The sequence below is a fragment of the Aeromonas sp. FDAARGOS 1419 genome (assembly GCF_019047045.1).
Classification (GTDB): domain Bacteria; phylum Pseudomonadota; class Gammaproteobacteria; order Enterobacterales; family Aeromonadaceae; genus Aeromonas; species Aeromonas veronii.
This window is the reverse complement of the sequence record NZ_CP077209.1, coordinates 1722862-1778082: the sequence shown is the minus strand read 5'-3', so window position 1 is coordinate 1778082 and position 55221 is coordinate 1722862. Positions and strand designations below refer to the sequence as shown.

At 60.0% G+C, this 55221-nt stretch carries 55 protein-coding genes and 3 tRNA genes (1 of these 58 only partly in view); 31 read left to right on the top strand and 27 right to left on the bottom strand.

Going from position 1 to position 55221, the window contains the following annotated elements:
* Positions 1-1295: the 5' portion of a PLP-dependent aminotransferase family protein gene (locus tag I6L49_RS07895; RefSeq protein ID WP_216951127.1), read on the bottom strand. The gene continues 121 nt to the left of window position 1, outside the view; 1295 of the gene's 1416 nt are visible here — the first part of the coding sequence; its start codon is at positions 1293-1295; the stop codon falls past the left edge of the window.
* 122 nt (positions 1296-1417) lie between these two features.
* On the opposite strand from I6L49_RS07895, the gene I6L49_RS07890 reads away from it, so the two are divergent.
* The 8 genes from I6L49_RS07890 (at position 1418) to I6L49_RS07855 (ending at position 7904) form a co-directional block, all read left to right on the top strand.
* A complete protein-coding gene (locus I6L49_RS07890; RefSeq protein ID WP_216951126.1) occupies positions 1418-2989 on the top strand; it encodes a cytochrome ubiquinol oxidase subunit I in 1572 nt (523 codons plus the stop codon).
* Positions 2989-4128 (top strand): cytochrome d ubiquinol oxidase subunit II, encoded by a 1140-nt coding sequence (gene cydB, locus I6L49_RS07885; protein WP_149152602.1) that lies wholly within the window; start codon positions 2989-2991, stop codon positions 4126-4128. Before I6L49_RS07890 ends, cydB begins: the two co-directional genes overlap by 1 nt.
* Positions 4129-4144: 16 nt before the next feature.
* Positions 4145-4255, top strand: a complete 111-nt coding sequence (gene cydX, locus I6L49_RS07880; protein WP_005337572.1) for a cytochrome bd-I oxidase subunit CydX — start codon at positions 4145-4147, stop codon at positions 4253-4255.
* Positions 4256-4385: 130 nt separating this feature from the next.
* On the top strand, positions 4386-5345 hold the full coding sequence (locus I6L49_RS07875) for an MBL fold metallo-hydrolase (RefSeq protein WP_216951125.1): 960 nt from the start codon (positions 4386-4388) through the stop codon (positions 5343-5345).
* Positions 5338-5667, top strand: coding sequence for a hypothetical protein (locus tag I6L49_RS07870; protein ID WP_139472826.1), 330 nt, complete (start codon positions 5338-5340; stop codon positions 5665-5667). The genes I6L49_RS07875 and I6L49_RS07870 overlap by 8 nt, the downstream gene beginning before the upstream one ends.
* Positions 5655-6512: a DUF692 domain-containing protein gene (locus tag I6L49_RS07865; protein WP_216951124.1), complete on the top strand. Its 858-nt coding sequence runs from the start codon at positions 5655-5657 to the stop codon at positions 6510-6512. Before I6L49_RS07870 ends, I6L49_RS07865 begins: the two co-directional genes overlap by 13 nt.
* Entirely contained in the window at positions 6505-7299 is a 795-nt protein-coding gene (locus tag I6L49_RS07860) for a putative DNA-binding domain-containing protein (RefSeq protein ID WP_216951122.1), read from the top strand. The genes I6L49_RS07865 and I6L49_RS07860 overlap by 8 nt, the downstream gene beginning before the upstream one ends.
* Positions 7296-7904, top strand: coding sequence for a DoxX family protein (locus I6L49_RS07855; protein ID WP_216951120.1), 609 nt, complete (start codon positions 7296-7298; stop codon positions 7902-7904). Before I6L49_RS07860 ends, I6L49_RS07855 begins: the two co-directional genes overlap by 4 nt.
* 115 nt (positions 7905-8019) lie before the next feature.
* On the opposite strand, the gene I6L49_RS07850 is transcribed toward I6L49_RS07855, so the two are convergent.
* A complete protein-coding gene (locus tag I6L49_RS07850) occupies positions 8020-8691 on the bottom strand; it encodes an NAD(P)H-dependent oxidoreductase (protein ID WP_216951118.1) in 672 nt (223 codons plus the stop codon).
* A gap of 142 nt (positions 8692-8833) precedes the next feature.
* The gene (locus I6L49_RS07845; protein ID WP_204483780.1) at positions 8834-10012 is read right to left on the bottom strand and encodes an MFS transporter; all 1179 of its coding nucleotides are present in this window, start codon (positions 10010-10012) and stop codon (positions 8834-8836) included.
* A 351-nt stretch (positions 10013-10363) separates the two neighbouring features.
* Between I6L49_RS07845 and I6L49_RS07840 the strand changes: the two genes are divergently transcribed.
* Positions 10364-11374: an HAD family phosphatase gene (locus I6L49_RS07840; protein WP_254127562.1), complete on the top strand. Its 1011-nt coding sequence runs from the start codon at positions 10364-10366 to the stop codon at positions 11372-11374.
* Between the two features lie 162 nt (positions 11375-11536).
* On the opposite strand, the gene dkgB is transcribed toward I6L49_RS07840, so the two are convergent.
* The 3 genes from dkgB to I6L49_RS07825 form a co-directional block, all read right to left on the bottom strand.
* Complete coding sequence (gene dkgB, locus I6L49_RS07835) at positions 11537-12340, bottom strand: 2,5-didehydrogluconate reductase DkgB (RefSeq protein WP_216951116.1); 804 nt, start codon at positions 12338-12340, stop codon at positions 11537-11539.
* Between the two features lie 65 nt (positions 12341-12405).
* The gene (locus I6L49_RS07830) at positions 12406-12702 is read right to left on the bottom strand and encodes a putative quinol monooxygenase (protein WP_110302950.1); all 297 of its coding nucleotides are present in this window, start codon (positions 12700-12702) and stop codon (positions 12406-12408) included.
* A gap of 615 nt (positions 12703-13317) precedes the next feature.
* Positions 13318-13722 carry a DUF6404 family protein gene (locus I6L49_RS07825; RefSeq protein WP_040067786.1) on the bottom strand — a complete coding sequence of 135 codons (405 nt, stop codon included), beginning with the start codon at positions 13720-13722 and terminating at the stop codon, positions 13318-13320.
* Between the two features lie 191 nt (positions 13723-13913).
* Here I6L49_RS07825 and I6L49_RS07820 point away from each other — a divergent pair, with 191 nt between their 5' ends.
* Positions 13914-14816 carry a LysR substrate-binding domain-containing protein gene (locus I6L49_RS07820; RefSeq protein WP_040067784.1) on the top strand — a complete coding sequence of 301 codons (903 nt, stop codon included), beginning with the start codon at positions 13914-13916 and terminating at the stop codon, positions 14814-14816.
* Between the two features lie 171 nt (positions 14817-14987).
* Here I6L49_RS07820 and I6L49_RS07815 read toward each other — a convergent pair whose 3' ends face one another.
* From I6L49_RS07815 to I6L49_RS07800, 4 genes are all read right to left on the bottom strand, one after another.
* Positions 14988-15221, bottom strand: coding sequence for a hypothetical protein (locus I6L49_RS07815; RefSeq protein ID WP_216951114.1), 234 nt, complete (start codon positions 15219-15221; stop codon positions 14988-14990).
* 193 nt (positions 15222-15414) lie between these two features.
* Positions 15415-17391, bottom strand: coding sequence for a methyl-accepting chemotaxis protein (locus I6L49_RS07810; protein ID WP_103422270.1), 1977 nt, complete (start codon positions 17389-17391; stop codon positions 15415-15417).
* Between the two features lie 226 nt (positions 17392-17617).
* Positions 17618-19120: a glycerol kinase GlpK gene (gene glpK, locus I6L49_RS07805; RefSeq protein ID WP_005337546.1), complete on the bottom strand. Its 1503-nt coding sequence runs from the start codon at positions 19118-19120 to the stop codon at positions 17618-17620.
* A gap of 54 nt (positions 19121-19174) precedes the next feature.
* Positions 19175-20023 carry an MIP/aquaporin family protein gene (locus tag I6L49_RS07800; protein WP_005350866.1) on the bottom strand — a complete coding sequence of 283 codons (849 nt, stop codon included), beginning with the start codon at positions 20021-20023 and terminating at the stop codon, positions 19175-19177.
* Between the two features lie 489 nt (positions 20024-20512).
* Between I6L49_RS07800 and glpT the strand changes: the two genes are divergently transcribed.
* The 9 genes from glpT to I6L49_RS07755 all read left to right on the top strand — a co-directional run bounded on the left by glpT (position 20513) and on the right by I6L49_RS07755 (position 30424).
* Positions 20513-21871 (top strand): glycerol-3-phosphate transporter, encoded by a 1359-nt coding sequence (gene glpT, locus I6L49_RS07795; RefSeq protein WP_005337540.1) that lies wholly within the window; start codon positions 20513-20515, stop codon positions 21869-21871.
* Between the two features lie 102 nt (positions 21872-21973).
* Positions 21974-22732 carry a DeoR/GlpR family transcriptional regulator gene (locus tag I6L49_RS07790; protein WP_005347045.1) on the top strand — a complete coding sequence of 253 codons (759 nt, stop codon included), beginning with the start codon at positions 21974-21976 and terminating at the stop codon, positions 22730-22732.
* Between the two features lie 318 nt (positions 22733-23050).
* A complete protein-coding gene (gene glpD / locus I6L49_RS07785; RefSeq protein WP_216951112.1) occupies positions 23051-24538 on the top strand; it encodes a glycerol-3-phosphate dehydrogenase in 1488 nt (495 codons plus the stop codon).
* 106 nt (positions 24539-24644) lie between these two features.
* A complete protein-coding gene (glpQ, locus tag I6L49_RS07780) occupies positions 24645-25733 on the top strand; it encodes a glycerophosphodiester phosphodiesterase (protein WP_216951110.1) in 1089 nt (362 codons plus the stop codon).
* Positions 25734-25951: 218 nt separating this feature from the next.
* Positions 25952-26434 carry a serine protease inhibitor ecotin gene (eco, locus tag I6L49_RS07775; protein ID WP_005337529.1) on the top strand — a complete coding sequence of 161 codons (483 nt, stop codon included), beginning with the start codon at positions 25952-25954 and terminating at the stop codon, positions 26432-26434.
* Positions 26435-26731: 297 nt separating this feature from the next.
* Positions 26732-27103, top strand: a complete 372-nt coding sequence (gene maoP / locus I6L49_RS07770; RefSeq protein WP_005337527.1) for a DUF413 domain-containing protein — start codon at positions 26732-26734, stop codon at positions 27101-27103.
* Entirely contained in the window at positions 27103-27975 is an 873-nt protein-coding gene (hdfR, locus tag I6L49_RS07765; RefSeq protein WP_164536511.1) for an HTH-type transcriptional regulator HdfR, read from the top strand. Before maoP ends, hdfR begins: the two co-directional genes overlap by 1 nt.
* A 171-nt stretch (positions 27976-28146) precedes the next feature.
* Positions 28147-29088, top strand: coding sequence for a hypothetical protein (locus I6L49_RS07760; RefSeq protein WP_216951108.1), 942 nt, complete (start codon positions 28147-28149; stop codon positions 29086-29088).
* A 145-nt stretch (positions 29089-29233) separates the two neighbouring features.
* On the top strand, positions 29234-30424 hold the full coding sequence (locus tag I6L49_RS07755; protein WP_005347039.1) for an amino acid aminotransferase: 1191 nt from the start codon (positions 29234-29236) through the stop codon (positions 30422-30424).
* Positions 30425-30538: 114 nt separating this feature from the next.
* Here I6L49_RS07755 and I6L49_RS07750 read toward each other — a convergent pair whose 3' ends face one another.
* Complete coding sequence (locus I6L49_RS07750; RefSeq protein ID WP_216951617.1) at positions 30539-31042, bottom strand: DUF2062 domain-containing protein; 504 nt, start codon at positions 31040-31042, stop codon at positions 30539-30541.
* Positions 31036-31554, bottom strand: coding sequence for a DUF2062 domain-containing protein (locus I6L49_RS07745; RefSeq protein WP_216951107.1), 519 nt, complete (start codon positions 31552-31554; stop codon positions 31036-31038). Before I6L49_RS07745 ends, I6L49_RS07750 begins: the two co-directional genes overlap by 7 nt.
* Positions 31555-31581: 27 nt before the next feature.
* Here I6L49_RS07745 and I6L49_RS07740 point away from each other — a divergent pair, with 27 nt between their 5' ends.
* From I6L49_RS07740 to I6L49_RS07690, 11 genes are all read left to right on the top strand, one after another.
* A complete protein-coding gene (locus I6L49_RS07740) occupies positions 31582-33783 on the top strand; it encodes a DNA internalization-related competence protein ComEC/Rec2 (RefSeq protein WP_216951106.1) in 2202 nt (733 codons plus the stop codon).
* A 104-nt stretch (positions 33784-33887) separates the two neighbouring features.
* Positions 33888-35651 carry a lipid A ABC transporter ATP-binding protein/permease MsbA gene (gene msbA, locus I6L49_RS07735; protein WP_128815000.1) on the top strand — a complete coding sequence of 588 codons (1764 nt, stop codon included), beginning with the start codon at positions 33888-33890 and terminating at the stop codon, positions 35649-35651.
* Positions 35651-36646 (top strand): tetraacyldisaccharide 4'-kinase, encoded by a 996-nt coding sequence (gene lpxK, locus I6L49_RS07730; protein WP_216951105.1) that lies wholly within the window; start codon positions 35651-35653, stop codon positions 36644-36646. The genes msbA and lpxK overlap by 1 nt, the downstream gene beginning before the upstream one ends.
* Positions 36647-36767: 121 nt before the next feature.
* On the top strand, positions 36768-36956 hold the full coding sequence (locus I6L49_RS07725; protein ID WP_005347033.1) for a Trm112 family protein: 189 nt from the start codon (positions 36768-36770) through the stop codon (positions 36954-36956).
* Complete coding sequence (gene kdsB, locus I6L49_RS07720; protein WP_216951104.1) at positions 36953-37702, top strand: 3-deoxy-manno-octulosonate cytidylyltransferase; 750 nt, start codon at positions 36953-36955, stop codon at positions 37700-37702. Before I6L49_RS07725 ends, kdsB begins: the two co-directional genes overlap by 4 nt.
* A gap of 212 nt (positions 37703-37914) precedes the next feature.
* Complete coding sequence (uvrY, locus tag I6L49_RS07715) at positions 37915-38559, top strand: UvrY/SirA/GacA family response regulator transcription factor (RefSeq protein ID WP_005337448.1); 645 nt, start codon at positions 37915-37917, stop codon at positions 38557-38559.
* Between the two features lie 127 nt (positions 38560-38686).
* Positions 38687-40540, top strand: a complete 1854-nt coding sequence (gene uvrC, locus I6L49_RS07710; protein WP_216951103.1) for an excinuclease ABC subunit UvrC — start codon at positions 38687-38689, stop codon at positions 40538-40540.
* A 199-nt stretch (positions 40541-40739) separates the two neighbouring features.
* Positions 40740-41294, top strand: a complete 555-nt coding sequence (pgsA, locus tag I6L49_RS07705; RefSeq protein ID WP_031227442.1) for a CDP-diacylglycerol--glycerol-3-phosphate 3-phosphatidyltransferase — start codon at positions 40740-40742, stop codon at positions 41292-41294.
* 181 nt (positions 41295-41475) lie between these two features.
* Positions 41476-41551 (top strand) — tRNA-Gly (locus I6L49_RS07700).
* 35 nt (positions 41552-41586) lie between these two features.
* Positions 41587-41660, top strand: a tRNA-Cys gene (locus I6L49_RS07695).
* A gap of 41 nt (positions 41661-41701) precedes the next feature.
* Positions 41702-41788: transfer RNA gene (locus I6L49_RS07690), tRNA-Leu, on the top strand.
* A 253-nt stretch (positions 41789-42041) separates the two neighbouring features.
* Here the strand turns inward: I6L49_RS07690 and I6L49_RS07685 are convergent.
* The 14 genes from I6L49_RS07685 to I6L49_RS07620 form a co-directional block, all read right to left on the bottom strand.
* Entirely contained in the window at positions 42042-43202 is a 1161-nt protein-coding gene (locus I6L49_RS07685) for a phage late control D family protein (protein ID WP_216951102.1), read from the bottom strand.
* A complete protein-coding gene (locus I6L49_RS07680) occupies positions 43202-43693 on the bottom strand; it encodes a phage tail protein (RefSeq protein ID WP_108541149.1) in 492 nt (163 codons plus the stop codon). The genes I6L49_RS07685 and I6L49_RS07680 overlap by 1 nt, the downstream gene beginning before the upstream one ends.
* Positions 43694-43705: 12 nt before the next feature.
* On the bottom strand, positions 43706-46141 hold the full coding sequence (locus tag I6L49_RS07675; protein WP_216951101.1) for a phage tail tape measure protein: 2436 nt from the start codon (positions 46139-46141) through the stop codon (positions 43706-43708).
* The gene (locus I6L49_RS07670) at positions 46138-46269 is read right to left on the bottom strand and encodes a GpE family phage tail protein (RefSeq protein WP_216951100.1); all 132 of its coding nucleotides are present in this window, start codon (positions 46267-46269) and stop codon (positions 46138-46140) included. Before I6L49_RS07670 ends, I6L49_RS07675 begins: the two co-directional genes overlap by 4 nt.
* 8 nt (positions 46270-46277) lie before the next feature.
* Positions 46278-46562, bottom strand: coding sequence for a phage tail assembly protein (locus I6L49_RS07665; RefSeq protein ID WP_108541147.1), 285 nt, complete (start codon positions 46560-46562; stop codon positions 46278-46280).
* A 66-nt stretch (positions 46563-46628) separates the two neighbouring features.
* The gene (locus tag I6L49_RS07660) at positions 46629-47147 is read right to left on the bottom strand and encodes a phage major tail tube protein (RefSeq protein WP_108541146.1); all 519 of its coding nucleotides are present in this window, start codon (positions 47145-47147) and stop codon (positions 46629-46631) included.
* Positions 47148-47156: 9 nt separating this feature from the next.
* Positions 47157-48329: a phage tail sheath protein gene (locus tag I6L49_RS07655; RefSeq protein WP_216951615.1), complete on the bottom strand. Its 1173-nt coding sequence runs from the start codon at positions 48327-48329 to the stop codon at positions 47157-47159.
* A gap of 223 nt (positions 48330-48552) precedes the next feature.
* A complete protein-coding gene (locus I6L49_RS07650; protein WP_216951099.1) occupies positions 48553-48960 on the bottom strand; it encodes a tail fiber assembly protein in 408 nt (135 codons plus the stop codon).
* An 11-nt stretch (positions 48961-48971) separates the two neighbouring features.
* Positions 48972-49904 carry a hypothetical protein gene (locus tag I6L49_RS07645; protein ID WP_254127560.1) on the bottom strand — a complete coding sequence of 311 codons (933 nt, stop codon included), beginning with the start codon at positions 49902-49904 and terminating at the stop codon, positions 48972-48974.
* A 1-nt stretch (position 49905) separates the two neighbouring features.
* Positions 49906-51321: a phage tail protein I gene (locus I6L49_RS07640; protein WP_216951098.1), complete on the bottom strand. Its 1416-nt coding sequence runs from the start codon at positions 51319-51321 to the stop codon at positions 49906-49908.
* Positions 51321-51722: a hypothetical protein gene (locus I6L49_RS07635; RefSeq protein ID WP_216951097.1), complete on the bottom strand. Its 402-nt coding sequence runs from the start codon at positions 51720-51722 to the stop codon at positions 51321-51323. Before I6L49_RS07635 ends, I6L49_RS07640 begins: the two co-directional genes overlap by 1 nt.
* Before the next feature lie 10 nt (positions 51723-51732).
* Positions 51733-52614: a baseplate J/gp47 family protein gene (locus I6L49_RS07630; protein WP_216951095.1), complete on the bottom strand. Its 882-nt coding sequence runs from the start codon at positions 52612-52614 to the stop codon at positions 51733-51735.
* Entirely contained in the window at positions 52611-52970 is a 360-nt protein-coding gene (locus tag I6L49_RS07625) for a GPW/gp25 family protein (RefSeq protein ID WP_216951094.1), read from the bottom strand. The genes I6L49_RS07630 and I6L49_RS07625 overlap by 4 nt, the downstream gene beginning before the upstream one ends.
* Positions 52967-53518, bottom strand: coding sequence for a phage baseplate assembly protein V (locus I6L49_RS07620; protein WP_216951091.1), 552 nt, complete (start codon positions 53516-53518; stop codon positions 52967-52969). Before I6L49_RS07620 ends, I6L49_RS07625 begins: the two co-directional genes overlap by 4 nt.
* 427 nt (positions 53519-53945) lie before the next feature.
* Here I6L49_RS07620 and I6L49_RS07615 point away from each other — a divergent pair, with 427 nt between their 5' ends.
* Positions 53946-54362: a DUF4145 domain-containing protein gene (locus tag I6L49_RS07615; protein WP_216951089.1), complete on the top strand. Its 417-nt coding sequence runs from the start codon at positions 53946-53948 to the stop codon at positions 54360-54362.
* A 23-nt stretch (positions 54363-54385) separates the two neighbouring features.
* Here the strand turns inward: I6L49_RS07615 and I6L49_RS07610 are convergent, their stop codons facing one another.
* On the bottom strand, positions 54386-55021 hold the full coding sequence (locus I6L49_RS07610) for a Rha family transcriptional regulator (protein ID WP_254127558.1): 636 nt from the start codon (positions 55019-55021) through the stop codon (positions 54386-54388).
* Positions 55022-55221: the final 200 nt, after the last annotated feature.

Below are 55221 nucleotides of genomic sequence, written 5' to 3'. Positions count from 1 at the left end.
GAAAAGAGCGCGCCGGGGGCCACTGAAAAACCGCTGCCCAGAGCCTTGGCGTGCAGGGCGCGGCTGTCGAAATGGGCAGGCAGCGCCAGCCAGAGAAAGTAGCCGCCATCGGGGGAGGAGATCCGCACTTCGCTGGGCAACAGCCGTTGCAGGGCCGCCCGCATCTGCTGCTGGCGCTGGGCCAGGGTGTGGCGCAGACGGCGAAAGTGGGCATCGACACCGCCCTGGCGCAGCATCTCGGCCAGCGCCAGCTGGCTCGGAACATTGGTGGAGAGGGTGGACATCAGTTGCAGCCGTTGAACCCGCTCGGCATGGGGCCCCGCCACCACCCAGCCGACCCGAAAGCCCGGCGCCAAGCACTTGGAAAAGGAGCTGCAAAGCAGGCTGTCGCCACGCTGATCCCAGTGCTTGATGGGTTTGGGGCGCTCGCGGCCGAAGTAGACCTCCGCATAGACGTCATCCTCCACCAGCGGCACCTTGTGGGCGTTGAGCAGTGCCATCAGCCCCTGTTTGTGCGCATCTGGCATGGTGTGGCCCAGCGGGTGCTGCACATTGCCCATCAGCCAGCAGGCCTTGATCGGCATCTGGCTGAGGGCGTCGGCCAGCAGGTCGAGATCGATGCCCACCCCCGGAATGACCGGGATCTCCACCGCCTTGAGTTTCAGCCGCTCGATGGCCTGCAGGGCGCCATAGAAGGTGGGGGACTCCACCACCACCCAGTCACCGGGCTCGGTCAGCACCTGCAGGCTGAGGGAGAGTGCCTCCATGGCACCGGTGGTGATGATGATCTCCTGCGGATTGACCGCCACCCCATCGCTGGCGTAACGCTGGGCGATGGCGCGGCGCAGCGCTTCGTTGCCGGGGGGCAGGTCGGCCACTGTGCTGAAGGGATCGAGCTTGCGCATGCAGCTGGCCAGGGCACGCCCGAGCTGGGGATGGGGGAACAGGGTCGGGTCTGCCACCGACATGCCAAGGGGCACCAGATCCCGCGATTTGCTCGCCTGCAACACCTCGAACACCAGATCGTTGATATCCACCGAGCCGCTGTAGTGGGTCTGGCTCGGCGTGTGCTGCACGACCTGTGGTGAGGCGGCTTTGACGTAGTAACCGGACTGGGGGCGGGCGAGGATCCGCCCCTGACTCTCCAGCAGTTGATAGGCCTGCAACACCGTCATGGGGCTGAGCCCGTGGGTCTTGCAGCTCTGGCGAATGGAGGGGATGCGCTCCCCCGGTTGCCAGATGCCATCGTCAATCTGGCTTTGCAGGCGGTCGGCCAACTGCTGGTAAAGGGACATGATCTGGATCAACTGTTATAGGTGTAATTCAATATAACTGCATCTGTTATAGGTGTCATGCTCCGTGATGTACTTGTCACGCACGAAACGTGCAAGGCAAATACAACAAAAGAGAGTGACGCATGATCAATCCGGATGACGTGGTCAGCCTGTCTCGCCTGCAATTTGGCGCCACGGCCCTGTTCCACTTCCTGTTTGTGCCCCTCACGCTGGGGCTGTCCTGGATCCTGGTGATCGCCGAGTCGGCTTATGTGATGACCGGCAAGGTGATCTATCAGGACATCACCCGCTTCTGGGGCAAACTGTTTGGCATCAACTTCGTCATGGGGGTCACCACGGGGATCACCATGGAGTTTCAGTTCGGCACCAACTGGGCTTACTACTCCCACTATGTGGGGGACATCTTCGGTACTCCGCTGGCCATCGAGGGGCTGATGGCCTTCTTCCTCGAATCGACCCTGGTGGGGCTCTTCTTCTTCGGTTGGGACAAGCTCTCTCGTGGCAAGCACCTGCTGGTGACCATGCTGGTGGCGCTCGGCTCCAACCTCTCGGCGCTCTGGATCCTGATCGGCAACGGCTGGATGCAAAACCCGGTGGGGGCCGAGTTCAACCTGCTGACCCAGCGCATGGAGCTGGTGGATATCGCCGTCGTGCTGTTCAACCCGGTGGCGCAGGTGAAGTTCGTTCACACCGTCGCGGCAGGCTATGTGGCCGCCTCCATGTTCGTGATGGGGGTGAGCAGCTGGTATCTGCTGCGCAAGACGGAAGTGCAGTTTGCCCTGCGCTCCTTCGCCATTGCCTCCGGCTTCGGGCTGGCGGCCATCCTCTCGGTCATTGTGCTCGGGGATGAGTCGGGCTATCGCACCGGCGAGGTGCAGAAGGTCAAGCTCGCCGCCATCGAGGCGGAGTGGGAGACCGAGCCAGCGCCAGCTTCCTTTACCCTGTTCGGCTTCCCGGATCAGACTGCCGAGACCACCCACGCAGCCATCAAGATCCCGTATCTGATGGGGATCATCGCTACCCGCTCCATCGACGAGGCGGTGACCGGCCTCAAGGATATCAAGGTGCAGAACGAGGCGCGCATTCGCAGCGGCATGGTGGCGGCCGAGGCCCTCGAGCAGATCCGGCAGGGCGATGACACCCCGGCCAACCGCGCCCGCTTCGAGCAGCACGGCAAGGATCTCGGCTACGGCATGCTGCTGACCCCCTATGCCAGCAATATCGCCAAGGCCGGTGAGGCGGAGATTGCCAAAGCGGTCGATGACTCCATCCCGCCGGTGGCGCCGCTGTTCTGGGGCTTTCGGGTGATGGTGGGGCTTGGCGTCACCATGCTGGGGCTGATGGTGGTGAGCTTTGTTCAGCTCTGCCGCAACCGGCTGCAAGACTCGCCGCGCCTGCTCAAGACCCTGCTCTGGAGCATTCCGCTGCCCTGGATTGCCATCGAGGCGGGCTGGCTGGTGGCCGAACTCGGCCGTCAACCCTGGACCATCAGCGATGTGCTGCCGGTGTCGGCCTCGGTCTCTTTGCTTCAGCCGGGCCAACTTTGGTTCAGCCTCATCGCCATCTGTTCCATCTACACCCTGCTGCTGGTGGTGGAGCTGTTCCTGTTGCGCCATGTGATCCGCAAGGGGCCCGCCATTCTCCATACCGGCCGCTACAGCGGTGAACAACCCGAACTTGCGAGGATCGCCTGATGGATTACGCAACCCTGAAACTCATCTGGTGGGCGCTGGTGCTCTTCATGATGGTCGGTTTTATCGTGATGGATGGCTTCGATCTCGGCATCGCCATGCTGCTGCCGGTGGTGTCGAAAGATGACGATGACCGCCGTCTGGTGATCAACAGCGTGGGGCCGGTGTGGGAGGGCAATCAGGTGTGGCTGATTGCCGGCGCCGGTGCCCTGTTTGCCGCCTGGCCGCTGGTCTATGCCGCCGCCTTCTCGGGGCTTTATATCCCCATGGTGGTGCTGCTGCTTGGGCTCTTTCTGCGTCCGGTCGGCTTTGACTATCGCAGCAAGCTGGCCGATCCGGTTTGGCGCCGCTGGTGGGATCGGGCGCTGGTGGCGGGTGGCCTGATACCGGCGCTCATCCTCGGTGCTGCTATCGGTCTGGTGATGGAGGGGCTGCCGTTTCGCTTCGACACGGCGCTGCGCCTGCACTACGGCGCGTTCGACTTCCACTGGGGCTGGCTGCTCTCGGTGCTGGCCACCGCCATCACCCTGTTGCTACTGCACGGCGCCGGTTTTCTGCAAGCCAAGGTGACTGGCACCCCTGCGCTGCGCGCACGGGGCATCGCCATCCTGCTGGCCCCGCTGGTGAGCCTCTGCTATCTGCTGGCCGGCTGGCATCTGGTGGATCTGCAAGGGTTTCAGCTGACCGGTGTCGGCACACAACCCTTTGACCCGAATGCTGCCATCAGCCCGCTGATGAAGGGGGTGATCCCCCACGCTGGAGGCTGGCTGCGCAACTACTTTGACTATCCGCTGCTGTGGCTGGTGCCGATCATCGGGACGCTGGCGCCGCTGGTGAGCGGGATTGCCTCCTGGCTGGAGCGGGGCCGAATTGCGCTGCTGGCCAGCGCCATCGCCTGCGCCGCCATGCTCTGCTCGGTGGCCATCGCCCTGTTCCCTTTCGTGCTGCCCTCATCCCTTGATGCGGTCAGCAGCCTGACCCTGTGGGACAGCACCTCCAGTTACAAGACCCTGGCCATCATGTTCGGCCTCGTGCTGGTGCTGATGCCGGTCAACCTGGGCTACACCGGCTGGGTCTATCGGGTGGTGCGCGGCAAGCTCGACCGTGCCCGCATCAAGCGCGACAGCCATCAACTCTACTGACCTCAAGGGATCTGCTATGTGGTACTTCACCTGGATTTTGGGCCTCGGATTCGCCCTGCTGCTGGGCCTGTGCAACCTGCTCTGGCTGGAAGCGCGCTGGCAGGCGGACGAACGGGACGGTAACTGACGGCGGGGGCTCGCGCCCCGCCACGGCCGGTGGCTGGCGTTCACTCGTCGCCATCGGCCCCTCTCTCCCCCCTCTTTAAACGACACACACGACACACTTTCAACCGACAACCAACCGACAGGTAATTGTGATGAAACAGAGATTGAAAGCGGTGGTGCTGGCCATCGGGTGCGCGCTCACCGTCGCCCCGGCCTGTGCCGAACCGGTACAACTGACGCCACTGGATAAAACCTTCACCCTGCAGGTGCTCGGCAGTGGCGGCCCCATCTCCGACGATCTGCGCGCCTCCTCCAGCGAGGTGATCTGGTGGAAGGGGAAATCCCGCATCCTGATCGATGCCGGTGGCGGCGTCTACCTGCGCTTCGGCCAGGCAGGGGCCAAGCTCGAAGAGGTCGATTTTATCGGCATCACCCACTTCCACACCGACCATGTGACTGACCTGCCCGCCCTGCTCAAGGGGGCCTACTTCTTCGAGCGCAGCGATCCGCTGGATCTGGCGGGGCCAGAGGCCGGCTCGGCCTTCCCTAGCATGAGCGGCTACTTCGATGCCCTCTTCAACAAAGACAAGGGCGCTTATGCCTACCTGAGCGGCTTCAAGGATGGCACCGATGGCCTCTTCCCCATCACCTTGCACGATGTGCCCTACCAGAGCCCGCAGCCTCACACCGTCTATCAACAGGATGGGCTGACCATCACCGCGCTTGGCATTCCTCACGGTGACGTGCCCTGTCTGGCCTATCGCATTGAGAGCGCCGAGGGGACCATCGTTATCTCGGCGGATCAGAACGGCAGCAACCCGGCCTTTGTGCCGTTTGCCAAGGGGGCCGACATTCTGGTGATGCCGCTCGCCATTCACGAAGGGGCCGACCCTGTCTCCGCCTCGCTCCATGCCAAGCCATCTGTGGTGGCCAAGATTGCCGCCGAGGTGAACCCCAAGCTGCTGGTGCTCAACCACTGGATGGGGGTTGGCCTCAATCACAAGAAAGAGGCGATGGCCATCGTCAAACAGCAGTTCCACGGCCAGATCGTGGCTGCCCGCGATCTCTCCAGCTACCCCGTTTTATCCGTCAAGGAGTCCGCTCATGAGTAACTCAAGCAGCAACAAAACCACCGGCAAACTGACCCTCTCCATCGCCATGACCAGCCTGATTGCCCTGACTCCGGGGCTGGCGCTGGCGGCCACCCCGAGCGATGCGCCGGTGAAAGCTGCCCCCAGCGAACAGCACGGCGGCAAGTGTGCGGCGGGCAAGTGCGGCACCGAGAAGCGCTTTGAAAAGCAGGCCCTCGACAGTGATCCGCAGGGGCGGCTGGTGCGCGCTCGCGATGGCAAGTGTGGCGTGGCGGGCGAGGGGATTGATGGCGACAGCTCCAGCAAGGGCAGCAAGATGACGGAGGGGGTATGCGGCCAATAAGCTCCCGCAGTCGGGGGATCGGGCTGCGCCAGGAGCATCTGGATGTGCTCTGCTCCGGCCCCGTCCGCCCCGGCATCGACTTTCTCGAACTGGCGCCGGAGAACTGGATGGCTATAGGCGGCGCCAAGCGGGTGCAGTTGCATCAGCTGACCGAGCGTTACCCGCTGGTGGCCCACGGCCTCAGCCTCTCTCTCGGCGATTGCCAGCCCCTCAATCGCACCCTGCTCAGCCAGATCCGCACCTTTCTGGACGAGTTCGGCATCGGGATCTACAGCGAGCACCTGAGCTTTTCCCGCGACCAGCAGGGGTATCTTTACGAACTGCTACCGGTGCCGCGTCAGTGGGAGAACATCCCCTATCTGGCAGAGCGGATCGCGCAGGTACAGGAGGCGCTGGCCCGCCCGCTGGTGCTGGAAAATATCTCCTACTACCACGGCTATGACCACGAGATGCCGGAGGAGGATTTTCTCGCCGAGCTGGTGGCGCGCAGCGGCTGCGAGCTGCTGCTCGATATCAACAACGTCTTTGTGAACAGCCGCAACCACGGTTACTGCCCCAAGCGGATGATCGCCGGGCTGCCGGGCAATGCGATCCGTTACTTCCATATCGCCGGTCATCTGGAAGAGGCGGACGGCACTTTATTGGATACCCATGGCAAACCGGTGTGCGAGGAGGTGGTGGCGCTGGCCCGTTATACGGTGCAGACCCACGGTTTGCGCCCCCTGTTGCTGGAGCGGGATCACCATCTGCCGCCGCTGGCCGAACTGGAGGCCGAGCTGGCACGGGTGCACGGCGCCTGTTGCGAGGCACTCGACCGTCAGGTGCGGGAGGTGCGCTATGGATAGACGGTTATCACTGATCACCTCGCCCAAAACGGCGCCGCAGCGGATGCAGCAGCAGACCGCCTGGCTGGCGAGCCGGGTGCGGCTGCCGCAGGATGGCATCGCCAGCCACTATGCCCGCAGCGTGCGCGCCAATGTGGAGTCGGTGCTGGAGAGCGCTTTTCCGCTCACCCACGCTCACTGGGCGCCGGTGGACAGGTGGCAGCTGGTGGAGGGCTTTGTTATCCAGCACGGCGCCGAGGCCCCCGAGTTTCACCATATCGCCACCGAGTTTGTCCGCTTTGTGCAGCATCGCCACGGCGAGGGTTCCCTCAACTGGCCCAGGCAGCGGCTGGCGCTGCTGGAGTATGAGTGGGCCTGCCTCTGTGTCGAGATTGACCAAGGGGTGGTGCCGCAAGTGTTGCCGGGGGAGGAGGTGACGGCGGAGAGTTCGCTAGTGCTCAACCCTACCCTGCAACTGCTAGAGCTCCCCTTTGCCATTCGTCGCAGCGGCGTGGTGCCGACCCGGCAGGGCAACCACTTCTATGGCCTGTTTCGCAGCCCGGATCATCAGGTGGTGACCCAGCGGCTGCGCGAATGGGATGTGGCGCTGATCCAGCTATTGCAACAGCAGCCGGGGATCACCCAAGCCGCGTTCCAGCAACAGGTGCAACAGGTTCGCAGCGATTTTGATCTGACCGAATGGGCACGCCATTTTTACCGGCTGGGTCTGCTGATCTTGTCCGTTGGCGAGCGCCAGTCTGGCGCGCCCTTGCCCCCATTTAGCAAACACCAAGGAGAATTCCCATGAACAACACCCTGATCCAGTGGTACGAGCGGGCGGTAGCCCAGTGCAAGCGGCTCGATTTTCTGGCCCTGCTGGCCATTCGCCTCTATCTCATTCCGGTCATCTATGTGGGGGCCCACTCCAAGGTGGTGGGCTTTGCCGGCACCGTCGCCTGGTTTGGCGCCCCGGTCTCGGAAGGGGGGCTCAACTTGCCGTTCCCGACCCTGCTCGCCTTTCTGGCGGCGGGCACCGAGGTGCTGGGCTGCATCTGTATCGCCCTTGGCCTCTTTACCCGCATCATGGCCATTCCCACCATCTTCCTGATGAGTGTGGCGAGCGCCATGGTGCACTGGAAGCACGGCTGGGACGCCATCGCCACCGGCAGCATGGAGGCCACCTTGCGCCTCAACTGCTTTATCGAGTGGCTGGCTGCCAACTTCCCCGGTCGCTACAACTACATCACCGAGCTCGGGGATCCCGTGATGCTCAACAACGGGATGGAGTTTGCCGCCACCTACTTCGTGATGCTGCTGGTGCTGCTGGTTTACGGCGGGGGCCGCTACGTCAGCCTCGACTACTGGCTCAAGCGGGCGGTGACCGGCAAAGCAGGTGTACAACAGGCGGCATAAGGCTTGCCCACGGATAACAAAAACCATAACGACAGAGCGTGAAAAACAGCGAGCGGCCGGGTGCCGCTCGTTGTGTTTGTGCTTTATGGGGTGGGAATGTCAGCTGCGTCAGCCGTTACTGGTAGCGGCCGACTGCGATGGGGGACTCCTGCTCAATCTGGCCAAGGCGTTCGGCCCACTGGGCGAGCCAGGCTTCCCGCTCTTCTTGCGAGACCCGCACCGGGGCATAGCAGATATGGGGGCGCAGCACGTCGAAGCCGACAAATTGCAGGATCCCGCGCTGGATGGGGCGCAGCACCCCGTCGATATCGCCGTTGAAGCCGTCGGGCAAATAGGTCTCGGCGGGGCCGCCGGTGGTGAGGCTCAGCAACGCCCGCTTGCCGCGAAACTTGCCGCTCTCGTAGATATGGCCCTGACCATAAACCCGCCCCATGGCAAAGACCCGATCCACCCACCCCTTGAGAATGGCGGGCAGGCCAAACCACCAGAGCGGGAACTGGAAGATCAACAGGTCGGCCGCCTCCAGCTTTTGCATCTCCTGCTCCAGCTGCGGGGCAAAGCTGCCCTGCTCGGTGGCAGTCAGCTCTTCAAGTTGCAGCTTGAGGAAATCGGGATCGCTGGCGGCAGTGAAGTTGCGCCGATCCGAGACAGGATCAAAGCCCATGGCATAGAGATCGCTGGTCATCACTGTGTGGCCCGCCTGCTCCAGCGCCCTGATGGCGTGGCAGAAGAGGGCACCGTTGAAGCTTTTGGGTTCGGGATGGGCATAGACAATAAGCACCTTCATAACAGACTCCGTGGCAAATGATGCTAGGGGGCAGGCTTGGTTACTGAAACAGTTGAGGGCTTGAGGCTGTGTCACAGCATAGAAGCCTGTCGCGCCGATTGCAGCAGGCGCCACGCCCTTGCGTGACGCCTGCTGGCGCAACTTATGCCTGACAGGCGGCGAGCCGGAGGGCTTCGCGGCGCTCGCTGACATGGGTCAGCCCGTAGGCCAGCAGCACGATAAGGGCGCCGATCCAGGGTGTGTGCATCAGGCCGAGGTGTTCCACCACAAAACCACCAACCACAGATCCCAGCGCAATGCCGACGTTGAAGGCGGCAATATTGAGGCCCGATGCCACATCCACCGCCTTGGGGGTGTGCAGCTCGGCCTGTTTCACCACCAACACCTGCAAACCCGGCACGTTGCCGAAGGCAAAGGCGCCCCACACCAGCACGGTGAGCACGGCCAGCACCGGATGGGGGGCGGTGAAGGTGAGGGCCAGCAGCACCAGCGCCAGACCGGCAAACAGCAGTTTCAGCGCGGGCAATGGGCCCATCTTGTCGGCCAGCTTGCCACCCCAGATATTGCCGACGGCGACCGATACCCCGTACACCAGCAGGATCAGGCTCACCGCACCGGCGCTAAAGCCGCTCACCTGCTGCAGGATGGGGGCGAGGAAGGTAAAAGCCGTGAAGGCGCCGCCATAACCGAGGGCGGTTTTGGCGTAGACCAGCAGCAGCGGCTTTTTGGTCAGTACCGAGAGCTGCTCGCGGATGGTCGAGGCAGCCCCCTTGGGCAGGTTGCCCGGGATCAGCAGCAGGCTACCCACCATGGCGACCAAACCCAGCAGGCTTACCACCAGAAAGGTTTCACGCCAGCCAAAGACCTGACCAATCCAGGTGCCGAGCGGTACGCCGGTTACCAGCGCCACGGTAAGGCCGCTGAACATGATGGCGATGGCGCTCGCTGCCTTCTCTTTGGCCACAAGACCCGTGGCGATGGTGCTGCCCACCGAGAAGAAGACCCCGTGCGCCAATCCGGTGAGGATACGGGCCACAATTAGGCTCTCGTAACCGGGGGCCTGCCAGGCCAGCAGGTTGCCGGCGGTAAAGAGCGCCATCAGCCCTACCAGCAGCCACTTGCGCGGCACCTTGCCGGTCAGCGCCGTGAGCACGGGGGCACCGATAGCTACCCCAAGGGCGTAGAGGCTGACCAGAAGGCCTGCCGAGGGGAGCGAGACATTGAGCTGCTCTGCGATGGTGGGGATAAGCCCCACGATCACAAATTCGGTGGTGCCTATCGCAAAGGCACTTAAGGTAAGGGCAAATAACGCCAGTGGCATAACAACTCCTTGGTTAGGGACTCCCGACGGGAGAATGGCGCCAGTATGCCGATGGGTTTTGTTGGCAAAAATGACGGTGACAGCAAATTACTTTTGCCAAATAAGCAGCAATAACGCTGAGTGGGAGGGGATTGTGGTGCCCGCGGCGTGAGCGCAACGCAGTGATCTGCCTCGCAGAACGGGATGAACGCTGCTCCTTTTCTGAGCTTGCTTAAGCTCCAGTACAAGCTGGCAGCCATAGGATTTTCCCTGTGAAACCCGTGTGTGTTGAACCCATGCGCGCCGGTGTTGTGATGGCCGTGCGCTTTCATCTACAGGCAATAGACAGGCAACATCCAGCTGACAGGTAACATGATGACATTGAATCGACTCTCCTCTCTTTTGCTGCTGTGCGGCGCCTTTGCGGTACAGGCCAGCCAGAGCGATCCCCTCTCTGCCTGGAATGACACGGCAGCCAAGCAGGCGATCACCCGCTGGGTGACCAATGCCACCGATCAGCAGCAGCCCACTTTTATTCCGCCAGAGAAGCGCCATGTGGTGTTTGACAATGACGGCACTCTCTGGCCGGAAGCGCCCATGACCTATCAGCTGCAGTTTGCGATGGACGAGATCAAGCGTCTGGCGCCGGAACACCCGGAGTGGAAGGCCGACCCCATCGTCGCGGCAGTGCTGAACAACGACCTCAAGGCTGTGGCCAAATCGGGGGAGAAGGGGCTCGCCAAGCTGGTGGGACTGACCCACAGCGGCATGACTACCACCGATTTTGCCGAGCGGGTCACTCGCTGGGTCAACAGCAGCAAGGATCCCCGTTTTGGCTGCCACTATGATCAGCTCGGTTATCTGCCGATGAAGCAGCTGCTGGGGTATCTGCGGGACAATGGCTTCCAGACCTGGATTGTCTCCGGCGGCGGCGTCGATTTTATGCGGGTGATGTCCGAGCAGATGTATGGCATCCCGCCCCAGCAGGTGATTGGTTCCTTTACCCTCGGCGAGTTTGCCCTGACCGGGGAGGGCAGCGAGATCCGCAAGACCATGAACGGCGCCTATTTCGATGACAGCAAGGCGAAACCGGCCGCCATTCACCTCTTTATGGGGCAGCGTCCGGTCGGCGCCTTTGGTAACAGCGATGGCGACGTGCCCATGCTGCAATACACCTCGACCAACCCGGATTACCACACTTTTGGTCTGTTGGTGCACCACACGGATGCCAAGCGCGAATATGCCTACGACAGTCATCCGCCAGTCAGCGGCAAGCTGATCGACGGGCTGGCGCAGGCAAAAGCGCGGGGCTGGGTGGTGGTCGATATGAAATCAGACTGGAAGCAAGTGTTCGATCCCGCCCTTTGCCAGAACGCGCCCTGATTGCGGCGCTGCATCTGGCATCAATATGGCGACTGGACGTTCAGCAAGCGCTGCAAAGCGTGAGGCAAGAAAAGAGACAGGGAGAGCATGATGCTCTCCCTGTTTTATCTGGCTTGCTGGCAGAGCCAGCCTTTTTTTCGCGTTAGTCTCACGCCTTTCGCGTCAGTCCCACGCGGGGGCAAAGTCGGGATTGGCGCAGCGCTCGCCCCGATCCAGCATGGCGATGGCGGCCACCTCCTCGCTGCTCAAGGTGATATCGAGGGCGGCCAGATTGGCGGCCTGATTCTCCCGTTTGGTGGAGCTCGGGATCACTGTCATGTCCTGCGCCAGCAGCCAGGCCAGCGACACCTGCGCCGCCGATACCCCGTGGCGCTGGCCAATCTCCATCAGCAGCGGCTCGCTCAGCACTTTGCCATAGGCGAGCGGCATATAGGCGGTGACGGCGATACCGTGGGCCTTGCAGAACTCGACTACCTTGCGGTTTTGCAGCAGGGGATGAACCTCGATCTGCTGGTGAGCGATGGCCCCAGGCCCCATAATCTCGATAGCCTGTTTGAGTTGGGCCACGGTGAAGTTGGAGACCCCGATCTCCCGGGTCAGGCCCCGGGCCTTGGCCTCGGCCAGCTGCTCCAGATAGACTGCCATCGGCACCTCATCCTTGGGGGAGGGCCAGTGGATCAGCGCCAGATCCAGATAGTCAGTGCCCAGTTTTTCCAGGCTTACCTCCAGGCTCGGGATCAGCTTGCCCGGGCCAAACTCGCTGGTCCACACCTTGGTGGTCAGGTAGATCTCGTGGCGGGCAACAGTGCTGCGGGTCAGCACGGCGCCGACCTCGGCTTCGTTGTCATAGATCTGGGCGGTATCGATATGGCGATAGCCCAGCTCCAGACCGTTGGTCAGGGTGGCAAGCAGCGGCTCGCCCTTCAGGCGGAAAGTGCCCAGACCCATGGGTGACATATTGATCATCTTGTTCCTCAATGGGGTGGTGGTTGGCCCTTGATGGGCTAAGTGGAAAGTGGCACAGGGGCCAGTCAGGCGCCCAGCGGCTGATAGCGGCGAATGGTGCTGCTGGCAAACCAGGGCTCGGCCTTGGCGACAAATTCGGTAAAGTGGGGCTGACCCTGATGGGCGGTGAGGGCCGCTTCGCTCTCCCACACCTCGTAGAGCATCCAGCTGTTTCGATTGTCCAAGTCTTGGTGCAGCTGATAGCGCTGGCAGCCCGCCTCTTGCAAGGTGGCCGCAATCAGCGGCTCAAGGGCGGCGCGAAACTGGGCGGCGAATTCGGGTTTGGCTTCAAGCTGGGCAATCACAATCACGGGTGATGACATCTGAACCTCCTTGGCAAAAACGAAGGGTCAGTATGCCTGCCGTGACTTGCTGGAAACAGGGCGCTGGTCGCAAAACAGTATTGGGGGGAGAGCAGCAATAGCAGTCGTGAGAAATTTTTATGAATGATTGTCTGAATTTGTAGTCAACACCCCTGTTTCTGCATGAGTCACCAGCTCACCTTCGCTGATTGCGCGTTCAATGGCAAACCACCTAAAACCCGCAAAGAGGTATTACTGGCCCGTATGGACGCTTTGATCCACTGCTTATCTCACAGTGAGGGCACAACTGTTTGATCATCTGGTGAACTACTTGATTGAACGTCCAAGCTATGGCCAATCACTACAAGGCTGCCATGATGGCCGGATGAAGCTTTTTTGCGATCACCATGCCAAGGAAAATGGAGGCAAATAGAGGGAGAGGATCCCAGCTTCGTCGATAGCTGCGCCAGTTGCCATTGTGGTGGCGGAAAAGCCTGTAGGCGAGAACCAAGAGGCCAATGGCGGTTTGGATGAGGCAGTTAATTGAAAAGCTGATAAAAAATTTAACGAAATCTGGCAAGGTGAGAGTCCGAGTCTGTGAAAGTGTGCTCTTCAGAGCCTGTATTGCACCCAGTTTCAATCGGCAGCAGGAGCTTTAACCTTCTTCTCTGTGCCTTCACTGATGTGCTGGTGCTCCAACTGCTCCCATGGGGTCAATCCAAGCTGCCGGCGCTTGAGCCAGAGTCCAATTAAGGTGAAAAGACCAAATACGCCAGCGAACATGGCTGTGTTGAACAGGGCTGATAAAAGATCCCTTCCCTCTGGATGCCAGACGAATGTCCACATAATCAGACCCCATAACGGCGCAATAGATAGGCCGGAACAGAGGAAATTGGTAAGCCAGCTCGCGTAATAAGGCGGCTTGACGGGGACGCCGAGTTTACGCAGCAATTTGAACAGCCACGGATTGTAGTGAAATTCCTTGAGGCCACTGTCAGCCAGTAGTTGATGGGCAATAGCCAGCCGTTCTTCAAACTCCATTAATGTATCTCCTTGATAACATGGCTTCATACGATTCCTTTTGATAGCATTCTACTGATTAAACAGGATGAGAGATAGTGATTCTCTCTGGTTATTTCTCTTCGAAAAACAAGATCGTCTCTCTGAGCACGCTTGCCAATCCACAGCGGCTGCGCCTATAAAGGCCCATTACTCTTGTCCGGATAACAGCAATGAAGACCCATTCTGATGAACTGACCCTGTTTGTGGCGGTGGTGGAGGCGGGCAGTTTTCGCCAGGCGGCGGAGAACCTCGGCATGGATAACTCGGTAGTGAGCCGCGGCATCAAGCGGCTCGAAGAGAAGCTCTCAACCGTTTTGCTCAATCGCACCACCCGCCGGGTCAGTCTGACCGAGGAGGGGAGCTGGTTCTATCAGCGGGCGGTGAAGATCCTGACCGAGATGAGTGAGGCGGAGGGGCATCTGCTGATGCGCCGGGAACAACCCGAAGGGGTGTTGAGAGTCGATGCCGCTACCCCCTTTATTCTGCACCGGCTGGTGCCGATCATCGGCGAGTTTCGCCGCCGCTACCCCGCCATCGAGCTACAGCTGCACAGCTCGGAGGGCTTTATCAATCTGATGGAGCGGCGGGTGGACATGGCCATCCGCATCGGCGAGCTGACCGACTCCTCACTGCGCGCACTGCCACTGGGCCGTTCGCGGTTGCGGCTGCTGGCCTCTCCGGCCTATTTGAGCGAGCGCGGCACCCCGCGCCAACCGGCGGATCTGCTGTGCGGTCACGAGCTGCTTGGATTTTTGCATCCCGATCACCTCAACCACTGGCCGCTGCTCAGTGCCGAGCAGGGGGATCGCTTTGCCATCACCCCCAGCCTGCGTGCCAGCAGCGGTGAAACTTTGCGTCAGCTGGCGCTGGCGGGTCAGGGGATCGTCTGTCTGTCGGATTTCATGACCGGGCCGGATCGGGAGAGCGGCGCGCTGGTGGAGGTGCTGGCCCGCAGCAACAGCGGCGCCTCGCGCCCCATCAATGCGGTCTTCTACTCCGATGCCCAGCGGGATATCCGGCTGCGGGTCTGGCTCGATTTTCTCAAGGAGCAGCTGGGCAGCCATACCCTGTAGTTCAGGTTGGTTTGTGCGGTTTGTTTGAACGGTTAGTCGCTGCGGTTTGCTTAACGAAAAACAAGCCGCTCATTCGTTGGGGTCAATCAGCATTAGCCTGGCGGCAGATAAACAGACGGCCGACTTGAGGGTCGGCCGCCGGTTCGGGAAGGTGTGTGATGTGAAGCGGAGTTACTGGGGCAGTTTGCCCCATACCCGGCTGAGCAGGGCGCCGCCGATCACCGGTGGAATGGCCAGCAGCAGGGTCCACTGCCAGGAGAGGCCGCCGATGGTGGCGGCCAGTACGATGCAGGTGAGCACCACCAGTTGGGCCACCATCATCAGGAAGGTGCCTTCGCGGGGGGTCAGTGTCTCTTTTGGAGTGGCGACGTGAGCTACGGGCGCTTGAGTGGTGGTCGGTTTCATGGCGATATCCCTCTGTTGAGTCTGATATCACTAAGCAATGGCCGTTCCACATTTTTTCATGTTAATTATCAATATCTTGCGAGTTTTGTCGTCATTCCCGTTTCGAGAGTGCAGGCAAAATGATTTGCAAAATGAAAACGCCACCCTGTGGTGGCGTCTTGGTTATTGAGAGGGAGAGAGGGAAGCGCCGGGTCTAGCCAATCCGGTATTGGCGGATCTGCTCGTCGATGGCCTTGGCCAGTTCGAACAGTTCGCGGCTGGCGGCATTACTCTCCTGCGCGTGTTCCCGCTGGTGTTCGGCCACCATGGCCAATTCGTCGAGCGCCGTTCTGGCTTGCCCCATCTGTTGATTCTGCGCCTGCGCCAGCGCGCTGATCTCGTTGATCTCGAGGGCGGTCTGGTTGATCTGGCTGGTGGCATCAACCAGTACCTCTCTGGCCTGATTCATCCGGTTGTATCCCTCTTCGCTCAGGTTGCGGGAGTCTGCCATCGAGCTGCTGGCCTGCCGGGTTCCCTCCTGCAGGCGCAAGATAAGATCCTGCACATCCTTGGTGGCGGTCTGGGTACGCACCGCCAGTTGCCGTACCTCGTCAGCCACCACCGCAAAGCCCCGTCCCATATCCCCCGCACGGGCCGCTTCGATGGCCGCATTGAGGGCCAGCAGGTTGGTCTGGTTCGAGACATCGCGGATGAGGTTCATGATCTGGGTGATGTTGTTGCTGTCTTTCACCACCTCATCGAGCAGGGCCGAGGAGCTGCCGATGCTGCTGCGCAAGGTGTCGAGTTGCGCGGCGCTCTGGGTCACATCCTGCTCGATGCTGAGCATATGGTTGGCGATGCGTTGGGTTACGTCGTTGACCCCTTCAGAGCGGCTGGCGATCTGCTCGGCGTTGTCGCCGATGGTGGTGACCACAGTGGTCAGCTCCTGAATGCTCTGGGCCTGCTGGCATGCTTCTCCTGCCAGTGCCTGGGCCTGTTGCATGGATTGGGACGACTGCGCGGAGAGGGCGCTGCCTGACTGCTGGAAGCGGGAGAAGCTCTGGTTCAGGCTCTGGATCAGCTGATTGAAACTTTGGGCCATCATGCCCAGCTCCGACTCGTCAGAGAAGTCGAGGCGGGTCGCCAGATCCCGATCGGCGGTGATGTGGTGCATGCCATCGGCTGCCTGACGAATCGGGCGACTGATAGAGTGAGCCAGCCAGGCGGAGGCCAGCATAGCGATCCCGCCGATGGCGAGCGACACCATGATGATGAGCTGGCGGGATTCCTGCAGTCCCTCTTCCAGCTCGGCGCTGTTGATCTCGCCAATCAGCAGCCGGTTGAGGGTGGGGATGTAACGCACCGCGATGAGGTAGGTTTGCCCCTCCAGTGTTAGCGCCTCTACGGCCACCTGTTCCCGGGCATTGGGAATAAGCCGTTTGACGGTATCGAGGAAGGATTGCTGGTGGTGGGCGGCCCCCTCCACCTCCTGCTCGGGGTGGATCTCGATATTGCCCTCCATATCCGCCAGATAGACCTGACCGCTCTTGCCGATCCGGTAGCCGCTGATGAGCTTGCTCAGGGCGCTCATGTCGATGGAGGTGCCTGCCACTGCCAGGGTCTTGCCCTCGTGGGTGACGGCGGTGTTGATATAGAGGGAGGCGCGCTTGTCAAAATCCGAGATGTCGAGGTTCAGCTCATAGGGTTTGCTGCGTTTGAGAAAGCCGAAAAACCACCCATCTTTCGGGTCTGATTCGCTCAGCGATTTCTGGGCGGTGGGGCCGCCGCTGAAGTTGATCAGGGTGTTGCTCTGGCGGGGTGCGATAAAGACGTTGCCGCCGATCCGCCGTTGCAGATCCTGAAAGTAGCGCTCCATGGCGGGCCACTCTTGCTCTGGCATGCCAGCGGTCAGCCAGTCGATGACAAAACGGTTGCTGGCCAGCGCCTGCGCTTCGGTCAGGTGCTGGATAAGCTGCGCTGTCAGCTGGTTGGCAATGCGATCCACGCTGCTTGGCAGCTCGTAGCGTTCGACCCGCTGCTGGGCCTGACTGTGGGATATCTGCTCGAGGATCAAGGTGATGCAGCTGATGGCGATGGCCATCAGTATCGCCACGCCAGCGAGGATCCGGGTGCGGATCCCGAGCCCTGACCAGAGTGAGTGCAGTGTAAAACGGTGTATCGCCCTCTCCATATCGCTCTCCTCATAAATAAGGTCGCATATGCGACCCAGATGATGATTATAGATAGAGAACTCAATTACGTTGTGGCGGATGGTGACAACAGAGGGCGGCAGAAAAACAGGAGGGAGCAGTTAGCGGGGAAGGGGGCAGAAAGCGGCAAGGGAAAGCATAAAAAGAGAGGCCGACATTGCTGTCGGCTTCTCTGGTGTTTATCTCAACGGAATATCGGGTGCCCGATCAATCCTCTTCAGCCCAGCGGCGTGAACGCTCAACTGCTTTCTGCCAGCCGCTGTAACGTTTGGCGCGATCGTCTCTGTCCATCTGCGGGATGAACTCGCGGTCAACGCTGAACTTGTCTTCCAGCTCGTCCGAGCTCTTCCAGAAGCCGACTGCCAGACCAGCCAGGAAGGCGGCGCCCATGGCGGTAGTCTCGATGCGGGTCGGACGTACCACCGGGGTGTGCATCATGTCAGCCTGGAACTGCATCAGGAAGTCGTTGGCTACGGCGCCGCCGTCTACTTTCAGCGCTGCCAGCTTGATACCGGAGTCCTGCTGCATGGCATCCAGCACATCGCGGCTCTGATAGGCGATGGATTCCAGCGCTGCACGGATGATGTGGTTGCGGTTGGCGCCACGGGTCAGGCCGACCATGGTGCCGCGAGCATACGGATCCCAGTAGGGCGCACCCAGACCGACGAAGGCCGGCACCAGATAGACGCCGTTGGTATCGCCCACCTTGGAGGCGAAGTAGTCGGTGTCGCGGGCATCGTGAATGATCTTCAGCTCGTCACGCAGCCACTGGATGGTGGCGCCGCCCATAAACACCGCACCTTCCAGCGCGTAGTTCACTTCCCCTTTCGGGCCGATGGCAACGGTGGTCAGCAGGCCGTTGCTGGAGCGAACCGGCTCGGTACCGGTGTTCATCAGCATGAAGCAGCCGGTGCCGTAGGTGTTCTTGGCCATCCCTTTCTCAAAGCAGAGCTGGCCGAACAGGGCAGACTGCTGGTCACCGGCGATACCGGCGATGGGGATGCGGGAGCCGCCGCCACGGGTGGTGTAGCCGTACACTTCGGAAGAGGGTTTCACTTCCGGCAGCATGGACATGGGGATGCCCAGCTCGTCCAGCATTTTCTCGTCCCACTTCAGCTCGCGGATGTTGTAGAGCATGGTACGGGAAGCGTTGGTCGGGTCAGTGACGTGCACTTCGCCATTGGTCATCTTCCAGACCAGCCAGGTATCGATGGTGCCGAACAGCAGCTCGCCGTTCATCGCCTTCTCGCGGGCACCTTCCACGTTGTCGAGGATCCACTTCACCTTGGTACCGGAGAAGTAGGCATCCAGCACCAGACCGGTGTTTTCGCGAACGTACTCTTCCAGACCGCGTGCTTTCAGCTCCTCGCAGATGGCGGCGGTGCGGCGGCACTGCCAGACGATGGCGTTGTAGATGGGCTTGCCGGTGGCCTTTTCCCATACCACTGTGGTTTCACGCTGGTTGGTGATACCGATGGCAGCGATCTCTTCGCTACGCAGCCCGGTCTTGGCCAGCACTTCGGTAAAGACGGAGGATTGGGTCGCCCAGATCTCCATCGGGTCGTGCTCTACCCAGCCCGCTTTCGGGTAGTGTTGGGTGAATTCGCGCTGGGAGGTACCGACAATGTTGGCATCCTGATCAAACACGATGGCGCGGGAAGAGGTGGTTCCCTGGTCCAGAGCGACGACATATTTCTTTTCAGCAGACATGATGTTCTCCACGTTTCTATTTTCCACGTTTTTATACGTTGGAGGGGGCCGCTCTTATGCGGCAGCCTCTTCTTTGGCGGTTTGGGTCGCTTGCTCGGTGGTGACGACACGGTTGCCCGGGACGCAGGGAGCCAGCACTTTGACATACAGAGCGGTACCAATCTGGGCGCCAACGATGGGGCCAAGGATCGGAACCCAGAAGTAGGGGTTGTCACGACCACCGGTCAGGGCAACATCACCCCAGCCAGCAAAGAACGCGAACAGTTTCGGACCAAAGTCACGGGCCGGGTTCATGGCAAAACCGGTTAACGGGCCAAGGGAGGCACCGATCACCGCGATCAGGATACCGATCAGCAGAGCGGCTGCGAAACCTTTGGGAGCGCCGTTGTTGTTGTCACCCAGCGCCATGATGCCCAGCATCAGGACGGCAGTGATCACCAGCTCGACGGCAAAAGCTTGCATGTTGGTCAGCAGGGCATTGGGATAGGTGGAGAAGATCCCGGCGGTGCCGAGGCTCTCGACGCTGCCGCGCACCACGTTATGGGTCACTTCCCACTGGGTGAAAAGGTTACCATAAAGGAAGTAGACAAGGGCGGCGAAGCAGAAGGCACCGGCCATCTGGGCGATGATATAGGGCACCACCTTGCGCTTGTCGAACCCGCAGAAGGTCATCAGCGCCAGGGTTACAGCCGGGTTCAGGTGGGCACCTGAAATGCCGCCGGTCACATAGATGGCAATGGCTACACCCAGACCCCAGGTAATGGAGATTTCCCACTGCCCGAAGTTGGCACCAGCCAGCACCAGTGCCGCCACACATCCGACGCCGAAAAATATCAGCAGGCCGGTTCCGATAAACTCGGCGATGCACTCGCCAAGCAGGGTATTGGGTCTTTGTATGCTCATACTTTTGTTCCTTATATCCACCCGTAGAGGTTTGATGTTCCGTTTTATCTTTTTGTGTCTATCCGTTGCTGCCGAAAACGTTTCCTTGTTGTTTTTGCGTCTTACGCAAACGTTATGCTCGTTTGCGCTCGTTATCGGTCGTGACAGAAAATAACCCTTCCCAATAATTTCACCATCCCCCCTCCATAGGAAATGTGGACAAGATCCCACTCATTGCTAAGAAAATGTGACGTAAAGCATCTTGATAACCGTTAGTTACCACTTAGGGGGTAGCTTGCAACCCTTGCCACACAAGGGCTGGCGCTTGCTGAGTGATTTCTCATTTGGAGCTTTTATTTGTAATAAAACTGCAATATTTGAGCATGCATCACAGATTAAATGAGCGCATATGAGCACAATAGGCTCGCTTACGAATCATCGGACTCACATGATTCGTTGGAATGGTCAGGGCATCCTCAACCGCCCATAACAACAATAAGGAAGCAGAACATGCTTAGTCTCTTCAGGCCTGCGGCGCACATCGACAGGCTCCCGGCTGACAAGGTCGACCCCTTCTACAAACGCATGCGTTGGCAGGTGTTTTTCGGGATCTTCTTCGGTTACGCCGGCTACTACCTGGTACGGAAAAACTTCAGTCTGGCGATGCCCTATCTGATCGAGCAGGGCTTCTCCCGTGGTGATCTCGGTTTCGCGCTCTCCGGGGTCTCCATCGCTTACGGTTTGTCCAAGTTCCTGATGGGGAACGTCTCTGACCGTTCCAACGCCCGTTACTTCCTCTCCGCCGGTCTGCTGCTCTCGGCTGCCATCATGTTCATGATGGGTACCATGCACTGGGCCACCTCCAGTATTGCCATCATGTTTGTGCTGTTGTTCCTGAACGGTTGGGCACAGGGCATGGGCTGGCCGCCCTGCGGTCGCACCATGGTGCACTGGTGGTCACAGAAAGAGCGCGGTGAAGTGGTTGCGGTCTGGAACGTGGCGCACAACGTGGGCGGCGGCATGATTGGCCCGCTGTTTATCCTCGGGATGGGCTGGTTCAACGACTGGCGCAGTGCCTTCTATGTGCCTGCGGCAGCTGCGGCCGCCATCGCGGTGATCGCCTTCTTCGTGATGCGTGATACCCCGCAATCGGTCGGTCTGCCTCCTATCGAGGAGTACAAGAACGACTATCCGAAGGATTACAACGAGAGCCACGAGCAGGAGTTCTCCGCCAAGGAGATCTTCGTCAAGTACGTGCTGCACAACAAACTGCTGTGGTACATCGCGATCGCCAACGCTTTCGTTTACCTCATTCGTTACGGTGTGCTGGACTGGGCGCCAACCTACCTGAAAGAGGCCAAGCACTTCACCGTCGACAATTCTTCCTGGGCTTACTTCCTCTACGAGTGGGCCGGTATTCCGGGCACCCTGCTGTGTGGCTGGATCTCTGACAAGATGTTCCAGGGCCGCCGTGCACCGGCCGGTATCCTGTTCATGGTGTTGGTGACCCTGGCTGTACTGGTTTACTGGTTCAACCCGGCCGGCAACCCGACCATCGACATGATGGCGCTGGTGGCAATCGGCTTCCTGATCTACGGCCCTGTCATGCTGATTGGCCTCTATGCTCTTGAGCTGGCACCGAAGAAAGCAGCCGGTACTGCGGCAGGTTTCACCGGTCTGTTCGGTTATCTGGGCGGCGCCGTGGCAGCCAACGCCATGCTGGGTTATACCGTTGACCACTTCGGTTGGGATGGCGGCTTCATGGTGCTGACCGTCTCCTGCGTGCTCTCCATCATCCTGCTGGCGATGACCCTCAAGCATGAGAACATTGCCGTTGCGGCCAAGAAAGCGGCTGCCCATAAGGCATAAAACGTGATCCTCAGCTTATTGATCCCAAAGGGGATCAGGTAAACTGCCAAAAGGCCCCGCATCTGCCGGGGCCTTTTTTTGTCTCATCATCGGAGTGTAAGCGTGAAGCAAACCCAACGACATCTGGAGATCCTGGACGTCCTGACGCGGCAGGGATTTGTCTCGACCGACGATCTGGTGACCCACTTTGACGTCAGCCCCCAGACCATTCGCCGGGATCTGAACGATCTCGCCGAACAGAACAAGATCCGGCGCCATCACGGCGGTGCCTCCCTGCATTCGAGTACCGTCAATACCGCCTACAGCGCCCGTAAAGTGATGCAACTCAAGGAGAAAGAGCGCATCGCCCGCGAGGTCGCGGCCAATATTCCCGACGGCTCATCGCTCTTTATCGACATAGGCACCACCACCGAAGCGATTGCTCGCGCCCTGCTCGATCACCGCGAGCTGCGCATCGTCACCAACAACCTCAACGTGGCCAGCATTCTGACGGCCAAGGATGACTTCACCGTCATCATTGCCGGCGGCGAGATCCGCAACCGCGATGGTGGCATCGTGGGGGAGGCGACCCGCGACTTTATCGGTCAGTTTCGCATGGACTATGGCGTCATCGGGATTTCGGGGATCGACAACGACGGCTCCCTGCTCGATTTCGACTATCACGAGGTGAAGATCGCCCAGGCCATTATCGCTCACTCCCGTCAGGTGTTCCTGGCCGCCGACCACACCAAGTTTGGTCGCAATGCCATGGTCAATCTGGGCAATCTCAGCCAGATCCACGCCCTCTTTACCGATCAGGAGCCACCGGAAAAGCTGACGCGATTGATGGCGCAACACCAGATCGCCTGCCACATCTGCTAACGGCGAAACACGCCAAGGCTGTGCCGGTCGCCCGTCAGGGCGGCCTCCTTTATCTTTATCTCCCCTAGCTCCGCACTCATCTCACCCCTTTATAGGTATTGCAAAAACCACTATTCAATCTGGTTTTTTTTGGCTATCAATCCGCCGATTTTGGCCCGACGCCATTGGCTCCGCTGACCTGTCCCCTTTGCCACCTCTGGCGGGCTGTGGCGATCACACTTTCGCCATAAAATGTTCGTTTGTTGTATTTTCATGTTCTAAAATGAGCGAAATCAAACATTGCTGTTATAGCAATCATAAAAATGAAAGTAGGTGAACATGAGCGAACATTATGATCTGGTCGTCGTCGGTGGCGGCATCAACGGGGTCGGCATCGCAGCCGATGCGGCAGGACGGGGTCTGAAGGTTGCCCTGTTTGAGGCGCAAGATCTCGCCTCTGCCACCTCGTCCAACTCCAGCAAGCTGATCCACGGCGGTTTGCGCTATCTCGAGCATTACGAATTCCGGCTGGTGAAAGAGGCGTTGGCGGAGCGGGAGGTGCTGCTCGGTATGGCGCCCCACATCGCGCGTCCCATGCGTTTTCGCCTGCCGCACCGTCCACACCTGCGTCCGGCCTGGATGATCCGTGCCGGTCTGTTCCTCTATGACAATCTGGCCAAGCGCGACAAGCTCAAGGGGAGCTGCGGCGTGCGCTTTCTGCCGCAAGATGGCTTGAACGCGGGGATCAACAAGGGATTTGAATACTCGGACGCCTGGGTCGACGACGCCCGGCTGGTGGTGCTCAATGCCATGATGGCCCGTGACAAGGGGGCCGACGTGCAGACCCGCACCCGTTGCATCAAGGCGGTGCGCGGTTCCAAACACTGGACGCTCACTTTGGAGCGGGAAGGGGGCGAGCAGTTCACCGTCACCTGCCGTGGTCTGGTCAATGCCGCGGGCCCCTGGGTCAAGACCTTCTACGACGAGAGCCTGCACGAGAAATCCCCCCGCGGCATTCGCCTTATTAAAGGCAGCCACATGATAGTGCCGCGCATCCACGAGCGCGAAGAGGCCTATATCCTGCAAAACGAAGATAACCGTATCGTCTTCGTCATCCCTTATCAGCAGGACTACTCCCTTATCGGCACCACGGATGTGGAGCACCACGGCAGCCCGCGGGAAGCGAAGATCAGCGAGGCTGAAATTACCTACCTGTGCAAGGTGGTCAACGCCCACTTCACTCGCCAAATTGCGCCGCAAGATGTGATCTGGACCTATGCCGGGGTGCGTCCGCTCTGTGATGACGAGTCAGACTCGCCGCAAGCGGTGACTCGTGACTACACCCTCGAACTGTCTGGCGAGTCTGACGGTGCGCCGCTCTTGTCGGTGTTTGGCGGCAAGCTCACCACCTATCGCAAGCTGGCGCAGGCCGCCTGCAACAAGCTCAAGCCCTGGTTTAGCCAGATGGGGGATGACTGGACGGCGACCAGCCGGCTGCCAGGTGGCGAGTTTGACTGCTCGGTACGCGAGCTGGCCCGCGCCTTTGCGCTGGAGTTTGACTGGCTCGATGATCGCAGCGCCCTGCGCATTGCCGAGGCCTATGGTGCCCATGCCCGGCTCTGGCTCAAGGAGCCCCGTGGCCAGCACTTTGGTGCCGGACTATACGAATCTGAGGTGCGCTACCTTATCGAGCGGGAGTGGGCCTGTTCACTGGACGATATCCTCTGGCGCCGCAGCAAGCTGGGGCTGCGCCTGAACGACTCAGAGCAGCAGATGCTGCAGATCTGGCTCGACCAATACCATCAGGCTCTGCGCAAGGCGAGCTGATGAGTGACGGTAGGCAGTGCGCTGCTGCCTACCGCTTTACACCGTAAATATGCAACAAACCTCTGATAGAACAATTACCTACACACAATAATAAAGAGCATCACATATGAAAAAACTCGCCGTTTCCCTCATCGCCTTGAGCCTTGGGGCATCCCTCTCATTACCCGTGTTGGCTGCCGATGAAGGCAAGGTGGTGATCGCCCACCGTGGCGCTTCCGGCTACCTGCCCGAGCATACCCTGGAGTCCAAGGCGCTGGCCTATGGCATGGGGGCCGACTATCTGGAGCAGGATCTGGTCATGACCAAGGATGACCAGCTGGTGGTGATGCACGATCACTTCCTCGATGGCATCACCGATGTGGCGGTGCGCTTCCCCGGTCGTGCCCGTCCGGACGGCCGTTATTATGTGGTGGATTTCACCCTGGACGAGGTGCGCTCCCTGCGTATGACCGAGCCGTTCCAGCTGGTGGATGGCAAGCAGGTGCCGGTCTATCCGGCGCGCTTCCCGCTCTGGAAGTCAGACTTCAAGATCCATACCTTCCAGGAGGAGATCGAGATGATCCAGGGGCTCAACAAGAGCACTGGCAAAAACATCGGGATCTACCCGGAGATCAAGGCACCCTGGCTGTTCCGCCACGAAGGCAAGGATATCTCCAAGGCGGTGCTGAAGGTGCTCAAGGAGTACGGCTACACCGGGAAGGATGACAAGGTCTATCTGCAGTGCTTCGATGCCGATGAACTCAAGCGCATTAACAGCGAACTGATGCCCGCCATGGGTATGGATCTGAAACTGGTGCAGCTGATGGCCGAGACCGACTGGAACGAGACCATGGTTTACGATGCCAAGGGTAAGGCGACCCCCTACAACTATGACTGGATGTTCAAGCCGGGAGCGATGAAAACCATCGCCAGCTATGCCGAAGGGATTGGCCCTTGGAAGCCGATGATCGTTACCGAACCGGGCACTTTGGGCAAGCCGGTCTTCACCGGCATGGTAAAAGAAGCCCACGCGGCGGGCCTGAAAGTTCACCCCTATACCTTCCGTCAGGATGAGGGGCAGATCCCGGCCTATGCCAAGGACTTCACCGATCTCCTTAACATCTTCCTCTATCAGGCCGATGTGGATGGGGTGTTCAGCGACTTCCCCGACAAGGCGGTCGCCGTCATCAAGGCCCATCAAGAGGCGACCAAATAGCACTCTGGCGCCATTTGAATGCAAAGCGAGGCTAATTAGCCTCGCTTTTTGTTTCAGGTTCCCGTAACGGGAGTGTGCGCCCTGTCAGAAAATAGCCAGATCACGTCATGGTGTGCCGGATCTGCATCATTTTACGCAGTTTTTACGTAGCAGATCGCTGGCATGAAATCGGCAGAGCGGTTAGTCTAGCGGCGTTGAACCAACCCCATGAGGTACAGATGAAAACCGTATTGCGTTTTAGCCTGCTGGGCGCCTTGTTGCTGGGTGGCCATGCCTTCGCCGCCGAGCCGAAAAAATTTGATATCAGCATGTTCCCAGCCGCTGACGTGAATCAGGAACGTGTGGTGATCCGCCTGCCTGAAGTCGAAAAAGAAGCCGACATGATGGTCGAGCTGCAGGTCGGCAAAAAGATGATGGTTGATTGCAACGTACCGCGTTTTGCAGGCAACCTGGAACAGCACAGCGTCAAAGGCTGGGGCTACAACTACCTGAAACTGGGCAAGGTCTCCGACCCCATCAGCACCCTGATGATGTGCCCGGATAACCAGCAGAAAGAGACCTTCGTCCAGATCTACGGTCAGGGCTTCTTCGTGAACTACAATTCAAAACTGCCGTTCGTGATCTACGTGCCGCAGGAGTATGAAGTGCGCTACCGTCTGTGGCGTGCCGACAACCTGGCTCAACCGGCCATGATTGAGTAAGCATGTTTGAACCAAGGGTTCAGCTGGTTCACCTGATGTGACAAATAAAGCGCCGTATGGCGCTTTATTTTTGCCTGCGTAACCCAAAAAGTGACGTGTAAATGGGTTGCACATTTACATAAGTTTATTATTTATCAACGTTTTTTGCGTGTTATGCCACAAAATCGGCGTCAGCGATGGGGCAAACTGACTTCGATAAAAGATATTTATTAACATAGTGAGAAAATTGATTTTGCACTCGGCGATGGCCTGATGATACTTGCCCGCAAAGGTCAAACTAACCAGAAAAAGAGCACTATGAGCTTCGAATCAGACAAGCGTTTCAACGACTTCAAACATTTTCCCCGTGGCCTGCGTCGCAGTGGCGAATTCACTGTGGCCGAAGCGGACAGTCTGGAAAAGTATGGTACCGCCATGCTGGCACTCTACCAGGGCAACCTTGCACCCCGTGACGATGTCGAGTCCGCCTTCGTCGAGCAGGTCAAATCCGGCGCAGCCGGTGCCAACCCCCATGCCAAGGTGTGGTTCAAATACCTCAAGGTGATCGGTCCCAAGCGCGTTCATCGCCTCTGCACCGTCGTTGGCGGCGCCAGCGAAGAGAGTAGCGGTGGCGGCAGCTTTGATGTCGGTGGTGGCAGCGGTGGTGGCAGTGACGAGTCCATCGATTAATGGATACCGAGCTGCTTCGGACCTTTATCGAGGTGAGCAAGACCCGGCACTTTGGCCGGGCTGCTGAAAATCTCTACCTGACCCAGTCGGCGGTGAGTTTCCGGATCCGCCAGCTAGAGCAGCAACTGGGTGTCAGTCTGTTTGCACGTCATCGCAACAATATCCGTTTGACCGCATCCGGTGAGCGTCTGCTGCCCTATGCAGACGCCATCTTGCACACCCTTGGTCGTGCCAAGCAGGATGTGGCGCTCTCGCCAGGATTCAGCCAGCAGTTGGCCATCGGCGCGCCCGCGGTGTTTTGGGAGCTCGATTTCAACGACTGGCTCAATCACATCTATGCACTGGCGCCCGGTTTGGCGGTACGGCTGGAAACGGCTTCCCGTGAGCACCTCTGCCGTCAGTTGCTGGAGCGCTCCCTCGATCTGGCCCTGCTCTCCGAGCCCACCAAGATCGATGAGATTGCCCTGCATCCCATCGGTGAGCTGGTGTTCGAGCTGGTGAGCCGGGATCCGGCCGCCAATGCCGACAACCTGATGCAGATACCGCACATCCACCTCGACTGGGGCACCAGCTTCGAGCCGCAACCCAGCCGCTTGCAGAGCCTGCAAAAGACCCCGGTGCTGCACTCCAGCTCCGCCAGCATGGCGTTGCAGTTTGTGCTGGCCAACGGTGGCGCTGCCTACCTGCCACGGCGGATGGTCAGCCCCTTCCTCGAGAAGGGCGCGCTCCATCTGGTGGAGGGGGGCCAGCCGCTGAGCCGTCCGCTCTATCTCGCCTATCTGGAGAAATCAGATCGCCGGGAGCTGATCGATCAGCTGCTGACCCTGCCACTGGGTTGGCACGATGCCGAGCTGCGCCTCAACGTCGAATAAGCGTCGAGTGTTATCCAAGGAAGAGCCCACCCCACGGTGGGCTCTTCTGTCTGGGGAAAATTGCAGGGAGCGAGGTCACGTAATTGGCGCGGAAGGCTTGGCGTCATCGGCCTGTAACGGTACCTTTTCAGGCTGTTTATCCGATTGAGCACTGACAGGGATGGATTGTAATTGATCGACTTTAGTCACCCCGAATGGCGGGCACTGGCGCAGCAGTTGCTGAGCCACTCACCAGTGGTGATCCGTGGCCGCCAGTGGCAACCGTTGGTGGGCTTGCTCAAGGATAACCAGCTGCTGCTCGCCCATGGCAGCCACAGCTATGAGCTCACCCCGGCCGGGCGGCGCTATCTCACCCGCGAGCTGATGCTGGCCGAGATCGCCACCGCTCCCCCCGAGCCAGAGGAGTGGTTGCATGCTCAGGGCTGGCAATTGGGGGAGCAGGTCAACGAACGGGTGCTGGCGGCGCTCTATCGCAAGTCAGAGGTGAACTTCACCCCCAACGAGCAGATCGATTTCGAGGACAAGGGGATCCGGCTCTGTGCCGATCAGCTGTTGCGCTTGCGCGCCGCCCAGCCGTTCAGCCTCTTTTTTAGCGGCGGCACCCTAATCGACGCCGCCCCCTGGTTGCAGGCGCTGGGAGAGGTGGCACTACCCGAGCGCACCCTGGCGGGTCTTGGCAAGATCCTGTGGGGGGAGGGGAGCATCGAGCGGGTGATCACCACAGACAGCGTCGGCGCCTTTGCCGAGCTGCCTCTTGAACCCGGCACCTTGCTGGTGTGGGCACCCCCATCGGCTCCTCTAGCCTTACAGCAGGTGGTGGCCGCCTTGCCCCCCAATGTGTTGTGGAGTCATCTCACCGCCCTCGACCCTGCCGGGGTTGATCGGCTGCAGGCGCTGGCCCAGCGCTTGGGTCGTCCGGCCAGCTGGTGGCTGCCCCGTGATCTGGCCCCCATTCTCAGTGCGTATGCCCAACCTTTGACTGAGGCAAGGCACTGGGAGCCGAGCCGGATCCCCAAGTCATTGTTAGCAGTTTGTAGCGGGTTGGTTGAGTCCAATGGTGGCTTGTCGGCCGAGGTGTGCGCACTGGCGCCAGCGTGGCATGCCGTTGGTTGAAATTGGTCTGAAAGCGAGCCAAAAAGCGGTTTTCCCTCATTGAACGCGGTGATATAAAGAGTTGACGAAGCGCTCGCCAGATGAGCGCTTTTGTTTATCAAGCCGCTTTGCCACCCAACGAACTCAACGGAATACAGGGAATACCATGTTTGAAAAGGTTGTTGCCGCCCCAGCGGATCCGATCCTGGGCCTGACCGAAGCCTTCCGCGCTGACTCTCGCAGCCACAAGATCAATCTGGGCGTAGGGATCTACAAGGACGAGTCCGGTGCCACCCCCATTCTTCACTGCGTCAAGAAAGCCGAGCAGAAGCTGCTGACCGACGAGAAGACCAAGAACTACCTCGGTATTGAAGGCAATATCGAATATGGCCGCATCGTGCAGCAACTGCTGTTCGGGCAGCACTCTGCGCTGGTTGCCAGCGGCCGCGCCAAGACCGCGCAAGCGCCGGGCGGTACCGGTGCCCTGCGTATCGCGGCCGAATTCGTGGTGCGCAACGGTCTGGCCAAAACCATCTGGATCTCCGATCCCACCTGGGCCAACCACGTAAGCGTATTCCAGGCCGCGGGCCTGACCGTCAAGTGGTACAAGTACTACGACGCCGCCACCAAGGGACTCGACTTTGCCGCCATGCAGGCCTCGCTGGCCGAAGTGCAGCCGGGCGAGCTGGTGCTGCTGCACGGTTGCTGCCACAACCCGACCGGTATCGACCCCACTAGCGATCAGTGGCGCGCACTGGCCAAGCAGAGTGCTGCCGCCGGTTGGTTGCCGTTGTTTGACTTCGCCTATCAGGGTTTTGCCCGTGGTATCGAAGAGGATGCCGAAGGTCTGCGGATTTTCGCCGAGTGCCATGACGAGCTGCTGGTGGCGAGCTCCTTCTCCAAGAACTTCGGCCTCTACAATGAGCGGGTCGGCGCCTTCACGCTGGTCAGCGCGACCAAAGAGATCGCCGATGTGGCCTTCACTCAGGTCAAGACAGTGATCCGTGCCAACTACTCCAACCCGCCGTCACACGGCGCCGCTGTGGTCACCGCCGTGGTGAGCGATCCGGCTCTCTATGCCGAGTGGGTCGAAGAAGTGGCTGCCATGCGGGTGCGTATTCGCGAGATGCGCGAACTGCTGGTCGAGAAGCTAGCTGCCCTCGGCGTAAGCCAGGATTTCAGCTTTATCCGCGAGCAGAACGGCATGTTCTCCTTCTCCGGCCTCTCCAAGGATCAGGTGGAGCGCCTCAAGAGCGAATTTGCCATCTACATCGTCGGCTCAGGCCGGATCAGCGTGGCCGGAATTACCCGCGCCAATATCGATCCCCTGTGCGAGGCGATCGCCAAGGTGCTGTAATCGTATCACCTTGCGCTCTGGTTCTATGCCATGAAAAAGCCCGTCACCTTGGTGACGGGCTTTTTTGATCGCCAACGGCTGATCGTCAAACAGTCAAACAATGGGAAGGGGGACTCACTGGTGGCGGGCACCTTGCCACAGCTTGCGCAGTTGCAACAGCAGTGCGGTCAGGGCGCCGCCGCTCAGGGCGGTGAGTACAGCCAGCAGCAGGCTGCCGAGCAGGAAGGGAGGCACCAGGGTGGCCGCTTCCTGCTCCAGCCAGTGGAGGGTCCAGCTGAGGTGGAAAGGCTCCGGCGTCTTGTGCAGCACCAGACAACCGATGCGATAGGCGTAGAGGTACATGAACGGCAGGGTCAGCGGATTGTTGAACCAGACCGCCAGCAGCGCCAGCGGCAGGTTGAGGCTGAATGCCAGCGCCAGCCCGACCGCGATGAGCGAATGCATCGGGATGGGGAACCAGCAGGCGAATATCCCGGCCGCCACCGCGCCGCTCAGGGCGCGAGTGCCCCCTTGCCAGAGGGCGGGGGCAAGCAGTCGCTCACCAAACAGGGCAAACCACTTCTGCTGGCGCAGGGTATCGGGATCTAGCTTGAAGCGGGAAAACCAGCGACTCAGCATGGGCGGGCCATCTTGCGTTTTTGCCACTGGCGCACCGTGCTGATCCGCCAAAAGGTGCGGATCAGGGTGTAACCGATAAAAGAACTCAGCAGGGCCAGGATCAGCGAGCCCAGCAACAGCGGCGGTGCCACTGTGCCCAGCACCGAGACCAGCCAATCCCAGGTGAACTCAATCTCTATCTGCTGCGCCGAATGTCCCAGCAGCTGGCAACCCACCAGATAGGCACCATAGAGCAGGGGCGGCATGGTAAAGGGGTTGGAGAGCCAGACCAGCGCCACCGAGAGCGGCAGATTGACCCGGCACAGGATGGCGCCACCGGCGGCCAGCAGCATCTGGCAGGGGAGCGGCACCCAGGCCATGAAGAGGCCCACCGCAAATGCCCCGGCAGCCGAGCGGCGGTTGAGGTGCCAGAGGTTGGCATCGAGCAGCAGTTTGCCGAACAGTCGCAGGTGCTTGTGTTCTTTCAGGGTTTGCTGATCGGGCATCCAGCGTTTAATGAGTCGTTTGGGCATATTGAAACCTTGCTAAATACTTGCTCCATGGATCTGCGTCTGTTGTCGTTTGCCCTGGGGGCAAGCTCCTCACTGCTCTGGCCATGGTTACCTTCACTCGCATGGGGGGGCCTGTTGCTGTCCCTGCTGATCCCCCTTGCATATTGCCGTGCCTGGCGGTGGCTGTTTCTCCTGCTCGGCATCCTCTGGATGCAGGCCAATCTTGCCTATCGGCTGGCCTGGCTGGAGCGGTTGGGCGATCAGACGAGCCACATGATAACCGCACAGCTGCAAAGTGCAGAGCCCGAGGGGGATAAATTTGTCCGGCTGCTGCTGCGGGTGAGCACCCTCGACGAGCAACCGGTGACACCTGAGCCCCTGATCCGGGTCAATGCTTATCAGGCATTACCCGCCATGACGGTAGGCAGCCGGATCACCCTGGTGACCTCGTTGAAACCGGCTCACGGTCTTGCCAACGAGGCGGGGCTGGATGGGCGGCGTCTGCTGCTGGGCAAGGGGATCACCGCCACCGGAAATTTGCGCCGGGTGATCGACATTCAACAGGCACCTGTGGGGTGGCGCGAACGCTGGTTGGGGACGGCGACCGAGAGTTGGCGTCCGCTTGACCATGCCCCCTTGCTGGCGGCGCTCACTTTTGGCGAGCAGAGCGGCATCACGGATGCCCAGTGGGAGCTGTTTCGCGGCAGCGGTCTGACCCATATCATCGCCATCTCAGGGCAACACATCGCGCTGGTGGCGGTGCTCGGGTGGTGGTTGGGCAGGCTGTTTGGTCTGCGCGGCGCCATCATCACCTCCCTGCTGTTTGCCGCCGTCTACAGCGCGTTGGCCGGATTTGCGGTGGCCACCGAGCGGGCCCTGATCATGGTGCTGGTGTGGAGTGTATTGCGCTGGAGCCGGCGAGAGTGGCCGGCCTGGCGCATCTGGCTGTGTGCCTTTGTTGTGCTGACCCTCTGGGATCCCTTCGCCCTCTATTCGGCCGGCTTCTGGCTTTCGTTTCTGGCGGTGGCCATCTTGCTGCTGGTGGGATATGCCCACGACAAGCCGGGGCTCTGGCAGATCCAGCTCTGGCTGCTGCTTGGTCTGCTGCCGCTGCAACTGGCGTTGTTCGAGGGGATAGCACCCCTTGCCATGGTGATCAACCTGTTGGCGGTGCCGCTCTTTTGTATCGCCATCATCCCGCTGGCGCTGATCGGTGTGCTGCTGGCGCCGCTATCCACCTCGCTTGCCTATGTCCTGTTCTGGCTGGCGGATTTGGAGCTCGGGTGGGTGCTGACGATCCTGAACTGGCTGGCCGATCAACTGCAACTGTGGTGGCCACTGCCCGGCTGGTGGCTGCCGCTTTGCACCCTGCTGTTGCTGCTCTGGTTCGCCGCGCAGTGGCGCCCGGCACGCTGGCTCTGGCTACCGGGTCTGTGTGCGCTGTTGCTGGCGCTCTGGCCAACGCCTGCCCGCTGGCAACTGCGGGTGCTGGATGTGGGGCAGGGGCTGGCGGTGCTGATCAGCAAGGGGGAGCGTGCCATTCTCTATGACACCGGCGATCGCTATCCCGGAGGCTACAACATGGCGGACGCGGTGATCCTGCCCCAGCTGAGCCATCTGGGGATCCGGGTCATCGATCGTCTCATCATCAGCCACAAGGATCGGGACCATGCCGGCAATCGCAAGCGACTGCTCAGCGCCATGCCGGTGCGCCACGAGCTCTCCTCTTATCCCTTCAGCGAGGGAACCACCCTTTGCCAGCGTGGGCAACAGTGGCGCTGGCAGGGGCTCGCGTTTACGGTGCTCTGGCCAGAACGCCCCGGTGGTGGGCGCAATAACGATGGCTGCGTGGTGCGTATCAGCGATGGGCAGCGCAGCGTGCTGCTCAGTGCCGATATCGAACGGCAGGCCGAACAGCGACTGGTGGCACTGGAGGGAGATGGGTTGGCCAGCACCTTGCTGGTGAGCCCCCATCATGGTAGTCGCACCTCTTCCACGCCCCCGTTTGTCGCGGCGGTAGCGGCGCAGGAGGTGATCCACAGCGCCGGTTTTATGAATCAGTGGGGCTTTCCCCGTCCCGATGTGGTGGCCCGCTATCGGGATGCCCGCCAGTGGATCACCGGTCAGCAAGGGGCGATGCTGGTTGAACCCACCGCAGCGGGCTTGAGCATCACCGCCGAGCGAGATCTGGGGCCCTGGTACCGGCGAAGTGGTGAGTGGTGGCGACCGCGAGTGTGGTTTGAGCAATAATCGGCCATTTCTGCCGTGTAGGAATGCGATATAGGTGGCGGCGCTTGGTGTAAGCCTGCGCTTTGGCTAGAATAGCCCGTCATTTCCATTACTAACGGCTATTCATGCAACAAGAAACCTCACAAGAGAGCTGGCCAGTATTCAAACGCCTGCTCGGTTATGTCCGTGATCGCAAGCTGGGCCTGGTCGGTGGCATCATCGGGATGCTGGGCTACGCCGCCGTGGATACCACCTTTGTCTACTCCATCAAGCCGCTGATCGATCAGGGCATCAATGGCAACGACAGCACCGTTTTGAAATGGATGCCTTTCTTCGTCCTCGGCATCGTGGCCCTGCGCGGTGTCGCCAACTTTCTCTCCAACTACTGCATGGCCTGGGTCGGCAACCATGTCGTGATGCGTCTGCAACAGCAGGTGTTCAATCACATGGTGGCGATGCCGATGAGCTTCTTCGATCGCCAGAACACCGGCCACCTGCTCTCCAAGGTGACCTATGACGCCAGTCAAGTCTCCTCGGCGGCGAGCACCACCTTGGTGACCCTGGTGCGGGAAGGGGCGACCGTGGTCGGTCTGCTCGGCCTGATGTTCTGGCACTCCTGGCAGCTGTCGGTGATTTTCCTGGTGGTTGGCCCGCTGGTGGGGGTCATCATCGGCCTTATCAGCCGCCGTTTCCGCCAGATCAGCCGTCACATCCAGCAGGCGGTAGGGGATATCACCACCTCCACCGAGCAGATGCTCAAAGGGCACAAAGAGGTGCTGATGTTTGGTGGCCAGAAGGTGGAAGAGAAACGCTTCTTCCAGGTCAGCAACAACATGCGCCAGCAAACCATGAAGATGGTCGCTGCCGATGCCATCGGCAGCCCGGTGGTGCAGATGGTTGCCTCCATCGCGCTGGCTGCCTTCCTCTATGTAGCTACCATCGACAGTGTGCGCAGCGAGCTGACTGCCGGTACGTTTACCGTCATGATCACCTCCATGATGATGCTGCTCAAGCCGCTGAAAAGCCTGACCGACGTCAATAACCAGTTCCAACGGGCCATCACTGCCTGCCACAGCCTGTTTGGTCTGCTCGACACCGAGCCGGAGCAGGATACCGGCACCCGCACTCTGGAGCGTGCTCGCGGCGAGATCGAGTTTCGCAACGTCACTTTCACCTACCCGACCAAGGACACCCCGGCGCTGCACAACGTCAGCTTCAAGGTGGAGGCTGGTAAGTCGGTGGCGCTGGTGGGCCGTTCCGGCTCTGGCAAGAGTACCATTGCCAGCCTGCTGACCCGCTTCTACGACATCGATCAGGGCGAGATCCTGCTGGACGGCATCAACATCCGCGAATACAAGTTGAGCGAGCTGCGCAAGCAGTACGCGCTGGTCTCCCAGCATGTTCATCTGTTCAATGACTCGGTGGCCAACAACATCGCTTACGCCGCAGAAGACAAATACAGCCGCGACCAGATCGTGCAGGCTGCTCGTATTGCCCATGCCGACGAGTTCGTCAGCAAGATGAGCAACGGGTATGACACTGTGGTTGGCGAGAACGGTGCATCCCTCTCCGGTGGTCAGCGTCAGCGTGTTGCCATTGCGCGCGCTCTGCTGCGCGATGCGCCGGTTCTGCTGCTGGATGAGGCCACTTCGGCCCTCGATACCGAGTCCGAGCGCCATATTCAGGCGGCCATCGACGAGCTGTGCAAGGCTCGTACCTCGCTGGTGATTGCCCACCGTCTCTCCACCATCGAGAAGGCGGACGAGATCCTGGTGATCGACGAAGGCCATATCGTCGAGCGCGGCAACCACGCGGCACTGATGGAGCAGCGCGGCACCTATGCCCAGCTGCGCGCCATTCAGTTTGGCAATGCAGGAAACAAGGCCTGATGCTGGAACGGCTCTGGTATCGCAAAAGTGGCTGGCGCTGGTTGCTGGCCCCCTTTGCCCTGCTGTTCGCCGTTATCAGCGGCAGCCGCCGCTACGCCTATCGTCACGGCTGGCGCAAGGGGTATCGCTCCTCCTTGCCGGTGATCGTGGTGGGCAATATTTCGGTGGGGGGCAACGGCAAGACGCCGGTGGTGGTCTGGCTTGTGGAGCAGTTGCAAGCTCGCGGCTATCGACCCGGGGTGGTGAGCCGTGGTTATGGTGGCAAGGCGCCCCATTACCCCTATCGGCTGGATGAGACCAGCACCACGGCGCAGGCCGGAGATGAGCCGGTGCTGATTGCCCGGCGCTGTGGCTGTCCGGTGGTGGTAGCCCCGAAACGGGCCGACGCGGTACGACTGCTGGAGCAGAGCGGTGAGGTGGATATCATCATCACCGACGATGGCCTGCAGCACTACGCGCTGGCCCGTGATATCGAGCTGGTGGTAGTGGACGGCGCCCGCCGTTTCGGCAACGCCTGCTTGCTGCCGATGGGGCCGCTGCGCGAGCCGGTCACTCGTCTCAAACGGGTGGACGCCATCATCTGCAACGGCGGCGAGCTGGGCAAGGGGGAGTACCCCATGCAACTGGTCGCCGACACCCCGCGTCGGGTGCGCGACGATGCACCGCTGGCCGCCCCCTTGTCGGGGCCGGTCGATGCGTTGGCGGGGATCGGTCATCCGCCCCGCTTCTTTGCCACCCTGGAAGGGCTCGGCTACCAGCTGGAGCAGCAGGCCGCCTACGGCGATCATCACCCCTTCGATCGGGATGAGTTGGTTGGGCGCTTTGCCAGCAAGCCGCTGCTGATGACCGAGAAGGATGCGGTCAAGTGCCGCCCGTTTGCCCTCGATAACTGGTGGTATCTACCGGTCAGCGCCGAGTTGCCCGCCTCCCTGCTCGACACCCTGCTGCACAAGCTGGGGGCGAAGGCAAAGGGCGCGGCCAGGGCGCAAGATTAATCTCTCTCGCCTCGGCGGGGGAGCTGGGGGTTGATATGCCCCGTATGGAATAGCTGGTTGCTCGACATCCATCGCTGGCGTGATGAAGCCGCCAGCGCGACATCGTTGAAGGAGTATCGTTTTGGCTTTGGACATCAAGTTGCTCGACATCATCGCCTGCCCGGTCTGCAAGGGTAAGCTGCATTACAACAAAGCAGTTCATGAGTTGGTCTGCCGCTTCGACAAGCTGGCCTATCCGCTGGAAGAGGGGATCCCGGTACTACTGGAGAACCGTGCCCGTCCGCTCAACAGCGATGAGCTGCCGTCATGAGTTTCGTCGTCGTCATTCCGGCCCGCTATGCGTCAACTCGTCTGCCGGGCAAGCCGCTGGCGGATATCCATGGTAAACCCATGGTGCAGTACGTGGTGGAGAAAGCTCTGCAATCAGGTGCCGATCGGGTGATCGTTGCCACCGATGACGAGCGGGTACAGCAGGCACTGCAGAGCACCGGCGTCGAGGTGTGCATGACCTCACCGGATCACCAGTCCGGCACCGAGCGTCTGGCCGAGGTGTGCCGTCACTACGGCTTTGCCGCCGATACCATCATCGTCAATGTGCAGGGGGATGAGCCGCTCATTCCGCCCGCCATCATTCGTCAGGTAGCGGATAATCTGGCCGCCGCCACGGCGCCGATGGCGACCTTGTCGGTGCCGATCAAGGATGCCGAAGAGGCGTTCAATCCGAACGCAGTGAAAGTGGTGACTGACAAGGATGGCTACGCCCTCTACTTCAGCCGCGCCAGCATTCCCTGGGATCGAGATCGTTTTGCCAACAGTCACGAGCAGATTGGCGACCACTACCAACGCCATATCGGCATCTACGCCTATCGCGCTGGCTTTATCCAGCGTTATGTAGACTGGGCACCGAGCGTGCTGGAGCAGGTCGAGGCGCTGGAGCAGCTGCGGGTGCTCTGGTACGGGGAGAAGATCCACGTCGCCCAGGCCCTTGAAGCGCCGCCGGTCGGGGTGGATACCCAGGCCGATCTGGAGAAGGTGCGCGCCTTTTTGGCCAAGTGATGGCCACAGCACTAACGTCATGAAAAACGGTGTCGCAAGGCACCGTTTTTTGTTTTGAAAATTTATATAATTATTTGATTTTAAACGCTAAACATGGGTTTTCTCAAACTTTTGGCGTGCATGGTTTGCCAAAGCGACGAGTTTGGTTATGATGCAAGACGCCCTGTTAACCCTAACCGGGCGGCTAAAACGAGATAAAACGGGGTGTTTGGGTGATAAATGTATTCCTGGTCGATGATCATGAGCTGGTGCGTACAGGGATAAGACGCATTCTTGAAGATGTGCGCGGGATCAAGGTGGTGGGTGAGGCACAGAGCGGCGAGACAGCAGTTACGTTCTGTCGCCAACACCATCCGGACGTGATCCTGATGGACATGAACATGCCGGGTATTGGTGGTCTGGAAGCGACCCGCAAAATTCTGCGGATCCGCCCCGATGTGCGCATCATAGTGCTGACCATTCATTCAGAAAATCCGTTCCCCACCAAGGTGATGCAGGCCGGCGCCGCCGGTTACCTGACCAAGGGGGCTGCCCCTGACGAGATGATCCAGGCGATCCGGTTGGTGCACTCCGGTCAGCGCTACATCTCCCCGGAGATTGCCCAGCAGATGGCCCTCAGCCAATTTGCCTCCGCTGACGAGAATCCCTTCAAGTCCCTCTCCGAGCGCGAGCTGCAGATCATGATGATGATCACCAAGGGGCAGAAGGTGACCGATATCTCCGAGCAGCTCAACCTGAGCCCGAAGACGGTCAACAGCTACCGCTATCGTCTGTTCAGCAAGCTGGGGATCAACGGTGACGTGGAACTGACCCATCTGGCCATTCGCTATGGCATGCTGGATGCCGATACCCTCTAATCGGGTGGCGTGTGGTCACAAAGGCGGCGCGTGCCGCCTTTTTGCTTTTCTGTCCTTTTGCTTTTCAGGCGGCGGGGGCAGTATGCTCTGCCCGTCAATTTTTGCCTTTGTGTGAGCCGAGTAGCTGATGACCCTCTCTCCCGAACCTCTCTTCGACAGCAAGGCGTTTCTGAGCGCCGTCACCCATCAGAGCGGCGTTTACCGCATGTATGACAACGGTGGCACCGTGATCTATGTGGGCAAGGCCAAGGATCTGAAAAAGCGGCTCGCCTCCTACTTTCGCACCAACGTCGACAGCATCAAGACCCGCACCCTGGTGCGCCAGATCGCCGATATCCAGGTCACCGTCACCCACACTGAGACCGAGGCGCTGATCCTCGAGCACAACCTGATCAAGCAGTACCAGCCCCGTTACAACGTGCTGCTGCGGGACGACAAATCCTACCCCTGGATCATCATCACCGCGCACCAGCATCCACGCATCGGCGTCCATCGCGGTGCCCGCAAGATCAAAGGAGAGTACTTCGGCCCGTACCCCTCTGGTGGCGCGGTGCGCGAGAGTTTGCATCTGATGCAGAAGATTTTTCCGGTGCGCCAGTGCGAGGATGCGGTCTATGCCAACCGCACCCGTCCCTGCCTGCTCTACCAGCTCAAGCGTTGCGCTGGCCCTTGTGTTCCTGGACTGGTGAGCGAAGCCGAATATGCCCAGCAGGTGGAGCTGGCCAAGCTGTTTCTGGCGGGCAAGAACCAGCAGGTGATTGGCGAGCTGGTGGGCAAGATGGAGTCCGCCAGCGGCGATCTGCGCTTTGAAGAGGCAGCCCGCTATCGGGATCAGATCCTGGCGCTGCGCCGGGTTACCGAACAGCAGTCGGTGAGCGGCAACGTGCTGGACGAGCTGGATGTGGTGGGGGTCGCCTTCCAGCAAGGTGCGGCCTGCATCCACGTGCTCTTTATCCGTCAGGGCAAGGTGCTCGGCTCGCGCAGCTACTTCCCGAAAGTGCCGGCCGATACCCAGCTCGACGAGGTGGTGCAATCCTTCCTGCTGCAGTTCTATCTGTCGGGGCAGGGAGGACGGCAGATCCCGAGCGAGGTGCTGCTCGACGTGGCGTTGGAGGACGAGAGCGTCATCGCCGAGACCCTGAGCCAGACCGCCGGTTACAAGGTGCGGGTGGTGAGCCGAACTCGCGCCGAGCGGGCCCGTTTTATCAAGCTTGCCTCCATCAATGCCGAGACGGCGCTGCGCTCGCGGCTTGTTCACAAGAGCACCATCACCGCTCGCTACGATCAGCTGGAAGAGCTGCTGGAGCTTGAGCGCCCCATCGCTCGCATGGAGTGTTTCGATATCTCCCACACCATGGGGGAGCGCACCGTGGCCTCTTGCGTGGTGTTCAACCGGGAGGGGCCGCTCTCATCGGAATATCGTCGTTTCAACATCGACGGCATCACCGGCGGTGATGACTACGCGGCGATGGAGCAGGCGCTGGAGCGCCGCTTTGGCAAGCAGCAGGAGCCGGACAAGGTGCCGGACGTGCTGTTTATCGACGGTGGACTCGGCCAGTTGCGCCGCGCCGAAGAGATCCTGGCCCGTCAGCTGGAGTTTCTCGGCGGTAAATATCCGCTGCTGGTGGGGATTGCCAAGGGGGTCACCCGCAAGGCGGGGTTGGAAACTCTCATCATGGGGGAGAGCCACGAAGAGCTGCATTTACCGGCAGATATGCCCGCTTTGCACCTTATTCAGCATATTCGCGATGAATCTCACCGTTTTGCCATTACCGGGCACCGGGCAAGACGGGCCAAGGCCCGCACCAGCAGCAGTCTGGAGGATATTCCGGGGGTGGGGCCAAAGCGGCGGCAGGCGCTGCTCAAATATCTGGGCGGCCTGCAGGAGGTCAAAAAGGCGAGCGTGGATGAACTTGCCAAGGTACCCGGCATCAGTCAGGAGCTGGCCCAGACCATCCACGATGGCTTGCACAGCGCCTGAGCAGGGTTAGCGGCATGGCAAAATCGCTAACTCCTTGATGCACAAGAGCCGTGACGCGGGGGGGCCGTAAATGCCATAATGGCCCTCGCATTTTGAGAAGATTGATGGATTAAAAAGACCAAGACGGGCGCCAGTGCGGTTGCATCGCAAATCGGCTTTGGCGCACTATGTAGCGACGTACAAGAAGTGGCTGAAAATAATGACAAACATACCTAACCTGTTGACGTTTTTCCGGATTTTGCTCATTCCCGTCTTCGTCATCCTGTTCTATCTGCCTTATCAATGGTCCTATCTGGCTGCCGCCATCATCTTTATTCTGGCCGCTGCCACCGACTGGTTTGATGGCTATCTGGCTCGCAAGCTCAATCAGTCCACCGCCTTTGGCGCCTTCCTTGACCCGGTTGCCGACAAGATCATGGTCGCCGCCGCACTGGTGGTTATCGTCGAACACTACAACACCATCTGGGTGACCATCCCCGCCATGACCATGATTGGCCGCGAGATCATCATCTCCGCCCTGCGCGAATGGATGGCCGAGCTCGGCAAACGCTCCTCGGTGGCGGTCAGCTGGATTGGCAAGTGGAAGACCATGATCCAGATGGTGTCGCTCACCGGTCTTATCTGGCAATACAACGTCTGGATGGTGTGGCTCGCCTATGTGATGCTCTATGTCGCTACCGTGCTTACCTTCTGGTCGATGTTCCAGTACATGAAGGCCGCCTGGGGCGATCTGACTCACCACGCCAACCTGTGAGTCACTTGCGCCGCAAGGTGAGGTTTACGCTGATTTGAGGCAGGAAACGGCCAAAGGCGCTAAAACTGTTCAAAAAGGGCAAAAAACGCCCGAACGATCAGGTAATTAAATATTTCTGGTTGACTGGGCGAGGAACATCGCTAGAATGCGTCCTCGTAGTCAGGCAGTCAGCCAGACCAATGCGGGAATAGCTCAGTTGGTAGAGCACGACCTTGCCAAGGTCGGGGTCGCGAGTTCGAGTCTCGTTTCCCGCTCCAAATTCAGACAATAGAGAGCCAACTCTCTTTTGCATGGCGCGTTAGCAAAGCGGTTATGCAGCGGATTGCAAATCCGTTTAGTCCGGTTCGACTCCGGAACGTGCCTCCATATTGACAAGCCCGCCACGCGAGCTTGATACCGATTGCGGTGCCCGAGTGGTGAAATCGGTAGACACAAGGGATTTAAAATCCCTCGACGTTCGCGTCGTGCCGGTTCGATTCCGGCCTCGGGCACCATTAAAATCAAAGAGTTACGAAAGGCCACTAAAATAGTGGCCTTTTTCTTTTGCCTAAATGGCGACAAAGTGGCGACAGCGCTTTTTTAAGCGGTTCACCCTTCCTGTAATGTTGAGTAACAGGATCTTCTTGTATGATGCCGCTCTGCCTGATGGCGCACTTCATGCGGCGCCTTTCCCTGGCCATGTCTCGGTGCGTTGTCAGGCAGAATGAGAAGGGCCTCACATTGTGGGGCCCTTCTCGCATCCAGATATCACTCAGGCAGCTCTGCCAGTTTCACTTCTAGTTGCAGGCGGTTGGTGTAGCCCAGGTCGGTGAGGTCGTGAACGACCTGGGTGAGTAGCCATTCGGCCTCGTCGATTTGCGGTTTGAATCCCCTGACCGTGGTGGGTTGTTCCGGGTAGAGCTCTGGTCGGCCTTTGGCCAGGGTGATCTGAAACTCGGCCACGCCCCGCTGCAGCTTTTCCCACTCAGCCCGAGCTGCCCTCATTGCGTTGCCTTGGCTGGCGTAAACGTGGCGCAGTTCCTTGACGTTCTCACTGTCGCCAACCAGCAGCTCGTTCTCCTTCTTGTTGACCACCACGCCCGGCGGTAGCGGCCGTTCCTCTTTCGGTTTGGTCTTCCGCTTGCGTTTCACCTCGATTTTCTTCTTCTCGGCGGCTTTGTTGTCTTGCCAGTAGGCGATGACTCCGGTGTAGGCGTCGCGGTCTGCCACCGAGAACTGGTGCTGATCGCCGTCCTGGCGGGTGATGGTGATGGCAGGAAGTGGCTTACCGCTGGCGGTGGTGCCGTTGCCCGCCTTGATGAACATCAGGCGGCCAGATTTGACGGTGGCGATGGCATCCTGCTCTGCTGCCAAGCGGGTGAGAAAGGCCAGATCGCTCTCGTTGGTCTGGTCGATGTGGTCAATCACCATCCCCTTGAAGGCGTCGCCGACGCTCGGTGTCAAGCCATAGCGGGCGGCCAGCTGCTCCACGATGGCGCCGATGGTTTCGAAGTGCCAGCTGCGCTCGCGCAGTTTGTTCATGCCGCCGCGCAGGTCTGCCGACTTGCCCCGGATGGTGAGTACATCCGGTGCGCCGCCGTGTTCCACCTCGTCAATTTTGAAGGTGCCTTTATCGACCAGGGGGCCACCTTGCCAGCCGATGCTGGCTTGAAGGGTGGCCCCACGGCGCGGCATGGCCAGCTTGCCGTCGCTGTCATCGAAGGCGATTTCGATGGTATCGGCCGAAAAGCCCCGGTTATCGGTGATGGTCATGTGCATCAGGCGCGGGCGTAGGGTGCCCGAGACATCGCGACCATCGACCTGCACCTGATAGGCGGGCGCTGGATGTTGTTGGCTCAGGGCATCCAGCTGGCTGGTGATGCCAAGGTTTTCAGTCAACCGGGTACCGAACTGGTCGAATGCCCCCATCAGAGCAGCCCCCCGAGTTTACCGCCCACCGTGTTCAGCAGCTTGCCAACGCCCAAGCGACCGAGCAGGTTGCCCGCAGTGCGACCGAGCAGGGTGTTGCCGAGGGAGCTGTCGTTGTCATCGACCCGTTTCAGCTTGATACTGAACTCGATTTTTCGGGCGCTGCCATCCTGGAAGAACTCGCTGCGGGTGGTGCTGATCCCTTCTATCACGAACGAGCCGCGCATCACGCCATCCCCCTGGATCAGGGGGAAGGCTTGGCCGCTGTCGCCCATGCTATTGAGCATATCGAGGGAGACGGGTCCGCCGGTGAGCTCTGGATAGAGCACCCCGCTTAAGTGACTGAGCTCGTCATCTGGCCCGAGGTACTGGTATGAGGGGCGGGCGCCGACCCGGTTATTGCCCGGGTGGCGCCATGATTTTTCGTCTTGTTGGGATTGCGGGGCAACTGTCGAGCGCATAAACACGAACCAGCCCAGGGTCATCATCATGGTGGTTGCTCCTTAGTTGCGGTCGGTCAGGGAGGCACGGCCACTGGCGGCCGCCTGCCGTTCGCGTCGATCCAGTTCGCGGCGCACCTCTTGTGCCACATCGGTGGCGGATTGTCCCGGCTGCTGGGTGATACTGATCGGGGCGTGGATCTGGGTGGTGCTGTTGCCTCGGGCCACTGGTCGCACCGGGGTGACGATGCGCGGGCCGTATCCCGAACCGCCCGCCATGGCCGAGGTGTTGTAGTTACCGGTGAGGTAGCCGGACGGATTGACGTTGGCGGTGACCGAGCCGCCCCCCTTCATCCAATCCGGCAGCAGGTCGGTGAGGGTTTTGATCTTGTTCTTCAAGCTCTCCCACTTGGCACTGATGCCGCCAATCAGGCCGTCGATGATGGCCTTACCCTTGTTGGCGGCCCCTGCTGGCAGGGTATCGAAGAAGGCCCAGATCTCGTTCCAGTGCATGATCAGCATGCCGATGGGGGTCCATGAGAAGAGCTCTTTCAGGAGTTCCCAGAAGGCGAGAGCAGGGGCTTGGCACTGGGTCCATAGGTCGCTGAACCACTTGGTGACCCCATCCCAATTTTTATAGAGCAGGTAGGCCCCGGCCGCGATTGCCACAATCCCCATGATGAACCAGCCGATCGGGGTGGTGAGCATGGCAATCCCGAGCCTGACCATGCCCATAGTCAGCGCTTTGATGAAGGTCAGCAGCGGGCCGCCATAGACCAGCAGGGTTGAAAGCCCCATCTTGATGGCGGCCAGTGGCCCCAGCAGACCGGCCACAATCAGCAACAGTGACCCGCCAGCAGCAGCCGTTACGGCGGTGACCGCCGCGATACGGGTCAGGGTAGAGGTAAGCTCTGGGTTGGCCCGCATCCAGTCGCCGGTGACCTGGATGATCTCGGTGATGCTTTGGATAATGCCGCGCAGTGGGCCGTTCTCGGTCTCCATCATCTGGATGCCTACGTCGTCCCAGGCGGAGGTAAGGTTGTCCAGGTCGCCGATGGCGTTATCGGCCATCACCTTGGCGACCTTGCCCGCTTCCCCCTGGGTTTGCTTCAACGTGGCGATCAGCTCCTGCAGCTTGCCGGAACCGGCCTGCTCGGTCAGTACGGTCAGGGCGGCGAATGCCTCTTCACCGGCGATGGCCTTGAAGTAGCCCGAGCGGGTTGCGTCCCCCATCTTGCTGGTTTTCTTGTAAAGCTCGTCCAGGATATCGGGCAGCGAGCGCAGGTTGCCCGCCGCATCGGCGGTCTTGACGTTGAGGGCAGCCAACGCATCGTTAGCGGCCTTGGGCGGAGAAGCCAACCGGCCGAGAATCGCGCGGATGGCAGTCCCGCCCATGCTGCCCTGAATACCCGCATCCCCCAGCTTGCCCGCCATGGCGGAGGCGGTTTCAAGGTCGACCCCGAGCCCTGCGGCCACCGGCCCCACGTATTTCATGGTTTCACCCAGCATCTGCAAGTCGACGTTGGCGCGGGTGAAGGTGCCGACCATCACATCCCCCAAGCGGGTCATCTGGTTGGCCGGCAGCTTGAAGCCGGTCAGGATGTTGGAGCCGATATCGGCAGCAGCGGCAATCTCGACGCCGCCCGCCTTGGCGATATCTAGCACCCCGGGCATGGCGTCACGGATTGCCTTGGGGGTGAAACCTGCCATGGCCAAAAAGCCTTGGCCCTGCGCCGCTTCGCCCGCCGTGAAGGCGGTATTGGCGCCGAGCTCCCGCGCCTGAGCCCGCAGGGCGGCCAGTTCGCTGCTCTCTTTGCTCAGCCGGGTGATCGCTTGCACCTTGGACATATCGACATCAAAGCCCATCGCTTTGCCCGCAATATTGGTGCCCTTGTAGATGGCGGCGGCCCCGGTGGCCATGCCTGCGGCGCCATAGCCCGCCAGGGTGCCGCGCATCGACATGGTTTTGTCGTAGTTGGCTTTGATCTGGTTGAGGCGCTTTTGCTGGTCGGCCAGCTGGCCAAGCTTGGCCCGTTGCTGGTCGAGCTGGCTGTTGGCGGCAGCGAGATCGCTCTTGAGCTGACGCTGGTGCTGGCCCAGCTGTTTGGTGTTGATGCCTGTCTCGCCCATGGCCCGTTTCAGACTGCCGTGACGGGCGACCATTTCCCGCTCTTGTTGGGAGAGGTCGCGCACCTTTTGCTTGGCCTGTTCCATGGCGCGGGTCATGGCCTTGGTCGGTTGCTCGACCTTGGCGAACTGCTGCGCTATCTGTTGGGCGTCGCGCTGGGCCTGGGTCAGCTGGGCGCGGGTTGCGCCAATCTGCTGGCCGAGGGTGCGATAGCCATCAATCTGGCCGCTCTGGGCTTCCAGCTCCTTGATGCGCTTTTTCGTGTCGACCAGGTCTTTGGCGGTGATGCGGCTCTGGCCGCTGGCTGCCTTGAGGGGGGCGGTGAGCTTGTCGATCCCGTTAAGCAGGATTTGAAGTTTGAGAGGGTTCATTGTTGTTCTGCCCCGTTGATGCGGTTGTGAGTCTCAACGAGGCGTTGGTGCCAGCCCATCAGCTCGCTGATCTCCATGACCGCCATCTCGGACGGCGGCCAGTGGGCGATGATGGCAATCTCGGCCATCAGGTCATCTATGCAGTGAGGTAAGCCTCCTGCTGCGAGCCCATCAAAAAACCGACCACCACGACTCCGGCTTTGAGCAGGTCAGCCGGATCCATGTCGTTCACTTCTTTTTCGGTCAGGTCAGTGATGCGGGGCAGCAGTTTGATGAGGGTATCGACGTTCATCTGGACGATGTCCATGGTGTTGAGCCCGCGCAGGTGGCCCGCCTTTTTGGGGCTGCGGATGGTCAGACTATTGAGGGTGCTCTCGCCGCGCTGGATCGGGGTGTCGAGGGTGATTTCTTTCTGTTCCATGGTGTAGGTTCCTGTTGTTGATGTGGTGAGGGCGGCAGTGTGCCACCCGTTGGATGGGGGAATGGGTTAGAGGCCGATGGCTTTGCGGTGCTCGGCCATTCGGTCGACGCCATCGGGGCCGATCTCGATCATGTTGAGCAAGTCGATTTCGTGGATGACGGCCCCGTCAATGGTCACTTTGTAGTAGGTGTTAACCATGGTGACCTTGGCCTGGCTGTTATCGCCGACCTTGGCGGTGCCCCAGTCGATCTCTTTGAAGCGGCCTCGGGTGAATACTTCTACGGCCTGCACACCGACGACATCATCACGTTGGATGGAACCGGCAAAGCGAAGGGCGATGCCGTCGATCTTGCCATTGCCCATCTTGCCCAGGATCTCGGCGCTGTAGCCTCCCATGGTGAAAGAGGTATCGAGAGCGCTGTCATCCAGCCCCATGTCGATGTTGACGGCGCCGCCCATGCCGCCGCCGCGATAGGCTTCGAACTTGCGGGAGAGTTTTGCAAAAGTGAAGTCTTCCGCTTCACCCACCCAGTTAGTGCCGTCGGTGAACATGTTGAGCTGTTTGACTTTTCTTGGCAGTGCCATGGTGGCTCCTTATGCTGCGGCCGCGACGCGGGCGCCGAAGTCGATGAGGTAGGAATCGGTGATGCGCTGGATGAAACCGAGGTCTTCGAGTGGCGGCACCGGGGTGTAGTTGTAATCAATGCGTAGCTTGCCCGCCTTGAGGGTGTCCTCGTCGTTGAGCTCCTCGTTGTACCAGCAGTCAAACCCGAGCAAGTAACCGCCGTTCACCAGCTCGCGCCCCTTGGCCTTGATGCCTTCGACGATGTCTTTGACCAGGGAAGGGTGCAGCGGCTTGTCGTTGGCCCACATGTGCGCCTCGGCCATGGTGTCAGCCAGGATCTGGGCGGTGCGGGTGTAGTTCTCGAAGGCGAACAGGGGATCATCGGAGCAGGTGCGGTTGCCCCAGTAGCGAAAGCCGTCAGAGCGGATCAGGGCGGTGACTTCGTTGGCGTTGAGCAGGCCGACCTCGGTGTCGGGGTCTTGCAGATCCCAGAACAGGTTTTTGGTGATGCCATCGACCCCGGTCACGCCGACGTTCGACAAGGTCTTGTGCCAGCCAATCTCTTTGTCGATCAGCGCCCGCATGGCGGCGGCCTTGAGGCAGGCATCGAGCTTGATGCTGGCATTGGTGGTAACGTCCCATGCGGTCCAGTCGGCATGCACCAGCATCAGCTCTCGGCTGGAGAAGTTTTCACGGTAGGCAAGTGCGGCTTCGACGGTCTCGGCGATGGTCGGCACGTAGGCAAAGGCGCGCAGCTTCTTGGCCATGCCCGCGAGAGCCGTGGATACCGGCAGGGTGCAGTTGTCCGGCACGCAGAGGATGCGCGGCTTGACGCCGGTGGCCGGGGTGGCCCGCTCCAGCGCCTTGAGGCCGGTATAGCTACCATCGGGCTTGATGGTGCCGATGATGTTGCTGGTCAGGGCTGCTGCATCCGCGCCTTTGGCCACACGCACGGCGATAACGATGGTGTTGACGGTGTCATAGATGGTTTGCAGCGAGCGCTTGAGGTTCCCCTCGCTGCCCGCCTTGGCGATGGCTGCCGGCAGGTTGGCGATCAGCACAGGCTTGTCGAGGGGGAAGTAGGTGGCGTCGGCGTCTTCGCTGGTGCAGACCATGCCGATCACCGCCGTGGCGACGGTGCGGATGGTGCGGGTACCATCGGTCGCTTCGACGACGCGCACGCCGTGGTGGAATTGGTCCAGTGCCATAGGTTCTCCTGTTGTCCGGACGGAGCATTCTTTGCGTAGGTAATGCAGGTGATGTGAACAGGGTCAGGATGCAGGGGCAGGGGATCGCAGGCGAGCGGCGGCCAGTGTATCTGGCGTGGATACACTGGAGAGGCGGTGACAATGGAGGGATGGGAGGCAGTAACGAAACACCCCGGCTTTCGTTATGTCGACACGGGGTGCTTGATGAGATGAGGGATTAGCCTGGTTTGACTGGCCAGTTGATCGTGCTTGGCCAACCCGGTTGCCGGTTAGCACGGCTGACCTCGACCGTGTATTGGCGCCATTGATGCAGGACCTCTGTTTCTTGCGCTGAAAGTTGCCCCAATGAATCCAGATAGATAAGGGGCTCCATCTGCACGGATGCCTCTTTGAGCTTCTGCTGTTGAATCTGCATAGCCTGCTCAAGTAACTGCTGTTCTGTCGCTGGGGGTGGAGATGTCAGTATCGGTTGCCCCGTGTTGCTGATGGAGATGACCAGCCCTTGTGATTCGCCTTCGCGCAGCTGTTGGTATGTTTCATCACTGATTTTGATGGCATCGGTGGGAATGTGGGCACTTAACCCGACCAGATAGAACCCTTTGGTTGAGGGTGAGTATTGATACATGTCGTCCTCCTTTAGCAGCCGATGGCGATGTAGTTCACGCCGATGGCCCCTGCTGCCGTCATGGCACTTGATTTAATGGCAATCTGGGTGGTCGATACTCTGGTGTTAGCATCCAGGGTGAATGCGGGAACGGTACCGTTGTTATGGAAAGCTCCACCTCCCAGCACTTTGGTCGGGAATGCCAAGGCGTAGGTCAGGGTCACCGCTTGGCTATTTGGTGGGATAACGCCTGTACCCCACGCCAGCATCCATCCCCCCATCCATGATGGGGTGACGATATAGCCGTTGTTTTCCAGCAGGGCTGAAAAGCCAAATCGCAGCTTTTTCGGGGTAATGGCCACATCATCGGCTGATCCCGCATTGGTTTGTGCCTGGGTGGCCACCTTCATCATGCCGAGTACGGTTTCTGATGCCTGCTTGACCCATGCAAACAACTTCTTGGCGGTAACGAATTTAGTGTCGTCACTGCCGGTATTCACTTCTGCCTGGGTGGCTACTGGCGCGATACCTCTCGTTGCCTCAGTGGCATATTGCGTTGATGAAACCGCATCGGTGATGCCATAGCCCGCCAGGGTGGTGGGGTTGCTGCCGGCGGTGATGTTGCCCTTGGCATCGACGGTGACCGAGCGATAGGTACCCGCCACCACCCCCGAGTTTTTATAGGTGGCTGTGATGGTGATGTTGCCGCTGCCATCAAATGCCGCCTGACCGGTCACATCACCAGCCAGGGCGATATTGCGGGCGGTGCTGAGCTTGTTGGCCTTGCCGGCGGCCGTGTTACCCCCTTCGATATCATCGACGTGTTTTTTCAGGTAGGCGGTACGGTTGGCCAGTGCTTGCGCCTGCTTGTTGGAGATGCCGCCCGGGCCGCCCAGCACCGGATCACCGGTTTCTAGTTGGTAGATGCCAGCCTCCCAGCTGACGACCTCTTGTAAATTCGCCATATCACGAGGCTCCGTGGTTGTAGTTGCCGTTGTAGGTTGCGGTGCCGTTATAGATAACGGGCGCCCGGGTGTAATCGAGTGCGGAGAGGTGGCAGCGGGCCGGGGCCATCTCTGCCAACAGGCGCTTGATGCGGTTGGCCTGTTCGGTGGTGACCGGGCGGGTCAGAATGACCCGATAGACCGCCCAGCGGGTCGGGTCGCCGTGGGGTTCGTTGCCGTTGTAGCTGAGGGTACCGTCATAGCGGCGGCCGGTGGCGCGCTCGATGATGGTGCTGTCACCAAAGCCCAGCACGTTCAGCGCCTCCTTGATAGCCCACGGGGTGCCCTTGCGCTGATGCAACCTGAATGAGGCTTTGATCAGCGCCCGTTGCTGGTCTTCCGATTCCGCCAGCTCCCACCAGTCCACCGAGCGTGCCCATGCCAGCCAGGGCAGCAGCGGCGCCGGGCAGGTGTCGGCAAAGCGGGTGGAGGTAATGACTTCTGGTGTCAGGTTGTAGGCCAGCGCGGCGGCGGTCAGGTGCTCCAGCCGGGTTGCAGAGGGTGGCAGCAGATCCCGGGCTGCCGGGGTTGCCAGTGGCAGGCGATGCACCTTGTGCGACCCCATGCCACCGGCATCGACCCCTTGGGTCGCCAAGCGAGTAATGGTGGTGAACGGGCCTACCAATGGGGGTGCTAGTCCATCGTGTGCCAGGGTGATGGTCAGGGCTGGCTGGGTTGCTGCTGGCAGGGCTGGTGCCATCGGGTAGATGATCTGGGCGTACTTGGCGATCGGTGTGCCCATGGCGCCGGTAAAGGCGGTTGCCACCTGCGCCAGCTTGGTTTTCAGCAATGGCGCACCATGCTGACCGTCAGCCAGATCACCGATGGTCTGTCGCACCCTGGCCTTGTGGCTGCCGATAGCGGCGAGATCGAACCCTGCAGGAGCCAGCCGTTGCTGAATGGTCGGCGCCTTGATCGCATCAGGGGGTAATCCGCCGGTACCGAGCCGGGTTCTGACTCCCGCCGTGCCGACCATCCCCGCATCAAGCCCGACAAGGGTTATCTGTGTTGACATGTCAGCCGCCCCCATGGCGAGCAGGTCGCCCATTGTTGCAACAGTGGCCCGGATGGTCGTCGCGGGTTCACCCTGTGCGCCATCGCTGATAGCGATGGCTTTGGTGCGGCTGGTCAGCTTGTTGGCCCCGGCTGCAAACTGGCTGATCCCGGTTGGCTTGGCGCGTTGAATGAGCGATGCCATCCCGACTTGGCCTGCTTCTATCCCTGCCACTGTCAGGCCGACACTGACCCCGGCAATGGCCTCCGGCGCCGGATCATCTTGCCCCTGCAGGGTGCCCCGATAGATGGCTGCCCCGTCATGTGACAGGGTGCCGTCGTGATAGGTGAGTGACCCGCGCCAGACGGGATAGAGGGTTGCCATCAGAGCTTGAAGATCTTATTGGGGCCGTTATCCCAGGCGATGATGATGTCGCCGCCGTTGGTGCTGACTGGCAGGCCCGCCGCCGTATCGAACAGGGCGATCAGCGGGCTGGTTGCGGCGTTGCCGGTGTCTTTGTAGATGGCGCAGTAGTTGACGTTGGCGGTTGGCACTGCCGAGAACGTGACATCCGCCGCGTCGAGCACGCCTGCGGCCACGGTTTTGCTGGTGAGGGTCTGCGGGGTGCCGACCACATGGGCCGAAATCCCGCTGTAGAACTCATCGCTGGTAAGGGTTGGTGAATAGGTGCTCTTGAGCAGGGCACACTTGAGGGTGTCGGCGCTGGCATTGATGGCGCCGGTGAGAAACTTTTCGCGGCCTTTGTCATAGAGGGCGTTTGCCATGGTGGTGTCCTTAGTCGAGGGTGATGGAGGTGAGTTTGGCGGCCTGCTGTGCGCTGCAGGTGACGTCGGTCAGCGGCGCGCGCAGGGTGACGCTGTCGATCCCCGGCTGGTGCAGGGCGGCATAGATGGCGGAAAGCGGGACGGTGGTCCCGACCCGGTAGTAAGCGGCGGCCGTTTTGGCCATGGCATCTTTTGCAGCGGCAATGGCCTGCTCTTTACCCAGGCCGATGGCGTTGAGGGTGGCATCAACGGCGTAGGGTTTGAGCTGGGCCGGTTCGATTGCCACCAGATCGCAGAGCGGGCGAACGTCTTCGGCAGAGAGCGCCTGCTCGACCAGATTGATGGTGTCAGCGCTTGGCTGGCCTGCCGGTGAGAGGATGGTCACTCTGACAGTGCCCGGGGTGGGACTGTCGACGGCGACATCCGCCACCTCGGCACTGGCCGAGAGGGCGTGAAACTTGTAGGCATTGATCGGGCCCGCCGTGGCCATGCCCTCATAAGCCATTTGGCAGCGCATGCGCAGGCGGTCATCAGATTCATACACCGGCTCGATGGGTGGGGTTGCTGATGGATCGCCAGGGGTGACCAGCAGGCGTTCGAGTTCGTACTCACCGGCCACATGGTCAAGGGTGGTGCCACTGGCAAAGGCGAGTAGGGTTTGCTTGGCTGCATCGTTAATGCGGGCCCGCAGGATCAATTCGTTGTAGGCGTTCTCCTGCAGCAGCTTGTTGAGCGGCTCTGATTCGAGTTCCAGCGTGGCAGCGATGGCCGCCTGCTGGTCTGCCGGGTAGTAGCTGATCAGGATGGCTTTGCGCTTGGCCAGGATGGCCTCAAAGTCGAGGGTTTCCTCGACTTCCGGTGGTGGGAGCTGGGTCAGGTCTACATTGCTCACTGGGCGGCTCCTGTCGGAATGGGGATGGTTGCAGACTCCAGCACGCCTCCATCTTTGCGCTGCCAGGTGAGCTCGATGGTGAGGGTGCCATCCATGCCGCCGCCCAGTACATCGACGTGGGTGACGGTGATGCGCGGCTCCCAGTTGATAAGGGCCTGCACCGTGGCGGCCATCAGGCGCAGGCGGGTGGCCTGATGCTGTGGCATGTCGATGAGGTAGAAGAGCTCGCTACCGTAGTCGCGGCGCATCACCCGGGAACCCACCGGGGTGATAAGGATGTCACGCACCGACTGGATGATGTGGTTGGTGGCACTGATGGCGCGGCCATGGGCGGCATTCATGCCGAGCCAGTTCATACCGGGCCCCCTGATTTGCCGTCACCCGGCTGCACTTTTTCATGGCCGTGTTCTGTCACTTCGATGTCGCCCACCTTGGCGGTGTCGCAGATGAGGCGCTTGGCCTGCAGCAGGTTGGTGCAGATGGTCTTGGGGGTATCGAGAGTGACGCTGACACTGGCGGTGATATTGGCCAGCTTGATGCCGGTGGCGTTGAGCGCCCCGGTTGCCGGGTTGTATTCGATGACGGCGCCGTCGCTGTATTCAGTGCGGTCGAGATCCGGGTTGTCATCTTCGGCCAATGGCTCGGGGAAGTTGTCAGCATTGAGGCGGCCGACGATATAGGCATTGCGCAGATCGCCGCTGACGGAGAGCAGGATCACCTGCTCGCCCAAGCTCAGTCGGTGGCGGGTACGGTTAGCCCCGGCCCGTTCTGTGGTGTAGGGCCGCCAGTTGGTGATGAGGTCGCCGGTTTTAACGCGACACTCCCCTGAGCGCACTGCGGTGACGGTGCCAATGCGGATCAGGTTGTCGATCAGGCGTTTGAGTTCGGTCGGGGTTGGTTGCATGGGGCCATTGTTTTGGGCAATGGCGGAGAAGGCTAGGGGAGGCCAGTGTGCGTGAGGTTGGCACATTATCTATGTGCAAGGGCTCTTTGGCCATAGATTTGAGAAGACATTCATAGTTTCACTCAAATAAATAGCGTAACATCTTATTTCCTAAATAAATGTCAGAGGGTTATCAATGGCTGAATTTGTATGGAATTGTCCAAGGTGTTATGTGAAGCACACTACATTCTCTATTTTGAGTATTAGTAAGAATTACGACAGTCTTAACTCCTCGTTTTTTTGCGTCTGTAGGAATTGCAATAAAACTGTTATTTTTGATGCTTACCTGGAGCAGTTTTGGATTAATCACGTTCAACAAGGGAGTAGCGTTAACGTTACGGAAGAATTGTCAGAAATATCAGTGGTCTGTATTAGGCCTGGAGAAGTGATGTTACCACCTGAATTTCTGCCAGATGAAATAAGAACTAATTTTGATGAAGGTGCGCAATGTTATTCTATCGGTTGTTTTAACGCAGCGGCAACCATGTTTAGGCTGTGCCTAGATAAAGCGACAAAATCATTTCTTCCAGCAGATCCAACAACGCCGCCAGCAAAAACAAGGCGAAGCCTTGGGTTAAGAATGAATTGGTTATTTGAAAATGGTCACTTACCTGTTGCCTTGAAAGAACTGGCCGAGTGTATTAAAGATGACGGTAATGATGGCGCTCACGATGGAATACTTTCAAAGGCGGATGTTGATGATTTAATTGACTTCACAATAGCGCTATTGGAGAGGCTTTATACCGAGCCCAAAAAGCTTGAGTTAGCAAAACAAAGACGAATTGAAAGAAGACAACAACAGTAAGGCCCTTTCGGGCCTTACTTATTTTACCAGCCTATAGTCCTTGGTTCGCGGCGCAGGTGTGGGATCAGCTTAGGCCAGTCGGTGTCACCGTGGGTGTTGGGTTGGATATGGCGGGTGCGGGCGGCCAGGATCTTGCGGGCCTGGTTCAGGGTGTAGGGGTATTCGTGGATGATGGAGTAGTAGCGGCCGGCATCGCGGTGTTCGGCGACCTCGAGCAGGGGATAGATGCTGCGGGCGGCCTCCATCATCCGGTCGGCGGCGCGCCAGCACCAGGTCAGGGTACAGAGTTCGTCATCGGTCAGGCTGATGGCCGGTTGCGGGCGCTGGGCGGCGAGCTGCTCGGCCATCCAGTTGAAGGCGCTGATATAGGCCTCTTTGGTCGCCGCGGCCTTGGTGCCGGTAAAGCCCATTACCACAAAGATAAAGCCATCTTTGGTCATCTCATACGCTGGTCGCGCTTCTCCCTTCCCGTCCTGATAGGTAACGAGCGCAAAATTGCGCTCGTTGAAATTTTTGGAACAGTCGAGGGTGGCGATCTTGCGCAACACGTCTTTGTGCTGCTTGCCAAACACTTCGGCGACTTTCAGGGAGGTGGTGACAGGTTGGCCTTGTTGCAGGCTGATAATCTCGGTAGGGGTAAGGCTGGTGATGTTGCCCATGGTGTGATTCTCCGGTTCGGTTAATCGCCACCATCGACGCCAATCTCTGGTGACGAACTGGACAAGGTTGGCGTACCGGCGAACCAAAGGAAACCGGCGCCCCGAAGGGCCCCTGCCCAGCCCGCCATAACTGAGATTGCGGGTACTACTGGGCCGCACAAAAAAACACGCAGACGCGTGTTGTGCGCTTTAGTTCAAGT

Excerpts from the sequence above, each read along its gene's own strand:
- glpQ (WP_216951110.1), top strand. The coding sequence starts at position 24,645 with ATGAAAAAACTCGCCGTTTCCCTCATCGCCTTGAGCCTTGGGGCATCC.
- pgsA (WP_031227442.1), top strand. The coding sequence starts at position 40,740 with ATGACAAACATACCTAACCTGTTGACGTTTTTCCGGATTTTGCTCATT.
- I6L49_RS07675 (WP_216951101.1), bottom strand. The coding sequence starts at position 46,141 with ATGAACCCTCTCAAACTTCAAATCCTGCTTAACGGGATCGACAAGCTC.
- I6L49_RS07650 (WP_216951099.1), bottom strand. The coding sequence starts at position 48,960 with ATGTATCAATACTCACCCTCAACCAAAGGGTTCTATCTGGTCGGGTTA.
- I6L49_RS07755 (WP_005347039.1), top strand. The coding sequence starts at position 29,234 with ATGTTTGAAAAGGTTGTTGCCGCCCCAGCGGATCCGATCCTGGGCCTG.
- I6L49_RS07740 (WP_216951106.1), top strand. The coding sequence starts at position 31,582 with ATGGATCTGCGTCTGTTGTCGTTTGCCCTGGGGGCAAGCTCCTCACTG.
- glpD (WP_216951112.1), top strand. The coding sequence starts at position 23,051 with ATGAGCGAACATTATGATCTGGTCGTCGTCGGTGGCGGCATCAACGGG.
- glpK (WP_005337546.1), bottom strand. The coding sequence starts at position 19,120 with ATGTCTGCTGAAAAGAAATATGTCGTCGCTCTGGACCAGGGAACCACC.
- I6L49_RS07870 (WP_139472826.1), top strand. The coding sequence starts at position 5,338 with ATGAGTAACTCAAGCAGCAACAAAACCACCGGCAAACTGACCCTCTCC.
- I6L49_RS07820 (WP_040067784.1), top strand. The coding sequence starts at position 13,914 with ATGAAGACCCATTCTGATGAACTGACCCTGTTTGTGGCGGTGGTGGAG.
- I6L49_RS07615 (WP_216951089.1), top strand. The coding sequence starts at position 53,946 with ATGTTACCACCTGAATTTCTGCCAGATGAAATAAGAACTAATTTTGAT.
- I6L49_RS07855 (WP_216951120.1), top strand. The coding sequence starts at position 7,296 with ATGAACAACACCCTGATCCAGTGGTACGAGCGGGCGGTAGCCCAGTGC.
- I6L49_RS07850 (WP_216951118.1), bottom strand. The coding sequence starts at position 8,691 with ATGAAGGTGCTTATTGTCTATGCCCATCCCGAACCCAAAAGCTTCAAC.
- hdfR (WP_164536511.1), top strand. The coding sequence starts at position 27,103 with ATGGATACCGAGCTGCTTCGGACCTTTATCGAGGTGAGCAAGACCCGG.
- I6L49_RS07890 (WP_216951126.1), top strand. The coding sequence starts at position 1,418 with ATGATCAATCCGGATGACGTGGTCAGCCTGTCTCGCCTGCAATTTGGC.
- maoP (WP_005337527.1), top strand. The coding sequence starts at position 26,732 with ATGAGCTTCGAATCAGACAAGCGTTTCAACGACTTCAAACATTTTCCC.
- I6L49_RS07635 (WP_216951097.1), bottom strand. The coding sequence starts at position 51,722 with ATGGCAAACGCCCTCTATGACAAAGGCCGCGAAAAGTTTCTCACCGGC.
- kdsB (WP_216951104.1), top strand. The coding sequence starts at position 36,953 with ATGAGTTTCGTCGTCGTCATTCCGGCCCGCTATGCGTCAACTCGTCTG.
- I6L49_RS07825 (WP_040067786.1), bottom strand. The coding sequence starts at position 13,722 with ATGGAGTTTGAAGAACGGCTGGCTATTGCCCATCAACTACTGGCTGAC.
- I6L49_RS07815 (WP_216951114.1), bottom strand. The coding sequence starts at position 15,221 with ATGAAACCGACCACCACTCAAGCGCCCGTAGCTCACGTCGCCACTCCA.
- I6L49_RS07875 (WP_216951125.1), top strand. The coding sequence starts at position 4,386 with ATGAAACAGAGATTGAAAGCGGTGGTGCTGGCCATCGGGTGCGCGCTC.
- uvrC (WP_216951103.1), top strand. The coding sequence starts at position 38,687 with ATGACCCTCTCTCCCGAACCTCTCTTCGACAGCAAGGCGTTTCTGAGC.
- I6L49_RS07800 (WP_005350866.1), bottom strand. The coding sequence starts at position 20,023 with ATGAGCATACAAAGACCCAATACCCTGCTTGGCGAGTGCATCGCCGAG.
- I6L49_RS07660 (WP_108541146.1), bottom strand. The coding sequence starts at position 47,147 with ATGGCACTGCCAAGAAAAGTCAAACAGCTCAACATGTTCACCGACGGC.
- cydX (WP_005337572.1), top strand. The coding sequence starts at position 4,145 with ATGTGGTACTTCACCTGGATTTTGGGCCTCGGATTCGCCCTGCTGCTG.
- glpT (WP_005337540.1), top strand. The coding sequence starts at position 20,513 with ATGCTTAGTCTCTTCAGGCCTGCGGCGCACATCGACAGGCTCCCGGCT.
- I6L49_RS07810 (WP_103422270.1), bottom strand. The coding sequence starts at position 17,391 with ATGGAGAGGGCGATACACCGTTTTACACTGCACTCACTCTGGTCAGGG.
- cydB (WP_149152602.1), top strand. The coding sequence starts at position 2,989 with ATGGATTACGCAACCCTGAAACTCATCTGGTGGGCGCTGGTGCTCTTC.
- I6L49_RS07745 (WP_216951107.1), bottom strand. The coding sequence starts at position 31,554 with ATGCCCAAACGACTCATTAAACGCTGGATGCCCGATCAGCAAACCCTG.
- I6L49_RS07665 (WP_108541147.1), bottom strand. The coding sequence starts at position 46,562 with ATGGAACAGAAAGAAATCACCCTCGACACCCCGATCCAGCGCGGCGAG.
- eco (WP_005337529.1), top strand. The coding sequence starts at position 25,952 with ATGAAAACCGTATTGCGTTTTAGCCTGCTGGGCGCCTTGTTGCTGGGT.
- msbA (WP_128815000.1), top strand. The coding sequence starts at position 33,888 with ATGCAACAAGAAACCTCACAAGAGAGCTGGCCAGTATTCAAACGCCTG.
- dkgB (WP_216951116.1), bottom strand. The coding sequence starts at position 12,340 with ATGATCAATATGTCACCCATGGGTCTGGGCACTTTCCGCCTGAAGGGC.
- I6L49_RS07750 (WP_216951617.1), bottom strand. The coding sequence starts at position 31,042 with ATGCTGAGTCGCTGGTTTTCCCGCTTCAAGCTAGATCCCGATACCCTG.
- I6L49_RS07625 (WP_216951094.1), bottom strand. The coding sequence starts at position 52,970 with ATGAACTGGCTCGGCATGAATGCCGCCCATGGCCGCGCCATCAGTGCC.
- I6L49_RS07845 (WP_204483780.1), bottom strand. The coding sequence starts at position 10,012 with ATGCCACTGGCGTTATTTGCCCTTACCTTAAGTGCCTTTGCGATAGGC.
- I6L49_RS07670 (WP_216951100.1), bottom strand. The coding sequence starts at position 46,269 with ATGGCCGAGATTGCCATCATCGCCCACTGGCCGCCGTCCGAGATGGCG.
- lpxK (WP_216951105.1), top strand. The coding sequence starts at position 35,651 with ATGCTGGAACGGCTCTGGTATCGCAAAAGTGGCTGGCGCTGGTTGCTG.
- I6L49_RS07620 (WP_216951091.1), bottom strand. The coding sequence starts at position 53,518 with ATGCAACCAACCCCGACCGAACTCAAACGCCTGATCGACAACCTGATC.
- I6L49_RS07840 (WP_254127562.1), top strand. The coding sequence starts at position 10,364 with ATGATGACATTGAATCGACTCTCCTCTCTTTTGCTGCTGTGCGGCGCC.
- I6L49_RS07680 (WP_108541149.1), bottom strand. The coding sequence starts at position 43,693 with ATGATGATGACCCTGGGCTGGTTCGTGTTTATGCGCTCGACAGTTGCC.
- I6L49_RS07645 (WP_254127560.1), bottom strand. The coding sequence starts at position 49,904 with ATGGCGAATTTACAAGAGGTCGTCAGCTGGGAGGCTGGCATCTACCAA.
- I6L49_RS07860 (WP_216951122.1), top strand. The coding sequence starts at position 6,505 with ATGGATAGACGGTTATCACTGATCACCTCGCCCAAAACGGCGCCGCAG.
- I6L49_RS07610 (WP_254127558.1), bottom strand. The coding sequence starts at position 55,021 with ATGGGCAACATCACCAGCCTTACCCCTACCGAGATTATCAGCCTGCAA.
- I6L49_RS07865 (WP_216951124.1), top strand. The coding sequence starts at position 5,655 with ATGCGGCCAATAAGCTCCCGCAGTCGGGGGATCGGGCTGCGCCAGGAG.
- I6L49_RS07640 (WP_216951098.1), bottom strand. The coding sequence starts at position 51,321 with ATGGCAACCCTCTATCCCGTCTGGCGCGGGTCACTCACCTATCACGAC.
- I6L49_RS07685 (WP_216951102.1), bottom strand. The coding sequence starts at position 43,202 with ATGGGGGCATTCGACCAGTTCGGTACCCGGTTGACTGAAAACCTTGGC.
- I6L49_RS07830 (WP_110302950.1), bottom strand. The coding sequence starts at position 12,702 with ATGTCATCACCCGTGATTGTGATTGCCCAGCTTGAAGCCAAACCCGAA.